Here is a 50,588-nt window from a genome sequence, read left to right as displayed (position 1 = left end):
AATCTTCGTAAGCGGACATGGCTCAGTTGGTAGAGCACAACCTTGCCAAGGTTGGGGTCGCGGGTTCGAGCCCCGTTGTCCGCTCCATTTGGGCGTTTAGCTCAGGGGGAGAGCGCTTCCCTGACACGGAAGAGGTCAGAAGTTCAAATCTTCTAACGCCCACCAAATGTTCGCAGCCCAGAGGCTTAGCCTCTGGGCTGTTTTGTTTTGCTCGCCAAATGGGTCGCCAAATACGTCACCAAATTTCGAGTTTTTTGATCTTCTGGGATGCTTCTCAGTAGTCATCCGAGAAAACTCTCATCTTCTCTGTTTGCATACACATATCTTTCAAGGATTCGTGCCGCGGTTACATGGGGCTCGGCAAGGCACGACCGCAACATGTTGGTCAAGCATAATCTTTTGGATTCTTTTGGCGTGAGCGGCTTGGTTTTGGTAGGATTTGTCAGCGGCTTGACTAAGGGGGTTTTATAACTGCCATGCAGGTAGCCGTGTTGGTAACGTTTTACCGACTTGCCAAGAACCCCTCATAATTAATGCGTCTGCAAAATGACCAATTGCTTTGACCTGCTGAAACACTATATGTTGTGTTTGAACTAAAAAAAGAATACAGGATATAGATGCCTCTTTGTCGTATGATAGATGGCGGACAGAGAACGAGGACCTTATTTGCCCCATTTGGATAGATCTTTGAGCCGCTTGATCGGCCGCGAGGATTGTCCGCATGAGGACCTATGGTTTATCGAGAACACAGATTGCGCGACGGCGCCGCAAGACAGGGGCAAGCCCTGCCGGGCATCGTTTGGCTCTGAAGCGCAATGAGACTACGACGCGAAAGAGGCAAGAGGATGAAGATCATCAAGCGCAGCGGCACCGAGGTTGTCTTTGACATCGATAAGATCGTCAATGCGATTCGCGCCGCAAACTTGGAGGTCGAGGAGAGCTCTCGTCTAACCGACCGCCAGGTGGTTTATGCGGCGCAAAACGTCGCCGAGGCATGCGAGAACGCGGGCCACACCGTTTCGGTCGAGGAGATCCAGGATTTGGTCGAGGACGAGATCATGCGTCTCGACTGCTACGAGGTCGCCCGCCACTACATCATCTATCGCTATGTTCAGAGCCTGAAGCGCCAGAAGAACACGACCGATGACAAGATCCTGTCGTTGATCGAGTGCAATAACGAAGAGGTCAAGCAGGAGAACTCTAACAAGAACCCGACCGTCAACTCCGTTCAGCGCGACTACATGGCCGGCGAGATTTCCAAGGACCTGACTCAGCGCGTGCTGCTGCCCCAGGAGATCGTGGATGCCCACAACGAGGGCCTGATCCACTTCCACGATTCCGACTACTTTGCCCAGCACATGCATAACTGCGACCTGGTGAACCTGGAGGATATGCTCCAGAACGGCACCGTTATCTCGGGCACGCTGATCGAGAAGCCGCATAGCTTCTCGACTGCCTGCAACATCGCGACGCAGATTATCGCCCAGGTTGCTTCTTCCCAGTACGGCGGCCAGTCTATTTCGCTGACCCATCTCGCCCCCTTTGTTGAGGTGAGCCGTCAAAAGATTCGCGGCGAGGTTGCCCGCGAGCTCGAGGAGCTCGGTGTTTCGGCATCTGCCGAAAAGGTCCGTGAGGTCGTTGAGGACCGTCTGCGTGACGAGATCCGTCGCGGCGTCCAGACGATTCAGTATCAGGTCGTGACCCTTATGACCACCAATGGCCAGGCGCCGTTCGTGACGGTCTTTATGTATCTCAATGAGGCCCGTACGCCCCAGGAGAAGCACGACCTTGCCATGATCGTGGAGGAGACGCTTCGTCAACGCTATGAGGGCGTTAAGAACGAAGCCGGTGTGTGGATTACCCCGGCATTCCCCAAGCTTATCTATGTACTCGAGGACGATAACGTTCACGAGAATTCCCCGTACTTCTACCTGACCCAGCTGGCTGCCAAGTGTACCGCCAAGCGCATGGTGCCCGACTACATCTCTGAGAAGAAGATGCGCGAGCTCAAGCTGTCGAAGGGCGAGACCGCCGGCAACGGCGATTGCTACACCTGCATGGGTTGTCGCAGTTTCCTGACGCCCGACCGCTCGGGCAACGGCTTTAACAATGTCGCCAACGCGCTGAACTATGACCCGACCAAACCCAAGTACTATGGCCGCTTTAACCAGGGTGTTGTGACCATCAACCTGCCCGATGTCGCGCTGAGCTCGCATCAGGACATGGACAAGTTCTGGAAGATCTTCGACGAGCGCCTTGAGCTGTGCCACCGTGCTCTGCTGTGCCGTCATGAGCGCCTGATGGGCACGCTTTCGGATGCCGCGCCGATTCTTTGGCAGTACGGTGCCCTAGCGCGTCTGAAGAAGGGCGAGACGATCGATAAGTTGCTCGTGGGCGGATACTCTACCATCAGCCTTGGCTATGCCGGCCTGTATGAGTGCGTCAAGTACATGACGGGCCACAGCCACACCGAGAAGGAAGGCACGCCGTTTGCCATGGCCGTCATGCAGCGCATGAACGACAAGTGCGCGGAGTGGAAGGCCGAAAGCGATATCGATTTCTCGCTGTACGGTACGCCGTTGGAGTCGACGACCTACAAGTTCGCCAAGTGCCTGCAGCGCCGTTTTGGTATTATCCCGGGCGTGACGGACAAGGGCTACATTACCAACAGCTATCACGTCCACGTGTCCGAGGAGATCGATGCCTTCGATAAGCTTAAGTTTGAGGGCATGTTCCAGCAGCTTTCGCCGGGCGGTGCTATCTCTTACGTTGAGGTTCCCAACATGCAGGACAACCTCAAGGCTGTCATTCGCGTGATGCAGTACATCTACGACAACATCATGTACGCCGAGCTCAACACCAAGAGCGACTACTGCCAGGTGTGCGGCTACGATGGCGAGATCAAGATTGTTGAGGACGATGGCAAGCTGGTGTGGGAGTGCCCCAACTGCGGCAACCGCGACCAGGAGAAAATGAACGTCGCTCGTCGTACGTGCGGCTACATCGGTACCCAGTTCTGGAACCAGGGCCGAACCGAGGAGATCCGCGACCGCGTGCTGCATCTCTAATAACCATCCCAGGCTGCCCTGTAGCGAGGCCCCGGACCTTTACTCGCTATTTCGGACAGTCCTGGCTCACGACGGAGGCGCCACTGGCGCCTCCTGTTCGTGCGGAACTCATATCGAGCAAAGGTCCGGGGCCTCGCTACAGGGCAGCCAAGTTGATGTAGCTGAGATGCAGCGCGCAGTCTGCTCACTCCTCGAAGTTCTTAGCGGAAATAAGTCGAGTTGCAGCTGCGATTTACTTGCGATGGTGGTTGAGCCGCAACCCAGTTTTTATTGGACCTCGAACCCTATGCTCGATGTTCGCTTCGTTCATTGAGTTACCCTTTGCATGAGGCCGGGACATATCGTCCCGCCCGCAGTTTCGCAGGCCGCAGGCCGAGAATGTTTGAGGACGGGATGATATGTCCCGGCCTCCCGGGAGAGTTACCTATGAACTACGCGAACATTAAGTATTTCGACATTGCTGATGGAGAAGGCGTTCGTACTTCTCTGTTTGTAAGCGGGTGCCGTCGTGGGTGCAAGAATTGCTTTAACTCTGTTGCGTGGGACTTTGCTGCGGGTGAGCCGTTCGATCGTGCCGTCGAGGACAAGATTATCGAGAGTCTCGATCATCCCTTTATCGATGGTCTGACGATTCTGGGCGGCGAGCCCATGGAGCCCGAGAATCAGGCGGGGCTCGTTGAGTTTGTCGAGCGTGTTCGCGCGGCCTATCCAGTGGGGTCGGGAAAGACCATTTGGTGCTTTACTGGCGACGTACTCGAGGAGCTTATGCCGGGCGGTCGTCATCATACCGAGGTGACGGACCGCATCCTTGCCTGCCTTGACATGCTGGTGGACGGCCCGTTTGTTCAGGACCTGTACGATATCTCGCTGCGCTTTAGGGGTTCGAGCAACCAGCGCGTGATCGATATGAACGCTACGCGCGCCCGTGCTGAGCGCGAGGGCGTTGCGCTTTGTGATGCGGTTGAACTTTGGCGTGATGATCCGGTCTATTCGACCCATACTATGTAGCTTGTGGTCGATGCCGGAGGGCGTGGTACCATAGCGCGAACGTGAAATCGGAAAAGTGAGGCCCAGATGGTCGATCAGGAAAAAGTCGAGGCCGCCATTAAGCTGTTGCTTGAGGGCATAGGCGAGGACCCAACTCGTGAGGGCCTGCTGGAGACCCCGGCGCGCGTTGCCCGTATGTATGGTGAGATCGCCGGCGGTATGGACCAGAGTGCCGAGGAACACCTGTCCAAAACCTTTGCCGTCGCTTCGAACGATTTGGTTATCGAGCGCGACATCACGTTCTACTCGCTGTGCGAACATCATCTGCTGCCGTTTTATGGCAAGGCCGCCATTGGTTATATCCCTAACGGTCGGGTGGCTGGGCTTTCCAAGCTCGCCCGCACGGTTGAGGTTTATGCCCGCCGTCTTCAGCTGCAGGAGCAACTGTGCGCACAGGTTGCCGATGCCCTCATGGATTATCTCGCTCCCCAGGGAGCGATTGTGTTGATGGAGGCCGAGCATATGTGCATGACGATGCGTGGCGTGCAAAAGCCCGGCACCAAGACCGTGACGCTTGCTCGCCGCGGCGTCTTTGAGACCGATCCCGCGCTCGAGGAGCGTTTCTTTAGGATGCTGGGCCGCTAACCATGAGAGTCGTCAACGACTTTACATCGAAGACCGATGAGGGGACGTCGCGTCGCGGCTTTATGGCTTCGGGCCTGGCCCCCTTTGGTGCCATGCCTCGCATTGATTACATTTGTGCCAACGGGCTGTTCCGGCGGCACCTGGGCAACATCGTACAGTTGGAATCGGGGCGCATCTTCTGCCGCCACGGTATTGACCATCTGCTCGATGTCGCGCGCATTATGTGGATCAAGAATCTCGAGGAGCAGCTCGAATTTGACCGCGAGGTCATCTACGCCACAGCACTTCTTCACGATATCGGCAAAGATGAACAGTATGAATCGGGTATATCCCATGATGTTGCAAGCGAACGCGTCGCTGATGCGATTCTCGGCGGCATGCCCGATGACGTGGCGTTTGAGCCGGCCGATGCCGCAGCCATTAAGACGGCCATTCTGGGCCATCGAAAGCTGCGCGTGAACAGCCAACCGCTTGAGCGTCTGCTCTATGCAGCCGACAAAGCGTCGCGTGCCTGCTTTGCATGCCCCGCGCGCAACGCTTGCAACTGGAGCGATGATAAAAAGAACCTGTCGATTCGCGTGTAGTTAGTTTGCGCGGTCGGGGTTCTAAACGAAGGAGACGATCGCGTTGAGTAACAAGAAACTGCCCGAGAATGCAACCAAGACCGAAGGCGCCGAGCTCGCCCGCCGTGGAAGGGGCGAAATATCCACCGCAACGGCGGTGCCTCACGTGAGCTATGACGATTTGCGCCATGCCGATCGTATTGTCATTGACGGCCTGGAGGTTTTTGCCAACCATGGCGTGTATCCCGAGGAGAACGCGCTGGGTCAGAAGTTCATCGTTTCTCTGGTGCTCTATGCCGACCTGCGCGCGGCGGGGGAGCACGATAACCTGGACGCCTCGATTGACTACGGCTCGGTGTGCCACGATGTCGATGGCTATCTGCGCGAGCATACGTTTAAGCTCATCGAGGCGGCAGCCGAGGGGACAGCCCAGATGCTGCTGCGCCGTTATCCCTCGCTGCTTGGTGTGCGCATAAAGCTCGATAAGCCGTGGGCTCCTGTTGGCCTGCCCCTGGCAAGCTGCGGCGTCGAGATCGAGCGCGTGCGCTAGTCGACGCTAGAGCTTGTTGAGGGGTGGCTGCTTGAGCCGCTGAGACAGTGCTCTATTGTTGGGACAGTACGTGTCGAGCAGGGCGTGAAAGCGCTGATTGTGGCTCGGCTCGAGCAGATGGACGAGCTCGTGGGCGACAACCATGTCGAGGCATTCGACAGGGTAGGCGGCGAGCTCGCGCGCGATGCGAATGGCGCCGGTTTTGGGTGTGCAGGAGCCCCAACGCGTTTTCATGCTGCGCACGGAGACGCGGGCCACGGTGACGCCCATTGCGATTTCGTACGCGTGCACGATGTCGCGTAGCGCTGCGGTGACCTCGGACGCGTAGAGCTGGTCGATGTGGGCTTGGAGCTCGTCGGACGTTAGGCCGTCGAGGATTGCGCGCCGCTTGGCCTGTGGGCTTTCGTCCGATTCGTCGGTACCCATAAAACTTGCGAAGGTGGCCTGCTTGGGTCGCGGTGCGGGCGATGCAAAGTTGTGATCGAGTGCGTCCTGTACCGTGATGGGCTTGCCCCAAAGTGCAATGATGGACGAGGGGCTGAGCGGCTCTCGCGCTGTCGCCTGACGTTGCTCACGTTGGGCAAGTCGGCTGATAATCCAGGCGCTGTTGCGCTTCACAAACGCTTCGATGCGCTCGTGGCTGGCGCCGAGCGGTGCGCTGGCGTGGACCTCGCCGCTCGATGTGACGCGTAGGTTAAAGTTCTTGACGCGCTTTTTGGTAACGACGACGGGGATAGGCGTCCCATCCGGTCGGGGTAGGAAAATCGTAAATTGCTGCGTCAAAAGTTATCCTTTGGATTGGGGACGGGCCGGCATGTCGATCGCTCGGCATACCGGCCCGCTCAAGGGATGTGAAATTAATAACGCTCGAAGAAGGCAAGGGCGTTGTCGCTGCAGAGCTTTTGCATCACGGTCTTGCCAAAGTGCTTGGAAAGCATGTTCTGGAACTCGGGCATCTTGCTGGCATCGGAGAGGAAGTTGGGTACCTTGGCGCCGTCCCAGTCGCCGCCGAGCGCGATGACATCTTCGCCGCCCAGGTCGAGCCAGTGTTCGATATGGGCTGCCAGCTGGTCGAAGGTGACATCTGCGGCGGTCTCGTCGGTTGCTTCGTTGGAGAGGAACTCGCTGCAGTAGTTGAGGCCGACGATGCCGCCCATGTCACGAATGGTACGGAACTGGTCGTCGGTGAGGTTGCGCTTGACGCCGCAAACCGCACGGGAGTTTGAGTGGCTGGCGACGAAGGGGCGCGTGGCGTGGGCGACAACCTCGTCAAAGCACTCATCGTTGAGGTGGGAGACGTCGAGTATCATGCCGGCGTGCTCCATCTGCGTAAGTGCCTCGATGCCGGCGGCGGTGAGGCCGGCGTGGGTGTCGTGGCCGCTCGCGAGCGGCCCCTGCGCGTTCCAGCTGAGCGATGACATGAGTACGCCCAGGCTCTTGAGCGCCTCGATCAGCGCGGGGTCCTCGGCAAAGAACGTGGCGTTTTCGATGGTGTGGATGCAGGCGACCTTGCCGTCTTTGAGTGCAGGGCGAATGTCAGCGGCGCTGCGTACGTTGACCATGCGGTCGTGGTCGAGCATTACCTGGCCGCTCATGTGCGCCATGATCTGTGCTTGGAAGCGTGCGGCGTGGGCGGTGGGAATCTCGTCGGGGACAAACGTGGCGAAGCACTGTGCCCACGGCGTGTTGCCGATCTTTGCGAGCGAGATGGCGCAGGCGTTGCCCTCGATGAGGTCGAAATCTTGCGGATGCGTTTCGTCGCCGGGGAAATAACCGTCGGTGCCGGCGGTAAAGCGCAGGTCGAGATCGAGCGTGGCCCAGCCGATGCGGTCGGCGGTGTCGCAGTGCAAGTCAAATACGGGATATGCCATGGTTCCTCCGGTTGCAGCGTTTCTTTGCAAACTGTCTTTGAATTGTATGACTAGGGTATAGTTAGCGCCATATGTTCATGGCGGCCCGCGTTGTGCGCCGCCCTTATTACGGAGGTTACCATGTCCAACAAGGGCAAGAAGGTCAAGACCCATTATCGCGGCACGCTCGACGACGGCACGCAGTTCGATAGCTCCTACGATCGCGGTGAGCCGCTGGAGTTCACCTGCGGTGCCGGTCAGATGATCAAAGGCTTCGATGCCGCCGTTATCGATATGCAGGTGGGCGAGAAGAAGTCCGTACACATTCCTGCGGCCGATGCCTACGGTGAGCACAATCCCGAGATGGTTATCACCTTCCCGGCCGAGCAGGTTCCCAATATCGAGCAGATCGAGAAGGGCATGAAGCTCTTCCTGTCCACGCCGAGCGGCATGCCCGTCCCCGCCGTGGTCATCGATGTGACGCCCGAGGCTGTGACGCTCGACGCCAACCACGAGCTCGCCGGCAAGGACCTCAACTTTGATATCGAGCTCGTCGAGGTCGAGGACTAGTTGATGTCCGTGGACCTGGTAGCTACGGAGCGCTTGGGAAATCTCAACGACCCGTCCTATGAACTCCTGCTTCGTCGGGAGCTGGGTGGCGTCTTTGAGGTTGACGAGCTGCTACTCGATTGGGACCAGGCTGATGCGCGCCTGTTTGTGGGCGTGACGGAGCTGGGGCGCACGGTGAATGCCCGGCTGGATGCCACTGATGGCGAGCGTCTTGCCGACGGTGACGTGCTCGCTGTCGACCGCACGGGCACGGTGCCCGTAGCGGTTGTCGTGCGCCTGCGCAGCGCCGAGGTTTATTTGGTCGAAGTCGACCGCATGGATCCGATTGCGCTCGCGCATGCGTGCTGGGAAATCGGCAACATGCATGCGCCGCTCTTCCGGGGCGACTCGGACGAGCATACCGTGCGCATGTATACGCCGGTGCGGCCTGTTTTGGGCCGCATGCTCCGGGGTGTCGAGGGTGTTCGGCTCTCGGTGGTCACACGCGAGCTCGATGCCAGTCGACGCTTTGCATCGAGCGCGGCGGATGTTGTTGTGAGTATGGCTCCAGACTTTACGATCGTAAAGAAGGCGCGCGGCTAACGTGCGTATGCGTAAGACGGACTTTGAGAGGCAACTATTCAAAGTCCGTCTTACTTTTGATGGGGTGCTTTGGGGGAAGCATATGGGTCTTGAGGGAATCAAACTGATCGCCTGCGATTTGGATGGCACGTTGCTGCATCCGGGGGAGCGCGAGCCGCGTCCTGAGGCATTTGAGCTCATCGACGAGCTGCATCGTCGCGGCATTGTGTTTATGCCGGCGAGTGGCCGTCAATATGCGAGCTTGCGCTACCTGTTTGCCCCGGTGGCCGATGAGCTCGCCTATGTATGCGAAAACGGAGCCCTGGTGATGAGCGAGGGGCGTGCCGTTGTCAAACGTTCCATGGAACGTAGCCTTGCTATGGATATCGCGAATGCCGTGGTCGCCTACCCCCATGCCGACGTAACCCTTTCCTGCGAGGGGCACCTCTACACCATAAGCGGTAACGATGCGTTCATTGACCATTTGCGTTACGAGGTCCACTGCGATGTGGCGGTGGTCGACCGTCCCGAGGACATTGACGAGGATGTCATTAAGATTGCGTTTCAAACGCCCGAGACAGAGCAGCCGGCGGCGTTGGAGTATTTTGCGCGTCGCTTTAGCGACCGGGTCGATGTGATGACGTCGGGAACCGAATGGACCGACTTTATCGGCTTTGATTCGGGCAAGGGGTCCGCGCTTGCCGATTATGGTCGCGCACTGGGGATCTCACCTAACGAAATGATGGCGTTTGGCGATAACGAAAACGATCGCGACATGCTCAACGTGGTGGGCCATCCCTATCTGATGGAGAGCTGCAATCCCAGCATGCGCGGTGTCAATGACCGTGTCCGCTACGTGCGCACGGTCGAAGAAGAGCTGCGTCGTCTACTTGCTGAGTAGGCATGTCCCAAAATCTACCTACAGTTGGGGCAGAGGCCCTCGAAGATGGTGTAGTGCGAGGTGACGTTCCAGCCGATTTGCTCGGACGCCTTGGCGTCGAGCTGGGCATCGAAGGGGAGCGGTACGTCGATGACGCGGCTGCACGAGGTGCAGATGATATGCGCATGCGGCTCGATCGTGCGATCGAAGCGGCTGCCGCCCGGCGTCTTGATGGAGAGGATCTCGCCGGCGTCGGCTAAGAGATTGAGATTGCGGTAGACCGTACCGCGGCTGATTTTGTCATCCTGCGCGCGCACGGCGTTGTAGATCTCATCGGCGGTGGGGTGGTTATAGCTTTGGCGCACGGCGTCAAGAACCAGCTTCCGCTGCTTGGTGTTTCTTCTTTGCACCGCCATGCGCCTCGCCTCTTTTCTATCAACGGTCGTAGGTAAATGATACCGTATTTAGCACACAATACTAATAACGAGGACTGAAACCGTCTTCATTGGTAAGTGGGGCTCGGGCCTGGGCGTCTGCGAGGCGAAAACGCGTTCCCATGCGCTCGTAGGAGGCATGAAGCGCCTCGAGATGAGATAGGATGTTTGCCGGAGCCCCCTGTATCTCCATCTCGACGGAGCCGTCTTCCATGTTACGCACCCAGCCGGTGAGTGCGCGTGCCTGCGCGAGGTTGGTGTTGGTAAAGCGAAAACCAACGCCTTGGACTTGCCCCGTCCAGTGCAGGAAGTAGCGCAGGGGAGTGTCTTGAGTGGCCTCGTCGCTTGCGAGCACAGTAAGCCTGCGGCGCAGCTCGAGCTCGATGTTTGATGGTTTTTGAGGCTCTCGACTGCCGCCGGTGACGCTGGAGAAGAACGTATCGAAGAGGCCCATCGCTAGGCCTGCTTGACTGAATCGGCGGGGAAGGTAATGCCGGCCTGCTGACGCACGGCATCCATGATGCGCAGCGAGACGAGCGTGACATCGCGGTAGTGGCCGAGCTCATGGCGTCCCGCCGGGGTCTCCCAGATCTCTTCCTTAACGTTATCGATGCCTCCGATGGCGGTGATAAAGTCTGCGAGTTCGTATTCCATGGTGTTGCTTGACTTGGGAAGGTCGAGCGCGCGGCCGTTGTCGTCCTGTTCGCGCGGCGCCTCGGTCGCCGAGCCGCGTACGACGTCGCCGCGATAGTCGATGCGGACGTTGCGGGGCGTGGACAGATGGTCGATCTGGATAGTGCCACGCTCGCCTTCGATCTGCGAGGGCAGCAGGTCATTCGTAATTTTGGAGTGCGCGAGCTCGACGGAGATATAGCCACCGCCATAGCTGGCGAGAATGGAACCGCAACCGTCGATGGGGCCATGGGTGAGCTCTTGCGTTGAGGGGTCGAGCAGCGTGGTCATGCTGGTGAGACCAGAGGGCATGCCGAAAATCTCGACCATGGGCTCGACGGCGTAGACGCCAATGTCCATGAGGGAACCCGATGCCATATTGCAGTCGAAGATATTGGTGGCGCGTCCAGCGAGGATTTCGTTGTAGCGTGAGGAATACTTGCCAAAGCGCAGTGAGGCGCGGCGAATGGGCGCAATCTCGCACAGGGCGTCCTCGACGGCGTGGAAAGCGGGGTCGTGGAGGGGACGCATGGCCTCGAGGGCCACGACGCCTGCTGCCTCGGCAGCACGGAAGACCTCGAACGCTTGGGCCTCGGTGGCGCAGAAGGGCTTTTCGACGATAACGTGCTTACCGCCGGCGATGCAGGCGAGCGCCTGCTCGTGATGGAGCGCGTTGGGGCTGCCGATGTAGACGGCATCGACGTCGTCGGCGGACGCGAGCTCGTCGAGTGCGGTGAAGTTGCGTTCGCCGCCGTGCTCGGCGGTAAAGGTGGTACCGCGATTGGCATCGCGTGAAAGCGTGCCCACAAACGCGGCTTGGTCGTTGGCATTGACGACCTGGATAAAGTCGTCGGTGATCATGGATGTGCCGATGGTCGCTATACGCAGCATGCGTCCCCCTTGCGTTGTTTGGTCTACAGGATGAGTGTAGCGCGTGGGGATATAAAGCTGCGCGAAAACGCTATTACAGGTCGCTCTCGTTAAAGCCGGCGTCGATATCGAGGTTGGCTCCGTCGGCCGCGGTGGTGGCGAGCTCGTCGCAGCGCTCATTGAGCTCGTGGCCGGCATGCCCCTTAACCCAGATGAACTCCACCTTATGCTTGCTCTTTGCGGCAAGCAGACGCTCCCACAGGTCGCGGTTCTTGACGGGCTGCTTGTTGGCAGTTTTCCACCCGCGCTTTTTCCAGCCGTCGATCCAGTGCTTGTTGAAGGCGTTGACGACGTATTGCGAATCGGAATGGACCTCGACCTCGCAGGGGCGGTTAAGTGCCTCGAGCGCCACGATGACCGCCATGAGCTCCATGCGGTTGTTAGTGGTCTTGGCGTAGCCACGCGAAAGCTCGGAGGTGAAGGTCTTGCCGGCGGGGTTGGTGTACTTGAGCACGGCGCCGTAGCCGCCGCGTCCCGGATTTGATCGGGCCGAGCCGTCGGTATAGATGATGACCTTCACATGGTTCCTTTCGTTGGGTACGCTTCGTGTGAGTGACCATTGTAGCGCCATGCCCGCCGCGGGCTAGCAATCTACGATTTCTACCCCGTCTTCCGACAGCTGGTCGGCATGGATGATGCGGTTGAGCTCGTCGAGGTATTGCCGCAAGAGAGGAGAGGGCTTGCGCTCGTCGTGCATGATATATCCTACGTGCATCGTTGGGGCGTCTGCTAACGGGATCGATGCCATACCCCACTGCATTTCATTGGAAAGGACACCGGTCGACAGGGTGTAACCGTTCGACGTGATAAGTAAGTTAGTAAGTGTTCCGCGGTCCGAGATTCGTATGTTGCGGTCGCAAGGGATATAGCTAAAAGGTTCCTCGGCGTAATAGAAGGAGTTTGAGGTTCCCTGCTCAAAGCTGTAGCGCGTATAGGGCGTGAGGTCGGCAAGGGACAGCTGAGGGCGGCGTGCGAGCGGGTGGCGTTCGCTAACGAAGACGTGGACCGTCGCGTCGAAGAGGGGATGGAAGCTTGCGCGGGCATCGGCGAAGGCCTTCTGCAGAACGCGGGCGTTAAAGTCATCCAGGTACAGAATGCCGATATCGCTGCGAAATGCGCGGACGTCGTCGATGATCTGCGAGGTGGTGGTCTCGCGCATGATGAACTCGAACTTACTGTCGCGGCAGCGCTCGACGACGTTGACAAAGGCCTCGACCGAAAACGCGTAGTGCTGGGCCGAGATGGCAAGGCGCGCCTGGGGTGTGCCGCCGTCCTCGTAGCGTGCCTCGAGCATGTCGGCCTGCTCTACGACCTGGCGCGCATAGCCTAAGAGCTCGGTACCGTCGTTGGTGAGCGTGACGCCGCGGCTGGAGCGCGTAAAGATTTCCAGATGGAGCTCCTGCTCCAGGCTTTTGACGGCGTTTGAGATGTTGGACTGAGCGGTATAGAGGCGCTGAGCTGCGGCGTTGATTGAGCCGGACTCTGCCACGGCAATCAGAAAACGAAGCTGCTGGAGGGTCATCGACGCCCGTCCTTTCGATAGCTATCTAAAAAACCGATAACAGGTTAGCGCTTTTAAGTGATTGACCGAGCGAAACAATGCTCGTACTATTCAAAACACACAAAGGCGGTAGGTAATTAAGCCGACCACGGAACCGGGATGCGAAAGGAGGCCCGCATATGAATTGCTTACCAAGACGAATGCCGGGCTCCTGCTTGCGCCCGTCGGCGTGATCAGGAGACAGCGACTTATTTCTCTTACTCTTATTACTTTTGTTCGATCAAGGAGATCATCATGAGCCAGTTTATCAACAACCCCGAGCACACCTTTGGTTTCGATACCCTGCAGCTGCACGTTGGCCAGGAGAGCGCCGATCCTGCATCCGACTCCCGTGCTGTGCCTATCTATCAAACCACGAGCTATGTGTTCCGCAACTCCCAGCACGCCGCCGACCGCTTTGGTCTTGCCGACGCCGGTAACATCTACGGCCGTCTGACCAACTCCACCCAGGGCGTCTTCGAGGACCGTATCGCCGCGCTCGAGGGTGGCGTGGCCGGTCTCGCCGTCGCCTCCGGTGCTGCTGCCATCACCTATACCCTGCAGGCTCTTGCCCAGGCCGGTGATCACGTGGTGGCTCAGAAGACCATCTACGGTGGCTCCTACAACCTGCTGGAGCATACGCTCTCCCAGTTTGGCGTCGAGACCACCTTCGTCGATGCCCATAACCTGGAAGAGGTCGAGGGGGCCATCAAGGACAACACCACGGTCATCTATCTCGAGACGCTCGGCAACCCCAACTCTGACATCCCCAACATCGACGCCATCTCCGAGATCGCCAAGAAGCACGGTCTGCCGGTTGTCGTCGACAACACTTTCGGCACCCCGTATCTGTTCCGTCCGCTGGAGCATGGCGCCAACATCGTTGTCCACTCCGCAACCAAGTTCATCGGCGGCCACGGCACCTCGCTGGGCGGTGTGATCGTCGACGGCGGTAACTTCGATTGGAAGGCGAGCGGAAAGTACGCCCAGATCGCTGAGCCCAACCCCTCCTACCATGGCGTCTCGTTTGCCGAGGCTGCCGGTCCCGCCGCCTTCGCAACCTATGTCCGCGCCATCCTGCTGCGTGACGAGGGTGCCTGCATCAGCCCGTTCAACGCCTGGGCCCTGCTCCAGGGCACCGAGACCCTGTCGCTGCGCGTTGACCGTCATGTCGAGAACACCAAGAAGGTCGTTGAGTTCCTTGCCGGCGACAGCCACGTTGCCAAGGTGAACCACCCGAGCCTGCCTGAGCACCCCGATCACGAGCTCTATCAGAAGTACTTCCCCAACGGCGGTGCCTCGATCTTCACCTTCGAGATCAAAGGTGGCCAGGAGGCTGCCTGGAAGTTCATCGATCATCTGCAGGTGTTCTCGCTGCTCGCCAACGTGGCCGACGTCAAGTCGCTCGTCGTGCACCCGGCTACCACCACGCACTCCCAGCTCTCTGCCGAGGAGCTCGCCGAGCAGAACATCACGCCCTCCACGATCCGTCTTTCCATCGGTACCGAGAACGCCGAGGACATCATTTGGGATCTGAAGCAGGCCTTCGCCGTGCTGGACGAGTAAGGCGACTTGTGCAAGGACCCCTTGCGACTCGATAGGTATAACTGCATAAATGCCTGCTCAAGGCGCCTGCGCAAGCAATGGTTGCGCAGGCGTCTTTTTTGCATAGGAAGGGCGCTATTACAGGGTTTTTGGCATGCTTTATGCATTTGAGTTGTGGAAAACTCCTGTTGAGAGGATGTGAGTTTTACGCAATTGACGTGCGCCTTTTGAGTAAAACTGCAGGTCGCGATTTGCTCGAGGTACTATGCAACGCGATCGAATCACACGCAGCTCAAACGCAGCAAAAACGCACTACGGAGGTTTCCAGCTACATGAGGATCGATTCACGAAAACCGAAAGCCGCTGCCCTTTCTGCCGCTCTGACCGTGGCACTTTTGGCAGGCGCCGGCGCAACTGATGCCCACGCGGCAACACTGTCCGATACGGTTGGATCTACGCCGTCCGAGGCGACGCTGGTACAGCCCGTTGATTATCGCGGCGATGGTTATGGTTCCATGCAGGAGTGGAACGCCTCGATGGAGGCCAAGCGCGATTCCCTTGAGATGCGCGCTCAGATCATTATGAATATGTATGGCGACTATGCTACCGATGACGAGCGCGCTGTGCTGCAGGGTTGTATCGACGGTGCGGGTAGTCTGTTGACGATGGGGGAGGTCGACGCGAAGTCGACCGAGCTCGATGAGCTGCGCACTGCGCTTGAGAATGCCAAGCGCGAAGCGCTCGAGGCCGCTGCCGCCGAGGCGGAGGCTGCCGAGGCCGCCCAGGCTTCGTATTACAACGCCGGCTCCGGCTCGTCTTACACGTCTGCTGCGTATTACGCGAACGGCTCGGGTCTGACGCGCTCGAGCGGCGTCAATAACTATAACGGCCGCCGCGAGACTTATTACAGCAGCAACGTGTTGTATCACCACCGCACGGGCGAATGGACGCAGGATTCTGAGGGCTTCTGGCGCGATTCCGACGGCTATTACGTTGTTGCCGCGGGCGATATGGCCCAGGGCTCGACCTTTACGGGCTCCAAGGGTGATTGCAAGGTCTATGACTCCGGCTGCGCCGCCGGAACCACCGACTACTACACCGGTTGGTAATCTGCCATCAGAGCAAAATAGGCACATGATGGGCGGGCGTCTTTACTGAGCTTTTAGGCAACGTAAAGCCGCCCTTTCTTTATGTGCGTTTGAGTTAACAGAGCCCTTACCGTGGCGGTACGCTGGGCGTATGCATGCGGGGCACACTGGTTCATGAGAAATAAGGTCTTTCTCGTGGAGGAAGTGGTCTCATGAACGCTCGAGATATCGCTATCGCCGCCGTCGCATTGGTACTTGGCTGTCTTGGCCCTACAGCTGCGTTTGTCGCAGGCATGCAGGGCTCGTGCGGGGCTGCTCCTATTGTGGTCGGCGCGCTCATCGCATCAGCGCTGCTGGGAAGTGCGGGCGTGACCCTTTGCCGCGATGACGAGGACGAGACGCCGCAGGTGCGGCGCTAGCCGTTGTGAAGCTGGTTTTGCCCATAGATGAAGAAGGAAGCCGCCGCAAGGGGAGTGCCCTTTGCGGCGGTTTTTGATATTGAGACTGTTGGATGCGGTGCGGCGGCGTTACCAGCTTGCCTCGATATCACGGATGCGCCGATAGAGCCATTCGTTCTGCGGCGCCTGGATATCGTGCTTGGCCGCGAGGCGGCGGACGGTGCCCGCGAACTCCTCGACCTCTGTTTTGCGCTGCGCGACGCGGTCCTGCGCCATCGAGGGCATGCCGGCGGGGTCGAGCCCCTCGATGAGATGCACCATCTGCGTTAGGTCTGCCTCGGTGAGCTCGATACCCTCGGCGTTGGCGACCGCAAGCGTCTCGCGCATGGCGGAGACAAAGCAACGACGCTGCTCGGAGCCCTGTTCCGTGGCGCTTCCGTACGTGCCTCCGTAGGCCATGCAGGTCTGGTTGATGCCGTCGTTGAGCATAAGTTTTGCCCACATGCGGTGGGCGATGTCGTCCTCGACGGTGTGGGCGATGCCGCAGCGCGTGTAGAGCCCGTCGATAGCGGTGACGGTCGCGGGGTCGGTGCCGGCGGCCGCACCAAAGCGGATCTCGCCCGCATTGGTAAAGGTGAGCGCGCCGTTGAGAAACACAGCGTCCATGCCTTGGCAGATTCCGAGGACGGTGTGCTCCCAGCCAAAGCGCTCGGCAATCTTCTGCTCGCTGGTGATGCCGTTGCACAGCGAGGCGATGAGCGTTTTGGGGCCCACGATGTGTTCCATAGTCTTGAGCGCCTGGTCGAGTCCGGTTGTCTTGACCGTGAGGATGACCAGATCGGCGGGTGTCGCCTCGCTCGCGCGGACGGACTTGAGCGCGCAGGGCTTGCCGTTGACGGTGAGCGCATCACCCGCGTGGCGCTCAAAGCGCGCGTCGTCCATAACGTATTCGACGGCGTCGTTGCCGAGCGCTTGGGCGATCATGCTGCCGTAGAGCAGGCCCACGCCGCCCTTGCCGATGAAGGCGACCTTGTTGATCTGCATGTGAATCATCTCCCCATAAAAAGGCGCCCGCGTATGGGGCGCCTGATGGATTGTATGCCGCCGGGCCATGTCGCGTGCACCGGATGGCCGTATTTAGAAGAACAAACGCATGGGAACTTATGACGCGGGGCAGACCGCAAAGACACGTGCGGGATATCCGACGCCATCACGCACCTTGGGGAAGGTGCAGAAGATGACGGCGCCCGTGGCGGGAAGCTCGTCTAGATGGTCCATGACCTCGATCTGATAGCGGTCGACCGAGAGGATGTACTGCTCGCCGGGGTAGGGGTAGGCGTCCTCACGCGTGGTCACGCTCGCCGGGTCGGTGTCAGCCGGCTCGTGGCCGATGGCGCCGATGTTGCGCTCTTCTACAAGCCATTTGATGGCGTCGAGGTCCCAGCCGGGGTAGTGGGGCTGGCCGTCCTCGTCCTTGTTTTCGAGGTCGGTGAGCTTGGACCAGTCGGAGCGGAAGGCGACGAAAGCGTCTTTGGGAATGCGACCGTGCTCATCCTCCCATGCTTTGAGGTCCTCGACGGTCAGGACGTAGTCGGGATTTGTGGCGCACTCCTCGTGTTTGTCGATCACACAGAGCGGATGCATAAACTCGATGGGTTCAATCTCTCCAAGGGAACGGCCGTCAACATGGAAGTGGCGCGGTGCGTCGACATGCGTGCCGTACTGCGAAGCAACCGAATACTGGAAGCAGCGCATGGGCGCGAGCATGTCTTCGGGCGTGTCGGGCAGGTAGTCGAAGAGTTTGGTGGACTCAAAGGGCTTAAAGCCGAACCAGTGCGGAGTGTCGCACGAGAGCGTGTGGGTGAGGTCTACCCAGCGATAATCGGTGCTTTTGAGCTGGGATGCGAGATTCCAAAGGTCGAGCGTGGGCATGGGTGGCTCCTTTCATCGGGCTTTTTGCTGATGTTAAAGCGGTGCCGTGACAGCTCGATTTCTGCTGCGTTACGATACGTTCTCGATTGCGATTCCACGATGTTTCGGCCGCGTGACCATTGTGTTTCGCCTTGCCGGGGCGCTGATGGCGAAAGGAGGGGCCGTGCAATACCGCGTTGACCCCAAAAGTGGTAACCGAATATCCGCTCTGGGTCTGGGCTGCATGAGATTTCCCGGTGCGCCGGGCCATCCGGATGCGAAGACAGCCGATGCCATCATTTCCCGTGCGGTGGAACAGGGGATTAATTATCTGGATACCGCGTATCTCTATCCCGGTAACGAGGTGTGCGTGGGCGCCTCACTTGAGCGCCTGGGTCTGCGCGACCGCGTGTTGCTCGCGACTAAGTTGCCGCACGCTTCGTGCAAGTGCGCGGAGGATTTCGACCGGTTCTTCGACGAGCAACTGCACCGCCTGCGGACCGACCATATCGACTATTACCTTATGCACAACATCACTTCGCCCGCCCAGTGGGAGCGCGTGGTGGCGTTGGGCATCGAAGACTGGATTGCGCACCAAAAGGCTGCGGGGCGTATTCGCCAGATAGGTTTTTCGTATCACGGCAGTGCGGCGGACTTCCTGACGATGCTCGACGCGTATGACTGGGATTTTTGCCAGATTCAGTACAACTACGCTGGAGAGCGCTACCAAGCGGGAACGGCGGGACTTATAGCAGCCGCCGAGCGCGGGCTCGCGGTGTTTGTGATGGAACCGCTTTTGGGCGGACGCCTGGCGGGCAAGCTGCCTCCGCGGGCCCGCGCCGTGCTCGATGACGTACGCGATCCGTACCTGAAGACGCCGGCTGCTTGGGGCCTTTCGTGGGTGTGGAACCATCCTCAAGTCACGATGCTGCTTTCGGGCATGACCGATACCGCGCAGGTGGACGAGAACGCGGTGCTGGCCGATCGGGCCCTGCCGGATTCGATGACAGCCGCTCGGCTCGATACCATCGCACGCGTGCTGGCGGAGTTTGAAAAATCGAATCGCGTGCCCTGCACGGGATGCGGCTACTGCATGCCATGTCCCAAGGGTATTAACATTCCCGGCTGCTTTGCCGCTTACAACGCGAGCTATGCGCACAGCTGGTTTACGGGGCTGTCGCAATACTTTACGGCGAGCGCGGTGCGCACGAGCGAGCCCAAGCTCGTGAGCAATTGCGTCAAGTGCGGCAAATGTGCGCGTCACTGCCCGCAACACATCGATGTCCCCGAGCGTCTCGACGACGCGCGCCGACGTTTCCAGCCTGGCCCCGTAACGGCCGCGCTTAAAGTCTTCAGCAAAACTCGCTCCTCATGACCCTTTTATATCTTGTGATGGAATAGTTCCTGTTTGCGGCAGAATAGGGCGATAGCAGGAACTATTTCGTCGCAACTGAAGGGGGCTGTCGTGGGCCATCGGGATTCATGTGATGATTTGCGTGAGGTTCGTTGGGGCGTTTTGGGCGCTGGGCACATTTCGCATCGATTTGCATCGTCGCTCAAGAAGGTCGACGAGGCACGGCTGGTGGCTGCGGCCGGCCGCACTCCTGCACATGTCGAGGAATTTTGTCGAGCGTTTTCGATTGATGCCGCGCACAGTTATGCCACGGCTGACGATAGCGGCGATGCGGCTTATGATGCGTTGATTGCCGATCCCGATGTCGATGCAATCTACTTGGCTATTCCGCATGGCATGCATGCGCATTGGGCTTGTCGGGCACTGCGCGCGGGAAAGGCCGTGCTGTGCGAAAAGCCGGCCGTTTTGAATGAAGAAGAGGCCCATGCGATCGCCTCTGTTTCCCGTGAGTGCGGTGTGCCGTTTATGGAGGCGATGAAAAATCGGTTTTGTCCGATGCATACTCGCGTGAAGGGTTTGCTTGCGTCGGGCGAGCTCGGCTGTATCGTCTCGATCGAAAGCGTGCAAAAACTCGATTATGGTGAGTCCCCTTCGAGTTATCTGCTCGATCCGTTGCAGGGTGGCTGTCTATATGACATGGGCTGCTATGCGGTCGGGTGGTTTGAGGATCTGCTTGCGGGTGCGTGCGATGTTTCGTCTCGTGAAGTTCGCTGGCGTGACGTATTGGGCGGCCGCGTGGATTGGGCCGATGAGATCCATATGAGTGTCGGCGGTATACCCATTCATATGGTGTGCGACGGCAAAGCAGCATATGAAAGCCGCTTAACGATTGCCTGCGAACGGGGTTCGGTGGAAATCGAGCGCCTCCATCGCCCCGAGCTCGCCCATGTGAAGTACTCCGACGGACGAATGCTCGAAATAAATGCCCCGTTTGAGGTCGATGATTTCTACGGCGAAATTCAGCATGCGACGCAGCTCGTCCAGACGGGAGAGCTTGAAAGCCCCGTTATGCCTCTTGCCGCCACGCAGCGCTGTGCGCAGATTATCGATGCGATTCGCTTGACGCTCTAGGCTGCGGTGCTGGTGCTCAAGGGGGCTCGGCGGACCTTGCCCCTGATGCCCCTTTTATATCTTGCGGTGGAATACGGTCTGTTTGCGCCAAAATAAGGCACCAATAGACCGTATTTCACCGCAACTGATGAGGGGGAGTTGGAGATGCTAACGATCGGGTGTCATCTTTCGACGACGAAGGGCTATCGGGCAATGGGGGAGACGGCGTTGTCCATTGGTGCCAATACCTTTGCGTTCTTTACGCGCAACCCGCGCGGTGGCAAGGCAAAAGACCTTGACATGGATGACGTGGCGGCTCTGCGCGAGCTTATGGCGCAAAACGACTTTGGACCGCTAGTGGCGCATGCCCCGTATACCTATAACCCCTGCTCCGCTAAGGAGCGGGCGCGGGAGTTTGCCTTGGAGGCTATGGCGGAAGATTTGCAGCGTCTGGAAGCACTGCCCGGCAACTACTACAACTTCCATCCCGGTGCGCATGTGGGACAGGGGGCAGACGCCGGCATTCAGATGATTGTCGACACGCTGTGCCAGGTGATGTTTGAGGGACAGCAGACGACGGTATTGCTTGAGACCATGGCGGGCAAGGGCACCGAGGTGGGCCGTAGCTTTGAAGAGCTGGCGCGCATTATCGAGGGCGTTGCCGCCAAGTGCCCGGAGCTGTCCGATAAGCTGGGCGTTTGTTTGGACACCTGCCATGTGAGCGATGCTGGCTACGACATCATCCATGACCTGGACGGCGTACTCGACGAGTTCGACCGCGTGGTGGGTATCGAGCGCTTGCGCGCCGTGCATATCAATGACTCCAAGAACCCCTGCGGCGCCCATAAGGATCGCCACGAGTGCATCGGCAAGGGCTACCTGGGTAGTGAAGAGTTTGGCGGCGGTATGCAGGTTATGCAGAATATTGTATCGAATAGCCGCTTGCGTGCACTTCTATTTATTTTGGAGACGCCGAACGAACTTGCAGGTTATGCAGCTGAAATCAAACTGTTAAGGTCATTGCAGCAGTAATGACTGTTGCTAAGTGGAGTATTCCATTCACGTTATGGGTTTGTTTCAATCAGTTTTCTCATTGCAGATTCGTAATTCCGGGTGCATAATAGCCAACAGTTTTTGCAGACCTCTGAATCAAACGGGGTCACTGGAAGGAGACTGATTATGAAGCTCAAGAAGCTTGGCGCGTTTGCAGCCACGGGCGCCATGGCGCTCGCTCTTGCACTGACGGGCTGTGGTTCGTCCAACGCCACCTCTGGTTCCGATGCCGGTTCCAGCAGCTCTGACAACGCGAAGGTCGAGAAGGTCGACGGCTCCAAGGAGTATGCACTCGTCAAGGACGGTACGCTCACCGTCGGCACCTCTGCCGAGTACGCTCCGTTTGAGTACAAGGATGACAACGGCGATTATCAGGGCTTTGACCTTGAGCTCATCAAGGCTATCGGCGACAAGCTGGGCCTGGATGTCGAGTATGTCAACAATGACTTTGACACGCTGGTTCCGGGCGTCGCTTCGGGCGCCAAGTATGATGTTTCCATCGCGGCTATCACCGACACGCCCGAGCGTGAGAAGGAAGTCACTTTCTCTGATTCCTACTACATGGACGATCAGGCTATCGTGACCAAGGTCGATAACACCGACATCACGGCCGACAACTACAGCGAGAAGCTCAACAACGCCGACGCTACCATCATCGTCCAGTCTGGCTCGACCGCCGAGGCCTTTGCCCAGGAGAACTTCCCGAAGGCCAAGATCGTCCCCTACAAGGACGCTACCGAGTGCTTCAGCGCCCTGCAGTCCGATAAGGGCGACGCCGTAGTCACCAACCGCTCCGTTGCCAGCCAGCTGACCGCCGAGCAGTTCAACACCTGCCAGACCATCAAGCAGATCAGCACCGGCGAGGAGTACGCCATCGCCATCAACCAGGGCAACACCAAGCTCAAGGACGACGTCAACCAGGCCATCAAGGACCTGACCGATGACGGTACCGTCGACGCCCTCATGGCTAAGTACAACATCAAGTAAAATAGCTACTTGATTGTGCGCGGGCCCTTTCCGTTTTGCGGAGAGGGCCTTTGCGCTTCTCTTGACGGAGAGTGTTTCCGTCTCGTTTTGCCGGCAACTTCTACGATAGGAGCCACCTTGTCTCGACTGAACAAAGGGGCCGCGGAGCAGCGTTTTTCACTGCCCGCCTTGCTCCAAAAGCTAGCCTGCGTCATGGCCGTGGCGCTCGCGCTGGTGTGCGCGGGGGCATATGCGCCCACGACCGCCCAGGCGCTTGAGACCGCAAAGATTACCGCCCGACCCAACACCGGTTCGGGCAGCGCTGTGGTCGGCGGCACCGAGACGCGCATTACCTGGGAAGTTCAGGCCGATGCCGACGAGGAGCTGAGCGGTCTTTCTTTGACGTTTGTCGACGGCACGACGTTTGGTACCGATGACACGCGATTGACGATGCTCTCGGGCGAGGACCTCATGGATCGTACGCCCATGAAACCCACGTGCAAGGCTGACGGCCAGACGCTCAAGATCGATTTTGGCGAGACGGCGCCTGCCGGCGGCTTTTTCCGTGTCGAGGTTTACGGCGTGACCTTCCCCGTCGAGGGCGGCGATGAGGCCTTTAGCGGCACCTATACGCTCGCCGACGGGTCGACCAAGAAGATCTCCAAGATTCCGTCGGTGGAGATCAAGGGCGTGACGGCCTTCGATAACTTCTTGGCCGACCTTAAAGAGCAGCCGTGGGTCGAGGCCTGGAACTCCAATATGTTCCTGCGCCTGTTCCTGAACCCGGTCATTTTGGTCCAGAGCCTGCCGATCGTCTTTAAGGGCTTCCTCATGTCGCTCTCGATCGTGCTCGTGGCGTTTCCGCTGGCAATTCCCTTCGGTTTTGCCCTGTCGCTCATGCGCATCTCCAAGTCGCGCATCCTGCGCTGCCTCGCCGGCATCTACGTGAATATCATTCGCGGTACGCCGGCGTTCCTGCAGATCTACATCGCGTTCTTCGGTCTGCCGTTGGCCGGCGTCAAGGTGGACGACTATGTCTTGGGCGTTATCGTCATGGCCATGAACTCGTCTGCGTACCTGTGCGAGATCTTCCGTGCCGGTATTCAATCAATCCCCAAGGGCCAAAACGAGGCTGCTCGCTCTCTGGGCATGAATGCCTTCCAGACGCTGCTCTACGTTATGATTCCGCAGACGTTCCGCAATGTTTTGCCTACGCTGACCAGCGAGTTTATCTTGCTTTACAAGGATACGTCGCTGCTTGCCGCCGTGGGTGTGGTCGAGATCGTCATGAACGCCCGTACCATCGTGGCCACGACGGGCTCCATTACACCGTACGTGGTTGCCGCTCTGTTCTATCTGGTCATCACCCTGCCGCTCGCTCGCTTGGTGAGCGGTCTTGAGGCGAGGCTTCTGGGCACGGCCGAGACCAAGAAGAAGCGTCCCGCCAAGAGCGCCGGACAGGTTGTCGCGACGCCCGCCGATCACATCGCCGGTCTGTAAGGAGGTCCTATCATGAGCGAAACCAATAACTCGAACGAGGTCGTCGTCAGTATCAAGAACCTCCAGAAGGCCTTTGGCGACAACGTGGTCCTGCGCGATATCGATCTGGATGTGCACAAGGGTGAGGTCGTTGTGGTCTTGGGCCCCTCGGGCTCGGGCAAGTCGACGATGCTTCGCTGCATCAACCGTCTGGAGCATCCCACGAGTGGCTCGATTGTCGTTGAGGGCGTGGACGTGTGCGCCAAGGGTGTCGACCTTAACAAGGTACGTACGCATCTGGGTATGGTGTTCCAGCAGTTCAATTTGTTCCCGCACCTCTCAGTCAAAAAGAACGTCATGCTCGCGCAGCAGAAGGTACTCAAGCGCAGCAAGGAAGAGGCCGAGAAGATTGCCGTCGAGGAGCTGACCAAGGTCGGTCTTGCCGAGCGTATCGACTTTATGCCGAGCCAGCTCTCGGGCGGTCAGCAGCAGCGCGTTGCCATCGCCCGCGCCCTGTCGATGAACCCGCACGTCATGCTCTTTGACGAGGCCACCTCGGCGCTCGACCCCGAGCTCGTGCGCGACGTCCTGGGTGTCATGCGCGACCTGGCACGCGACGGCATGACCATGATCGTCGTGACGCACGAGATGGGCTTTGCCCGCGATGTCGCCGACCGCGTCGTCTTTATGGACGGCGGCGTCATTGTGGAAGAGGGTACGCCGAGCGAGGTCTTCGACCACCCCAAGAGCGAGCGCACCAAGGCGTTCTTGGGAAATATCTCGTAGCGGCGCGTCGAAATTGTCGATATAACAAACGGGGATCGGATAGTATCCGGCCCCCGTTTTTGTTTGGGCATGAGCGACTGTTGTTGTGCGGTGCTCGGCTGTTAGTTGCCTTGCGACTTTCTGGCGGCTTCGTTAGGCCAGCTCCGCTCCCAGGGCCTTGCAGGCCGCCTCGCCCTCATCGTCGGGCGCATCGTAGCAGATGGTGGAGTCCACGACGTTGACGCCGGCCTCGTCGGCGTCGGCTTTCCAGTTATCCATCCACTCGCCCTCGGCCCACGAATAGGAGCCAAAGAGGACGACCTTCTTGTCGCCGAGGACTTCCTTGACCTCATCCCACATCGGCTGGAACTCGTCGTACTCGAGCTCCTCGGACCCCATGGCGGGGCAGCCGAAGGCGAAGGCGTCATAGTTGGTGACCTTGTCGGCAGAGAAGTCGGCGCAGGAGATGACCTCAGCCTCGGCACCCGCGGACGTGGCGCCTTCGGAGACGAGGTTTGCCATGGCCTCGGTGTTGCCCGTGCCGCTCCAGTAGACGACGGCGATCTTGCTCATGTTGAGTCCTTTCAGTTGTGCGGCAGGTTGCCGCGGCTTCTATGTTCTATCGGGTTGCCTGGGCAAGTTGCGCCAAGCTGCAGCCCTGCTGATAGACAAAGGTGAGGTATTGAGTGCAAGCGCGGTAGGCGTCAAACATCGCAAGCGCTTGCTCGACATTCGTGTAGACCTTCCAGGCCCCAAAGACCTTGTAGTTCTCGCCGCGCTGGACGATAAACTCGTGCACGTCGTCGTAGGGATATCCAAGGAAGTAGCCTATTTCGTGCGGAAACTCGCAGGTGCAGTCGTTGCTGCAGCTAGCTTGCTGGGGTAGTGCGCATCGAGTCTGGCTACAAGCGCATTCCGCGACGTTATTGCTCGCGAGCGTGATGCGTGATGCCAAATGCACAAGGCATGTCGAAAGGTCTCTCGTGTCGTAGCCTTCCGAGGCGAGCGCTGTTTGGGCGCGAGGGTCTGCGAAATAGGTGGCGAGGCTTTTGGCTCGGTACACGTACACGAGTGCTCCGCAGGGCCGCCAGACCAAAACACTCAGGTGGATGCCGAGCGGGTCAAGCTCGCGATTGCACTGGGCGATAACGTTGAGCAGGCGTGCTCGACGTTCTGCGATGGTTTCGGTTGTGGTCGAGCCGTTCCCGTGGGCGTAGGTGCCTGGATAGGTAAAGAGCGATGCCGGCTTGATGCCCGCGAGCGTGGGAGAGCAGTTGCGCACGACCGCTGCCTGAAACGTTGGGATATCTATGGTTCGAGTCACGGCGCTCCTTACGGATCTAAACTGTTAGTCTAGGAAAACTTATACACGAAAGTAAGCCATGGTCAACAAAAAAGTTTGAAGAGGGAAACTAATTGACCGAACAGACATGATTTTGGGTTAAGATGGGGACACCCCATGGGGGTATCTAGATAGTGCTACTTGAAAGGGGAGCGCATGAGTGACTTGCTCAACCCTGCGAATCTCATCGTGCTGGCCGTCATTGCCGTCGGCATGTTTTTTGGACTGCGTCGCATTGCCGCTTCGACACACGGGAAGAGTTGCTGCAGCGATGGTACGAGCGGCAAGAAGGCCAAAAAGGTTGTTGTGGTGGATACCGATGCGTCACACTATCCCTATAGCGATGAGCTGCTCATCGGCGGCATGAGCTGTGACGGCTGCGCTCAGAACGTAGCCAATGCCCTCAATGCGCTGGATGGCGTGTGGGCAACGGTGACGTATGCGGACCACACGGCACGCGTGCGCTCTAAGCAGCCGGTTGATCGTGGTGTCCTCGAGACGGCCGTGAAAGATGCGGGCTACTACGTCATGACGCTGTAAGCGCCGCCCTGGATGCGCTTCCTTGGCTAGGCTCGTCCGCGCAGTTCGATGTCTTGGATGTCGTCGAAGTTGATGGCGATGTCTCGGAGCTTGAGGAGCTTGAAGGCGGGGAGCGCCTCGTCGAGGATGCCGGTGCGGCTGCGATAGCCGTATGTATCGTAATAGTTGACACGAACCAAGTCGCCACGTTTGAGACCCTCGAGCTTTTTAGAAAGTACGAGGGCTTTTTCTTCCGTGAGCTCACGTTTTGACTCGACGGTGATTTCCTGCTTGCGCACGAGTTCGTAGTATCCCGTGAGGGCGGCAAAGGGCATAAACTGCGCGGCGCGGTTGGCGCGCACGGCACCGTTGGCAGTGAGCTTGGGGTCGGCGGCGCGGCGCCTGCCCTCGGGGTCCGCCAGGCGCTCGAAGGCGGTCGGCGGGCGCACGGGCTGTTGTTTGGGTTTAGGCACGGTGTCCTCCAATTTGGTCGTTGCGTTCGCGCGCGGTGGCGCCGGCGGTAAAGCTTAATCCCTTGACGAGCGCGTTCTTGCCGTACTTGCCTTTCACGGCCAGGACGGCGCGCGCCAGGTCGCGCTCGCGCTCATCGGCCTCGATATCGCTGAACAGATCGATGGTGGTAAATTCCTCGGGCATGAGGTTGCCAAATCCAAGGTTGATGCGCTTGACCGGTCGTTTGGGATCGACGGTCTGCGCCCAGAGCTCATCGAAATAGCCCATGATTTTCTTAAACGAATTAGTGCGCTCGGGCAGCTTTCGCGAGGCGTTGGAGTGCGCAAAGAGTGCGGCATAGCCACCACGCGGTTTGCCGCCATGCTCTCCCACAAAGATGCCATCGATTGCCTGCGCTTCGCGCACCAGGCGACGCCTTTCGTCATCGCGCTGGACGGGCTTGGGAGCACGGGGCGCGAGCTCGGAGCCGTCGGTCGCTGCGGGTTCGATGCCCGAGGTACTCGAGCGCAGGTGTCCGCAGCCGTCTATATACTGCGCCGTGCCGCTGACGTTGAGCCGGCGTATGTCGGCGCGCTCGCTTGCATAGCCCACAAAGAGCGAGATGCTGTCGCACACCACGTGCTTGTCGATCAAATCCAGCACGGCGGCATCGACCATTTCGCGCAAGACGGTGTAGGCCTGCTCGTAGGCATAGCCCTTCGAGAGCACCTGCCCCGTGGTGGTCGAGGTCGCTTGCGGGCGATAGGCTTGGATATCGGCGATGGTCGTTGGCTCGCGCCCAAAGGCGTGGTCGATAAGATATTCGGCATTGACGCCGAGCTCATCGTAAAGCAGGTTTTCGTCGAGCGCGGCGACACCCATCAGATCGTAGACGCCGTACTTTTCGAGGCGGGCTGCCACGCCGGGGCCGATGCCCCAGATATCGGTAATGGGACGATGAGGCCAGATCTCCTTGCGAAAGGTCTCGTCGTCGAGTATGCCGATGCGGCTGGGTACGTGCTTGGCGGTAATGTCGAGCGCTACCTTGGCCTGGAATAGGTTGGGGCCGATGCCGACCGTCGCCGTGATGCCGGTGCGCGCGAGGACCTCGTCGCGCAGCGTGCAGGCGAACCCTTCCGCATCTGTGTGATAGAGGTCCAGATAGGGCGTCACGTCGATAAAGCACTCATCGATGGAGTAGACGTGCACGTCCTGGGGGCTGACGTATTCCAGATAGATACCGTAGATTTTCGCCGACACCTCCATGTAATGCTGCATGCGCGGTACGGCCGTGATGTAGTCGATGCCATCGGGAATTTCGAACAGACGGCAGCGATTGCGTATCCCGAGGTCCTTCATGGCCTGTGTGATGGCGAGGCAGATGGTCGTGCGCCCGCGCGATTCGTCGGCAACGACCAGGTTGGTGGTGAGCGGATCGAGCCCACGGTCGACGCACTCGACGCTGGCATAAAACGTCTTGAGGTCGATGCAGATATAGGTGTGCTGCTCGTGCGCCATCCGTGTCCTTCCATCAAACACATGTTCTTATCGAATACATGTTCGATAATACCTGCTTGCGCGGACATCGTCAAAACCTGTCCCTCTTTGGCGGGTATGGTCGTGCGGTTGCATCGGGTTTTTTTAACGCAGCTCTAAAGAGCGCGAAACAGCTCGGAAAACCTCGCTTCGTAGCATGAGTCTAACGATTGATACCGCCTATACGCACGGAAGGGTTGTGGGGATAATGGTCGACTATGGGTTTGGTATGCCGACGCGCTTGGTTGCGGATGGGGATGTGGCTCGCTGGTGCGGGCGATTGGTTGCCCACTATGGCGGCACCAAGGCGCTGGTCGTGCTGGGAGGCGACAAGCACACGCGTGATGAGCTCGTTTCGGCGGCGCTGGGCTCGGTTGATCGAGCTCTGCTCGAGCGCGTGCTTTTCCGCTGCGGCTCGGTTGAAGGCGACGGAGGAGACGAGCTGATCGACGAAGCCGTGGCCCTGGCGATCGACGAAGGCGTGGACTTTGTCTTGGCGATTGGCGATGCCGATACTGCCGGCTTTGCGCGCGAGCTCGCCCGTCGCATGGCGGCGCTCGATGTCGGCGAAGACGGTTTTGTCCCTTATGGATGTATCGTCTCGGAGGGCAAGGTGCCTGCCGTCGTGGGGGCCGGCGAGGTTCCCGTTTTTGCCATCATCGCGCCCGAACTGCTGGAGGGCATCGGGTCTCCTCTGCGTGAGTTGCTCGGTAGCGTCTGCGCTGCGGCCTAATATTTGGCATAAAGGGATAGGTTATTTTTGATTGGTAAAGCGTTTGACCTGCCAAATTAAACCTGTCCCTTTTTGGTCGGTTGCCGTTTGGGGGCCGATTGGCAACGCTCGCTGATTATAGTCTTGACCTGCGCTAGAATAGTGGCATCTGAATGTCCGGGCGCATGGAGGCGTGCGCCCGTATGCTGAGGAGGACTCTATGGCAACTGTTGCCGCACCTATCGATGCTACGTCGACTGCCGCTTGGAAGGCGCTCGAGGCCCATCAGGAGAAGCTCGAGGCCGAGGGTATCGACCTCAAGGCCTGGTTCGCCGCCGATGCCGAGCGCGTGAACAAGCTGAGCTTTGACGCCGGTGACCTGCACTTCGACCTGTCCAAGAACCTGGTGACTGATGAGACCGTCAAGCTGCTGTGCGATCTTGCCCGCGAGGTGAAGCTCGAGGAGCGCCGCGACGCCATGTTCTCCGGCGAGCACATCAACACCACCGAGGACCGCGCCGTCCTGCACACCGCGCTGCGTCGCCCGGCAAGCGAGAAGGGCCAGCTCATCGTCGACGGCCAGGACGTCGTCGCCGACGTGCACGAGGTTCTCGACCGCATGTATGCCTTCGCCGAGCGCGTGCGCTCCGGTGAGTGGAAGGGTGTTACCGGCAAAAAGATCGAGCACCTGGTGTCCATCGGCATCGGCGGCTCCGATCTGGGCCCGGTCATGGCTTACGAGGCCCTGCGTCCCTATGCCGACGCCGGTATCGATTGCCGCTATATCTCCAACATCGATCCCAACGACCAGGCCGAGAAGCTCAAGGGTCTGGATCCCGAGACCACGCTCGTGATCATCGTCTCCAAGACCTTCACCACGCTCGAGACCCTCACCAACGCCCGCGAGGTCAAGACCTGGATGCTCGAGCAGCTCAAGGCTCAGGGCGCCATCGATGGCTCCGATGAGCAGAACGCCGAGGCCGTGGCAAAGCACTTCGTCGCCGTTTCCACCGCGCTCGAAAAGGTCGAGGCCTTCGGTATCGACCCCGCCAACGCCTTCGGTTTTTGGAACTGGGTCGGCGGCCGCTATTCCGTCGACTCCGCCGTGGGTCTGTCGCTGATCGTCGTGCTCGGCCCCGAGCGCTTCCAGCAGTTCCTTGAGGGCTTCCACGCCATCGACGAGTACTTCTGCAACACCCCGCTCGAGAACAACGCCGTCGCGCTGATGGGCCTGCTCAACGTCTGGTACGTCAACTTCTTCGGTTCCAAGAGCCACGCCGTGCTGCCGTACTGCCAGTATCTGCACCGCTTCCCGGCCTACCTGCAACAGCTCACCATGGAGTCCAACGGCAAGCACGTCCGCTGGGACGGCAGCGCTGTGACCTCCGATACCGGTGAGATCTTCTGGGGCGAGCCCGGTACCAACGGTCAGCACGCCTTCTACCAGCTGCTGCACCAGGGCACCGTGGTGGTCCCGGCCGACTTTATCGCTTTCGCCAACACTGCCAACCCCGCAACCGACAGCGGCCAGGACGTCCACGAGCTGTTCCTGGGCAACTTCCTGGCCCAGACCAAGGCGCTCGCCTTTGGTAAGACGGCCGACGAGGTTCGTGCCGAGGGCACGCCCGAGCAGATCGTCCCGGCCCGCTGCTTTGAGGGCAACCGTCCGACGACCTCGATCTTCGGCGACACGCTGACCCCGTTCGCACTCGGCGAGCTCATCGCCCTGTACGAGCACATCACGTTTGTCGAGGGCACGGTCTGGGGCATCGACTCCTACGACCAGTGGGGCGTCGAGCTGGGCAAGCAGCTTGCCAAGCAGATCACCCCGGCCTTCCACGACGACGCCGCCAAGGCCGAGCAGGACGCTTCGACCCAGGCGCTCATCGAGTTCTATCGCGCTCATCGCAAGTAGTTTTTACGGCCGAGTTGGCTTATGGCTGAAAGGGGCCCGTATCCGTTGGGATACGGGCCCCTTGCTATTTGGATAGGATGGAATGTATCGGGAGGCGCCTCGACGGGCATCGCAATCGTCGAAGGCGCGCCGTTCATGTTTGGGACAATATGACATTTTTCCCGTTGCAAACAGCGCCGCCGTGGGTGTTCTGTATGATGGCTCAGACAAGGTTGTTCAATGACAGGGAGGCATATATGGCAATCAAAGCCATCGCAATGGATATCGACGGTACGCTCACCAACGACCAAAAGGTCATCGGCCCGCGTACGCGCGAGAAGCTGCTCGCGGCGCAGGAGTCGGGCATTAAGCTCATCTTGGCTTCGGGCCGTCCCGCATGGGGGTTGCACGCCTTGGCGCAGGAGCTCGACCTTCAAAACCATGACGGTCTGCTAGTTGCCTTTAATGGCGCGCACGTGGTCGACGCTCAGACCGATGATGTCCTTTTTGACCAGGCTATGCCGGCTGACGAACTGCACCGTCTGATTGATCATCTGCAAAACTATGACGTGATCCCTATGATTTCGCTCGGTCGCGATTTGCACGTCGAGGACTCGTACCGCTGCATGATTACGCTGCCGGACGGTTCGCAGAAAAACATCGTCAAATACGAGCGCGATGCGTGCGATCTTAAGATTCACGAGGTCGAGAGCTTGCATGAGGTCGTGGACACTTATCCCGTGGACAAGCTGCTGACGGCGGGTGATCCGACCTACCTGCAGGCGCATTACGAGGAGATGTATGCGCCCTTTACCCAGACGCTTTCGGGCATGTTTACGGCCGACTGGTACTTTGAGTACACGGCGCCCGGTATCGACAAAGCCCGTGCGCTCGAGGGTGCCCTGCCCAAGCTCGGTATCGATGCCAGCGAGGTCGTCTCGTTTGGCGACGGCCAGAACGACAAGTCCATGATTGAGTGGGCCGGCACCGGTGTTGCCATGGGCAACGCCGTCGATGAGGTTAAGGCAGTTGCCCAGATGGTAACCGCCGATAACAACGAAGACGGTATTGCAGTGGCGCTGGATAAGCTGCTGGGTTAGAATCGCCGATAGTGCATGGTTCGGGCGTCCGCTTGCGGGCGCCCTTTTGCTAGGGAGGGTGCCGTGTCCGCATTTCCGTTCGACGCCGTTATCTTTGACATGGACGGCGTCATTGTCGATACCGAGTATTACTACCTGGGCGAGACTGCCGCGTTTGCCAAGGAGCTTGGGTTGAATCTGACCCAAGAGGAGTTGAACGGGCAGGTTGGTACCTCACATCAGTTCTTCCTGCATATGCTGGTCGATTGGTTTGAGCGCGCCGGTAAAGGGCACTTCACTGGCGAGGAAGCATTGGCCCGTTGGGACGAGTGGGCGCATAAGCGTCCGCGTGACTACCAGGCTTTGATTAACCCGGGCGCTGTGGATACGATTCGCGAGCTGCCGCGCCGCGGCGTTCGCGTGGCGCTTGCCAGCTCGTCTCCCATGGATAGCATCGAGGAAGTGCTCAATGCATGCGGGCTGTCGGATGCCTTTGAGTATGTGGTGAGCGGCGAGCAGTTTAAGGAGAGCAAGCCCGAGCCCGACATCTACCTGCATGCGCTGGACCTGCTGGGGCTGCCCGCGAATCGCTGCTGCTGCGTTGAGGATTCCGTTCCGGGCATTACCGCGGGTAAGCGAGCCGGCCTGACGGTCATTGCCAAGCGCGAGGAGCGCTTTGGCTTTAGCCAGGATGCCGCGGACAAGATCATCGACCAGCTGCCGGAGCTGCTGGAGCTTTCTTAGGGGGTCTGTTGGGGCCTTTCTAGGAGTGAGTGGGCAAAAAATGCCAAAAATGAGTACTGTCACTATTTTAGTAACAGCAAAACCAAACCTTTGAGGCCTTAGTTGAGTGTCTGGGGACGATTAAAACCTGTTAAATAGCACTCAAGCATGCTAACAACACCTCGATAATGAACGGTTGTACATTATCGAGGTGTTGTTTTATCGCAAAACAATGTGACTAGGCTTGCAACAGTACTCATAGTTGACATTTTTTGCCCACCGGGTCAGCGGAAGTCAAAAATGGAGCGTGAATTTCCCAAAACGACCGATTCGGCGCTCTCCGCGGCGCAGTTTTTAAGTTGGGCGATGTGTCGGGAAACGCTCTTTAGCGATGTGATGAGCTGCTGTGCGCTTGTATCCGCTTGCGGTTTGGCTGGAGCATCAGTTTCGAGCAGCAGGCGGTCGAGTGGGATCTGTCGGGCGTATTCGCATCCACGTTTGGTAGCGAGCATGCGCTCGTTGACGGAAAAATAGCAGCCTGCATTGCGCGCGCGGAAGAGTTCGTCCGAGGTGCCGCTAAACCAGTGAAAGATGATGGCGGGGGAGTTGGGGCTTGGGGTGAGTAATCCATATGACTCAAGGGCGTCCAGTACGGTTCCTGCCGAACGAACAGCGTGAATTGATATCACGCGCCCGGCAAGAGGGTGCTGCACGAGTGCATCGCAGAGCCGGTCAAATGCCTGTACTTGTAGCGGCTCGCTTCCGGCAAAACGAGCGGAAAAGTCGAGCCCGACCTCGCCGATCAAGCGTTCTTGTGCAGCGACTTCGCAAAGCAGATTGATTTCAGCGTTGCCACATCGTCCGTCGGCGAGCCACCAGGGATGGAGGCCGATGCCGGCAAAGATATTTGAACGGCCGCAGGTGCGCTTCTTGGCGCGTGCAAAGTCGTGCGGATCGACGCCGCAGTCAAATAGAACCAGGCCCAGCGCCGTTGCCTCATCGGCAACGGCGTCCGGGTGAGCCATTAGATCAAGATGGCAATGCGCATCAAATAATTGCGGTGTCATCGCGGTGCGTCTCGTTAATTTAGGCGCTGGCCATCGGCGCGCACGCGCTCGGTGCCGCGGCCACTGATCTGGCGGATAACCTCGCCGGCAATCATTTGACCCATGATGGGCGGCATAAAACTGGCAGTTCCCAGCTCGGTGCGCTCGTGGATGTTGGAAGGGTCGCGGGGCTGTGTCTTAACCGATTCCTCGCAGCTAAACAGTACGTGTAGGCTCTTGATTCCGCGCTTCTTGCATTCTTTGCGCATAATGCGGCTCATGGGGTCACGTACCGTATCGAAGATGTCGGCAAAGCGGAGGCACTCGGGATGGAGTTTGTTGGCCCCGCCCATGGAGCTAACCAAACGGATGTCATGGTCCTGAGCATATTTGGCAATGGTGAGCTTGGCCGAGATGGTGTCGATGGCGTCGACGACGTAGTTGAGCTTGCCGCCCGTCTGCTCCAAAACGCTCGCGAAGAAATCATCGATGTTGTCGCTCAGCAGGTATTCGGTGCGCTTGATAACGCTGGCGGCGGGATTGATGTCGTGGATCATGGCTTCCATCACGTCAACCTTGCGCTTGCCGATGGTGCTATGAAAGGCGATGGCCTGGCGGTTGATGTTGCTGGGCGCGATGATGTCCTTGTCCAGGATCACAAAATGGCCGATGCCGCCGCGCGCGAGCGCTTCGCAGCAGTTGGATCCCACGCCGCCACAGCCCAGCACCAGCACCGTGGCGTTGGCGAGTTTATTGAGCGCCTCGCGGCCCATGATGATCTCGAGCTTGGTGTCGCGTGTCTCGACGGGAGCTGCGGCTGCGGTTTCGGTCATAGATGTCCTCCGATGGGGAAGCGGATCGTGTTTGGGCTATCGCCATTATAGGGATTATCACGATTCCATTTGAGCCCTAGGGGCTTGTTGAAATGAGATCGGGATTCGCATAAGATGAAGCAGATGGCACCCGTTGCCGCGGGTTAGCCAACTCCGAAACACGTTTATGGCGTGAGAAGTGGCCGTCTTCGCATTACGCGGGGGCGGCTATTTCATTCGACCTCCAATGTGGATGCCGAGCTCCACGGCCGCGATTACAAGCAATAACAACGTCAGGACATCGTCAATACTCATAGTCCATCTCCTTCTTGGTAAGAGGGAGCTGGCCCATCTCCTTCTTGGTAAGAGGGAGCTGACCCATCTGCTTCTTGGCCCATTGTATCTAAAAACGAACGAATGTTCTATACGTAGTATCAAATTAGATAATTAGACAAACATCTAAATAACGAGTATACTGTGCGCGTCGTGAGAGATAGTGAGAGGAGGTCCTATGCCGGGAGAGGGTTTTAAGGCGCTTGCCGATCCAACGCGACGGCGCATTTTGGAGTTGCTGCGCGAGGGCAATTGCACGGCGGGGGAGCTTGCCAAGCATTTCGATATCAGTAAGCCGTCGCTGAGCCATCACTTGGCGACGCTTAAAAACGCCGGGTTGGTGACCGACGAGCGCCATGGCCAAAACATCGTATACAGCTTAAACACCACCGTCATGCAGGATTTAATTGGCTGGTTTATGGGTTTTACAAACAATGAAGGTGATAAGGATGAATAACGAAAACAAGGGCATTCACCCCACAGGGGTATCGTCGCGCGTGTGGATTGCGCTGGTCGCTCTGTGCGTCGCCAATGTCGTAGCGCACCTCATGGTGATGCCGAGCTTGCCTGCGCAGATTCCCACGCACTGGGGCGCGAACGGCGCTGTCGACGGTTGGGGTCCTAGCTGGATGGCCTCCGCGCTCGGCGTGCTGCCTCTGGCGCTTCTCGCAATGTTCTGCGTGGTGCCGCGCATCGATCCCAAAGGTGAGGCATATCGAACCTCGGGTAAGTTCTATCAGGGCTTCGTAATTGCCTTCACCTTGTTCATGTGCGCCATAAGCTGGCTGGGAGAGCTTACGGTCTGGGGCGTGGTGCCGGCGGTCGGTTCGGTCAACGTGCTGATTTCCGGTGCTGTCGGTTTGCTGTTCATCGGCGTAGGCAACTACTTGCCGCGTGTGAAGCAGAACTATACGCTCGGTATCAAGACGCCTTGGGCACTTGCCGATCCCGAGAACTGGCGCCGCACGCAGCGCTTTGGCGGCGCCTGCTTTATGGTGCTGGGCGTTGGCCTGATTGTGATGGGCGTGGCGGGTAGCGTGCTTTCGAGTGAAGTCGTCGCCGCGGTGATTGCGGTTCTGGCGTTTGGTTCAGCTGGAGCTGCCTACGTCTATTCGTATCTGCTGTGGCGCAAATCGCAGCGAGCCGCTCGTTAAGGTTGCGGAAAACTAGCGTACGCAGTTCATAGTATGTTCCGGGGGACTTTTCCCAGGTAGTATTAGGGGGTGTGGGCAACCATGCCCCTTTTTCGTTTAGTTTCAGAGCTGGTTTTCTCATTTCGTTTCCACTAAAGCGAATCAAGAATAGGGAAACAGCAGGTAGAAAGGATACAACAGGCAAATGGCGGAGTTTATCTACCAGATGTATCAGGCTCGTAAGGCCCATGGCGACAAGGTGATTCTTGACGACGTGACCCTGAGCTTCTACCCCGGTGCCAAGATCGGCGTCGTGGGCCCCAACGGCATGGGTAAGTCGACCCTGCTCAAGATTATGGCCGGTATCGAGGAGGTCTCCAACGGCGATGCAAGGCTTACCCCCGGCTACACCGTGGGCATCCTGCAGCAGGAGCCGCCGCTCGATGACGACAAGACCGTCATCGAGAACGTGCGCATGGCGTTTGGCGATATGATCGCCAAGGTCGATCGCTTCAACAAGATCGGCGAGGAGATGTGCGACCCGGACTGCGACATGGACGCCCTCATGGCCGAGATGGGCAAGCTTCAGGACGAGATCGATGCCGCCGATGGCTGGGATATCGATTCCAAGCTCGGCCAGGCCATGGACGCCCTGCAGCTGCCCGATTCCGACATGCCGGTTAACGTGCTCTCTGGCGGCGAGCGCCGCCGCGTGGCCCTGTGCAAGCTGCTGCTCGAGGCTCCCGACCTGCTGCTGCTCGACGAGCCCACGAACCATCTGGACGCCGAGTCGATCCTGTGGCTCGAGCACTTCCTGCACAACTACCAGGGTGCAGTGCTGGCCGTCACACACGATCGCTACTTCCTGGATAACGTTGCCGAGTGGATCTGCGAGGTCGACCGCGGTCACCTCTATCCCTACAAGGGCAACTACTCCACGTATCTGGAGACCAAGGCCGCGCGTATCGAGGCTCAGGGCAACCGCGATGCCAAGCTCGCCAAGCGCATGGAGGCCGAGCTCGAGTGGGTGCGCAGCTCGCCCAAGGCTCGTCAGGCCAAGAACAAGGCCCGTCTGGCTCGCTACGAGGAGATGGAGGCCGAGGCCCGCGCAAGCCAGAAGCTCGACTGGACCGATATCCGCATCCCTGTGGGCCCGCGTCTGGGCAACAAGGTGCTCGAGGCCCATCACCTGCACAAGGAGTTCGACGGTCGCGTGCTCATCGATGACCTTTCGTTCACCCTGCCGCGCAACGGCATTGTGGGCGTCATCGGCCCCAACGGTGTCGGTAAGACCACGCTGTTCAAGACGATTGTGGGCCTGGAGCCGCTGACTTCGGGCGAGCTCGAGGTGGGCGAGACCGTCAAGATTTCTTACGTCGACCAGAACCGTTCCGGCATCGACCCCGATAAGAACCTGTGGGAGGTCGTCTCGGATGGCCTGGACCACATGATGGTCGGCGAGACCGAGGTTCCGAGCCGCGCTTATGTGGCGAGCTTTGGCTTTAAGGGCCAGGACCAGCAGAAGCGCGCTGGCGTACTCTCCGGTGGCGAGCGCAACCGTCTGAACTTGGCGCTTACGCTCAAGCAGGGCGGCAACCTGCTGCTCCTCGACGAGCCCACGAACGACCTCGACGTCGAGACGCTGTCCTCGCTCGAAGCGGCGCTGCTCGAGTTCCCGGGCTGCTCGGTGGTCATTAGCCACGACCGTATGTTCCTGGACCGCGTCGCCACGCACATTCTGGCGTGGGAGGGCACCGACGAGAATCCGGGCAACTGGTATTGGTTCGAGGGCAACTTCGAGGCCTATCAGGCCAACCGCATCGAGCGTCTGGGCGAGGACGCAGCCCAGCCGCATCGTATTCACCGCAAGCTGACGCGCGATTAGTCGAGCTCAGGTGACCTAACGAGAAAGGGACGATAACCTTGGGGTTATCGTCCCTTTTTGTTACTTGGTAGAAGGCTCGACTTTATCGATGACCCAGGTGGATCCGAGGCCACCGGTGGTGTTGCGGCGGATGCGCACGGTAACCTCGCGGCGCTCGCCGGCCTGCGTGTAGCGCAGGGGGAAGCTTGCGCGGTTTCGCGCGGCCTCGATGGTGCCGCGTTCGCGGGCGATCCAGTAGTACTCGCCGACGATGCCGAGCGTGTCGGCGCCGTAGGGGAGATAGGTCGACAGCTGGTGCAGAAGCGGGCCGGGGCAGAAGATCTCGGTTGCGAAATCGACGGGGAAGTCCTCGGGGATGGCGGGCACTGCAGGTGCGGAGGCCGGTGCTGCAGCGGGGACCGGAGCCGGTGCAGGTGCGGAAATTTGGTCATAGACAGGTGCGGATGCGGACTCGATGACGGGTGCGGGCTCCGGCGTCGCTTCCGGCTTGATCGCGGAATCTGCGGACTTCACGGTGACGGGCGCGTCTGTAGCTGCGGTTTCAACCTCAACCTGCGTCGCGTTCCCATTCTCGACGCTCGACTTTGTCTCGACCGGCGTGGATGCCATGGTGGTGATGCCGGCGTTGGCGTTCTCGGGGTCATAGACGACTGTGAGCGAGATGGCGGGCTGCGGCGCCTCGGGCTCCGATGCCGCCTCGGTAGCGTCCTGTTCTGCGAGTTCTTCGGGCCGATCGTCCTCGGCCTCGTTGCCAAAGACATCGCTGTTTTGGAACGCAGGCGTCTCGGGTTGGTCAGCGGCTTCTTCGGTTGTCGACTTGGGCGCTTCGTTGAGCTCCACAGTGGCTTCCTGCTCGGATATGACTTCGGAATCGGTCGTGGCGGCGATTTTGGTTTCGGCTTCTGCTGCCACCTCAATAGCGACTTCGATCTCTGTCTCGGGCTCGGGTTCCGGTGCGGCTTCAACCATGGCTTCGGGCTCGGGACGCTTAACGTGCTTGGGGCGCACGGCCTTGAGGTCCTTCTCACCGCGTTTCTTCTTTTTGTAGGACTGCTTGGCGCCCTTGGCAGCCTTGGGCTTGTCCTCGCCCTTGGCAAGGGCGGCATCCCGTGCCTCGTTGGCGATGACGGTGGCATACAGGCGACCGCCCTTAAAGACGGTCAGCTTAATGCAGTCGTCAAGCTCCTCGAGCAGCTCGCGCGTGGACTCAAAGCCCAGGTCATAAGCGGTCATGTCGCCAGCGGCGAGCGCCTCCTCGACCTGCGTCATAAACGTCTGCTTGCCGCATCCAATCGCATCGCGCAGCAGGCGATACAGATAGATGTGGTTGCCCAGCGAAAGCGTGGGCCTAACTATTGTCTTGCTCATGGCAAATCTCCTCTTTACACATGTAAAGCATCTTACCATCGCATGGCGTTCGCCATGGCGGCGCCCAAGGCAAACGGGCGCGAACCGCTTTCGATTCGCGCCCGTTGTACAGGTCGGTTATCTATGAGAGGCAAATGTGCTTAGTTGCCCGATGCCGTGCCTTGGCTTGAGTTGTCAGATGCCGTGCCGGACGCGGTTCCGCTCGAGCTGTTAGTGTTGCTACTGTCTGCTGCACCCGTTCCCGACGTGGTGTCGCTCGTCTGGCCTCCCGTGTTCGGCTGTGAACCGTCAGTTGTTTGGCTTGAGTTGGTCGTGTCGGACGGCGTGCCACTGTTGGCCGTAGAGGAATCGGTGCCCTGCGATTGGTTTTGGGTGTTCGAGGACGAATCGGCTGAGGTAGAACTGTCTTGCGTGCCGTCCGCCTGCGCCTGCTGATCTTGCGACTGGGTGTTGACATTTGCATCGCTCTCGGTCGTGCGCGACGAAAGGATTGGCTCGGGACGCTCGCCCAGACCCTCACCGGCAGTGGTGATAAGGATGGCGCCAGCGCAGGCGATGACTGCGACAATGGCGATGGCGATCGAGAAGATGATGACCTTCTTTTGCGTCTGGCTGCGCTCTGCCGCCGCCTTGGCGCGCAAGCTGTTGGGGGCGACGCGCGCCGTGGTCGCGCGCCCCGCAACCTGGCGCATCTCCTGCGTAGTCGCGGCGCCGCCCAGGTGCTCCTCGGCATTAAGCTCAACGGGCTCGTAGGCGCCGGCGGGGTAGTCGACGTCAGCGTACGTACCTTTGAGGGCATTGGCGCTGGCGGAGATAAAGTGGCGATAGACCTGCGAGGACACAACGGTGATGACCGAGCTCACGGCGGCGCCAATTACTGAACCAGCGATACCAATCTTGGAGGCAAGCGCGACGCTCGTGGCGGCAGCTGCGGCGCCGGCGATGATTTGGGGAATGGAGATATCGTCGAACAGGCCCTTTTTGGGCGCGATAGCCATGGTCTGTCCGATGGAATGGTTCTCGTGCACGCCGTTGTTGAGCGATGCCGGCGTCATGACGCGCGTGCGCGGCGCGTCGGTGTACTTGGTTGTCATACGGGGTCCTCCCGGTTCGTTTAGTGCTGCGACAGGTTGTTCAGCCCTCAGGGTACTCAGTCGGTGTGAACCGGAGATGGATTCGCCCGCAACACCATCAACTCACCAAAGCGCGAAACTTCTTCTCAGGCTGATCGAATGAAGACGGGGCGAATCGTTCGGATGTCGAAAGGAAGGTTGACCGGATTTGAAATCCCGTGGAATAATCGGGCTCGCGGCGCTGTTGCTTGCGCCGGGTAGGGAGCGTCATGAAAATCCTTAAGCGGATCAACAACAATACGGTTATCTGCGTAAACGCCAAGGGCCGTGAACTCGTGGCAATTGGCCGCGGTATCGGGTTTCCCAATGGCCCCGATGAGGTCACACTCGATAAGATCGAGCGAACCTTCTACGGTGTCGACTCGCGCTACCTAGCGCTGCTCGACGAGATCGATCCTCAGGTGATGGAGTTCTCCGCCCAGATTGCCGATATCGCTCGCTCCAACATCTCGCGCGAGCTCTCGGCAAACCTTCCCTTTACCATGGCTGACCATATCGCCTTTGCCATCAAACGCTGCCGCGAGCATATGTTTGTGCAGATGCCGCTCTCCTATGATGTGCAGCAGATGTACCCCATTGAGTACAAGATCGCCAAGTTCGCGATCGAGGGCATCAATCGCGGCTTCAACGTCAAGATGCCGCGGGGGGAGGCGAGCGGTATCGCACTCTGTATCGTCAACAGCGTGGTCGCCTCGTCTTCAAAGGCCAAATCCAATACGGTGCGCAAGGACGAGGCGATGCTCGAGAAGTTCACCAAGATCATCGAGTCCGAGCTGGGAGTTTGCGTGGACCGCGACGGTTTTGACTTTTGCCGCTATGCCACGCACGTCCGCTACCTGCTGGAACGCGTACAGACAGGAGAGCCCCTCAACACGGATAACGGCGCGCTCTATGGGCCGCTCTGCGAGCAGCATCCCGATGTGGCTGTGTGCGTCGATCGCATGGCTGCGCTTATCGCAGAGCGTTTTGGCGCCGCGCTTGCCGATGAAGAGAAAGTCTACCTGATGCTTCACGTCAATCGCGTCTGTGCGGGATCCAGGCCTTAATCGACCGCTCGCCGCTGAGATTCGACCGTTTGCCGGTTTTGACTTTCGCAAAGGCGTCCGTTGGATGTAGTTTCATAGTCACATAAGGTGTTATTCGAGAAGAGCCTCGAAGCATGACGTAGACAGTTCCCTGTCCGCTTTGTGCTTTGGGGCTCTTCTGTTTTTGTCTTCTTCTTGCTTTTCTCGATTTGCCTCGTGTCAGGCCTGCCGTAATCGGTTCTTCGCGTGTGCGCAAACGGGAAGACAGAAAAGCAAGGGAGTTCAGCTATGACTGACAATAAGAAAATCGCCGCGGACGTGCTCGAGGCCGTCGGTGGCAAGGAGAACGTGACGTTTGTTGCGCACTGTATGACGCGCCTGCGTTTTAACCTCAAAGATATCGATGCCCCCGATATCAAAGAAGTGAAGAAGATTGGCGGTGTGTTGGGTGCTCAAATCTCCGGAGGGCAGTTCCAGGTAATCGTGGGCCAAAACGTGCCCAAGGTTTATGACGAGCTCTGCAAGATCGGCGGCTTTGCCAAGCAGGACGCCATCGACGAGAACCTTGATGCTCCTAAGCAGAAGCTCACACCTAAGGTTATTGGCAATAACATCCTCAACTACCTGTCAAGCTCCATGGTGCCTATGATCCCCGTCCTAATGTGTGCTGGCCTGTTCAAGACCGTAGCGGTGGTGCTGGGACCTACGATGGCGGGCGTGCTGTCCGACACAAGCGACCTTTATGTTCTGATGAACATGGTTTATGACGCAGCGTTCTATTTTATCCCCATCTACCTTGGCTATAATGCGGCTAAGAACATTGGCGTAACGCCTGTCCTCGGTGCCTTTATGGGCGGCATTCTTATCGACCCGACCATGATTCAGCTTGCGACCGATGGAGCTCAGTTCTCCGTTTATGGCATTCCCTGCGTCGCCGCAAACTACACAAAGACGGTCCTTCCCATTCTTCTGTCCGTGTGGGCGATGAGTTATATCGAGCGCTTCTTCCGCAAATATGTGCCAGATACCCTTTCAACGGTTTTTGCGCCTTTCCTTACCATGGTCGTCGCTGTTCCTGTGTCTCTCTGCGCTCTCGCCCCTGTTGGTTCATGGGCCGGTAATGCCCTCGCCGCCGGTTTTGAGTTCCTTGGTACTTCCGGTGGTATCGCCGCCATCCTCGGAGGAGGTATTCTGGCGGGTCTTTGGTGCCCAATGATTATTACCGGCATGCATGTGGCGGTTGCGATGATTGCCATCGCTAACTATATGACTGTGGGAACCGACAGCTTTGTTTTGGTTGCGACGGGCGTTAGCCTTTGGGCGACCTTCGGCTGCGAGGTGGCGACTTGGCTCAAGCTGTGCGATAAAGACGAGAAGAGCATGGCATTCGGCTATTTGGTTGCAAACATTGTCGGAGGCGTCGGCGAGCCTTTCATCTACGGCATGATGCTGCGCTATCGCCGCGTGTTTGTCTGGAAGATTATCGGATCCTTTGTTGCCGGTGCGCTTGCAATCGCTCTCGGAGCCACGGTTTATACTGCCGGCGCGGCATCTAACTTCTTGGAGTTCCTCGCGTTTGCGGGCGGCGGGACCCAGAATCTCATCAACTTTGGAATCGCTGCTGGTGCAGGCTTCCTTGTGAGCGCCTTGGGCACGTATTTCCTGGGCTTTACGGCGGATGAGCTCGAGAATGGTCCCGTTTCCGAGCGTTAAGTTTTCTACGGCCTGCGTGTGGCAGGACGCATTGGAAGGGCGTCCATGACGCCCTTCTCTTTTTGTATTTCTATTTCCGATGTTTGGGCGGCGTGTGCCGCGAAGAGTTGGAGTTGGAATGAACATAGAGTTTGGAATCTCGAAGATTGACGTAACACCCCAGTCTCCTTGCCGCATGGGCGGCTACAACAGAAAAGGTGCCTGGACGGATGTTCTTGATCCTATTGAGGTCAACGCTAGCGCTGTCTGTGTTGATCTTGTCCCGTTTATTCTTATCGAGCTCGATTCAATAATGGTGTCGAAAGATTTTTCCCTTTCGGTCAAGAACGCCGTATCGTCAAAAACGGGCATCGATTCGAGCAATATCGTCGTCGCATGCATTCATACCCATTCTGCACCATGCTATTTTAAGCTTGCCTACGAGGACACGTTACCTGAAACCGAATTGACGAGTGATTTGATTGGCTTGGCTACCGAGGCGGCGGTATCTGCATGGGCGTCCAGGTCGAAGGCGACCGTATCGATGGAGACGTTAGGCATCGAGGGACTGTACGGGAATCGAAATGTTCAGGGCGGTCCGGCCGATAAACAGGTAAGTATTTTCTCGTTTGAGGACGCTCAAGGCGGTCGCCCAATTGGAAAAATGCTGTTCATGTCCGCTCATCCTACCATCCTTAATGGGAAAAGCGCCGTCCTCTCTGCTGATTTGATTGGGCATGTCAGGCAGCGTTTGGAGAGGAAATATGGCTGTCCTGTACTTTGCGTCAACGGAACGTGCGGGGATGTGTCGACGCGTTTCTATCGGCAAGGGGAGGGAGTTGCCGAACTCGAGCGTACGGCTAACGAACTTTGCGCTCAAATTGAATCCAAGCGTGAGCGCGCGGCACTCAGAGTTGATACTCCGCGTTGGGGCTCTATCAGCATGAAGAGTGTCTACGATGCAAAAACAGATCCGGATTGGATCGAGATGACCAATCGGATAGAGGCTATGGATGCGAGCCCGATGCGAGACCTTCTCCTTAAGCGGCAACAGCTTAAGCTCTCGATGGGGAAAATCGAGCTTGAGCTTCCGAGCCAGTTTGCGGTAATTGGTAACTGCATTTTTATCACGATGCCATGCGATACGTGTAGCACATTAGGCTTGGATTTTAAGAGGGCGTTTAGCCAATACAACGTCTTTGTTATCGGCTATGCGAACACGTACTGCAACTACCTTGTGCCTCAGGAAGACTACGGCAAGTATTTTGAAACCTACAACTCGCGAACGCCGCGCGGGGTTGCCGAGGCGTTCGTTGCGCGAATCATTCAGGCGGTCGGTGCCGCGCTATAGCAGGCGCTATAGACCATCGTGGTAGATGAACCGGTCAGGATTATACGGAGCATGTATTGTGTCAATCATTGAACCTCTCATCCAACAAGTCCTTATCATGTTTTTGCTCATGGGAATGGGCTACGCTCTAAACCGCTTGGGCATATTGAGCGAGCAGGCTGCAATAGAATTCGGAAAGTTGCTCATCAACCTTGTGATTCCCGCAATCATTCTCAAATCATTTTGGATTGAGTATTCGTTTCAGAGGATGTATGAGTTGGGAATGACCTTAATGCTGTCGGCGGCGATGTTGTTGCTCGCTTGCGTTGTTGCCCGCCTGTTGTTCAGGGGCCGTCCCATCGACATTTTTGCTGCGGCATTCTCGAATGCTGGATTTGTGGGAATACCCCTTGTTGAAGCGGCGCTTGGAAAAGATGCCGTGTTTTTCATCACGTGCATGATCGCTCTTCTCAATGCCATGCAATGGACATACGGGCAGTATCTGCTGTCGGGGTCTAAAAAATGTATGAGTCCTAAAGCGATCCTGACAAGTCCAATGGTCATGGCTTTATTGGGCGGTTTCTTGATTTTTATCCTTCGTGTCCCAACGGTCCCTCTGGCACAGTCAGTGCTTTCGTATATCTCGGGGCTCAACACTCCGCTAGCAATGATGACTCTCGGTATCTATCTTGCCCAGTCTGATTTGATGGCGCTCCTGAGGGCGAAAAGCTTGTTTGCCGTCTCATCGGTCAGGCTGCTTGTCATTCCGATTCTTTCGCTCCTGTTCCTATGTCTCTTTCCATGTGATAGGTCAATTAAGATGGCGCTGCTGATTGCGGCTGCGACCCCCACCGGCGCGAATGTAGCTATCTTTGCCCAGCAGCATAATAAGGACTATCGATATGCATGTGGAACAGTCTGTGTTACCACCCTTCTGTCTATGTTCACTATGCCAGCGATAGTGTCCTTGTCTCAGCTAGTGTTCTAGGCGCTATGCCACGCACCTGCGGATGAACGCTTCGTGGCGGTCGATTATGGCCGGGCCCAACAATCCGGACCGCCGTCGATCGTGCTGGCAACAGATGCCATCAACTCATCAAGGGGGCTTGCTATCATTGGTGCACTAGCTTGATGCTAAACTGAATTAATGATTGCGAGGTGGTTTACGTGATGTACCCGTATATGACATTCGAAGATGGTACCGAGGTCATTCATTCTGACCTGATCACAGATGGCGATATCGAAAAGGTCATCGTGCATTTTGAACGACCGACGGCAGAGGGTTTCGACTCCGCTCGTTGCGAGCTGCCTTCTTACAATTGGACCATGTGGGAGGGGCGTTTTACCGACGAGGAGAAGCGAGGTTTTGAGACTTTTCTGAGCAATAACGCCCATCTGCTGTATCGCTACGCCGCAAACGGAGGAGCTAAAGTTGCCTAGCCTTTTTCTTATTGGCGGCTATCGGGTCTTCTTTTGGTCCAATGAAGCGGGCGAGCCAATCCATGTCCATGTTTGCAAGGGGGCGCCTTCAGATAACTCGGCCAAAATCTGGCTGACTCGAAGAGGTGGCTGCATTGTCGCTAATAACAAAGCGAAGATCCCCCGGAGCACGCTTGATGACCTCTGTGAAATCATCGCCGCTCAGCATGAATTGATTTGCTCTAAATGGAAGGCATTTTTCCTTGTGGACGAGATCTCGTTCTACTGCTAAACGTCATCCCGGCTTCTCTTTTCCAATTTTAATCATGAGCTTGTCCCATCTGTGCTGATTGAACTTGACAGTACAATGGAGGCGGACTATATCGCCGCCGCTCGTTGCGGCTAACGGATGTGCTGGAGCTCGCATGAACGATTTTCTAAACGGTCAAGTTGAGAACGACGGTTTTTTGCGCGTGGCAGCGGCCTCGCCCAAGATTCGCGTGGCCGATGTCGAGGGCAATGCCGAGGTTGCGCTGGCGGCTGTTCGCGAGGCTGCCGAGCGCGGCGTTCGTGCGCTCGTGCTGCCCGAGCTTAACCTGACTGGTTATACCGCGGCTGATCTATTCCATAACCGCACACTGCTGCATGCCTGCGAGGCGGCGCTTGAGTTTATCCTCGATGAAACCCGTGAGCTGCCGATCGTCTTTACCGTCGGCCTTCCCGTTGCAGTGGCCGAAAACATCTACAACTGCGCCGCCGTGTGCTGTGCGGGCGAGCTTTTGGGCCTTACGGCTAAGAAATATTTGCCCAACTACGGCGAGTTCTATGAGCGCCGCTGGTTTGCTCCGGCGCCCGCCGATCCCGTGTGGGTTGAATTTGCCGGTCAGGGTCCGGTGCCGCTTGGCTCGGGACTTGTCTACCGCTGCTGTGATGAGGGTGCCGAGGATCTGGTGCTGGGTGTCGAGGTGTGCGAGGACCTGTGGGTACCGGCGCCCCCTTCGACCGAGATGGCGCTTGCAGGTGCCACGGTGATCCTCAACCCGTCTGCCTCGGACGAGATTATCGGCAAGGCAGATTACCGCCGCAGCCTCATCTCCAATCAGAGCGCACGCCTGTACTGCGCCTATGCCTACGCGGACGCGAGCGAGGGTGAGTCCACGACCGACATGGTCTTTGCGGGCGAGAACCTTATCTATGAAAACGGCTCGAAGCTCGCTGCTACCAAGCTGCTCACCTGCGATATGGCGGTGGCCGATGTCGACCTCGACCGCCTGGTTGCCGAGCGCCGTCGCTCGACGACGTGGACGCGCGCGGACGATGCGCCGGAGGCCACGACCGTTGAGTTCTCTTTTGAGGGCGTGCTGACAGACGAACCTGTCCTGCGCGATGCACTCGGCATCGACCGTGTCTTCCCCCGCGCGCCCTTTGTGCCGGCCGACCATGGTGACCTTGCCGAGCGTTGCGAGACCATCCTCGACCTGCAGACCGCCGGCCTCAAGACCCGCCTGGCCCATACGGGCACCAAGGCTGCAGTCATCGGTCTTTCGGGCGGCCTGGACTCCACGCTGGCACTGTTTGTGACCGTGCGCGCCTTCGATGCACTGGGGCTGCCGCGCACCGGTATCACGGCCGTGTCCATGCCCGGCTTTGGCACGACGCATCGCACCAAGTCGAATGCCGAGTCGCTCGCTCGCGACCTTGGCGTGAGCTTCCGCGAGGTTTCGATCCACGCGGCCGTGGAGCAGCACTTCAAGGACATTGAGCACGATCCGGCCGTGCAGGACGTGACCTACGAGAACAGCCAGGCCCGCGAGCGTACGCAGATTCTGATGGATCTGGCCAATCAGGCCGGCGGTTTTGTCATCGGCACGGGCGACCTGTCGGAGCTGGCGCTCGGCTGGGCTACCTACAACGGCGACCACATGAGCATGTACGCCGTCAACGCGAGCGTGCCCAAGACGCTTGTGCGCCATCTGGTGCGCTATGCCGCTGATGTTTTTGGCGGGCGTATTGCCGAGGTCTTGCTCGATATCCTCGATACGCCGGTGTCCCCCGAGCTTCTGCCGCCCACGGGCGACGGCGAGATTGCGCAGAAGACTGAGGATTTGGTGGGCCCGTACGAGCTGCACGACTACTTCCTCTACTACCTGCTGCGTTTTGGCTTTGAGCCGGGCAAGATCTACCGCATGGCGCTCAAGAGCTTCGAGGGCGCCTACGACGTCAAGACCGTTCACACGTGGCTGCGTACGTTCTACCGTCGCTTCTTTGCCCAGCAGTTTAAGCGCAGCTGCCTGCCCGATGGCCCCAAGGTGGGTTCGGTCACGCTCAGCCCGCGCGGCGATTGGCGCATGCCGAGTGACGCCAGCTCGCGCCTGTGGCTCGCCCAGATTGACGCGCTCAATCCGATGGACTAAGGTTGCCAAATTGAACCAAAACAGCGGGTGCAAGCGTTACACTTTTGCAATCTGATGGCCCGTATCGCGCGGCGCTCTTGTCGGAGCGCCGCGTTTTTCATATCGAAAGGTGGCACCATGCAGGCATCGCAGCGTCTCGACCGCTTTGGCGCGGAGGTCTTCGCCTCGCTCAACAACAAACTGCTTGCGCTGAAGGCTCAGGGCAAGACCATTTACAACATGAGCGTGGGCACGCCCGACTTTAAGCCGTACGACCACGTGGTCGAGGCGCTCACGCAAGCGGCCCAGGACCCCGAGATGTGGAAGTATGCCCTGCGCGACCTGCCCGAACTCAAGCAAGCCGTGTGCGATTACTACGAGCGTCGCTTTGGCGTTTCGGGCATTACGCCGTCTATGGTGCAGTCGTGCAACGGCACGCAGGAGGGCGTTGGCCATTTGGGCCTTGCCCTGCTCGATCCGGGTGACACCATTCTGGTTCCCGATCCGTGCTACCCGGTCTTTGAGGCAGGTGCCAAGATCGCCGATGCCAAGCTCGAGTACTATCCGCTGGTGGCGGAGCACAATTACCTGCCCTATGTGGCGGGTATCGATCCCGAGGTGGCCGATCGTGCCAAGTACATGATTGTGTCGCTGCCCGCCAACCCGGTGGGCTCGGTGGGCACGCCCGAGGTCTACGAGGAGATCATCGCTTTCGCCCGCGAGCACGACCTGCTCATCGTTCACGACAACGCATACTCCGACATCGTGTTCGACGGCGAGCCGGGCGGCAGCTTCTTGCAGTATCCCGGCGCGCTCGAGGTGGGCGTTGAGTTCTTCTCGCTCTCCAAGTCGTTTAACGTCACCGGTGCGCGTATCGGCTTTTTGGTCGGTCGCGAGGATGTGGTCTCGGCCTTTGCCAAGCTGCGCGGCCAGATCGACTTTGGTATGTTCTTCCCGATCCAGAAGGCTGCTATCGCCTGCCTGAACGGTCCGCGCGATGAGGTCGAGGCGCAGCGTCTGAAGTACCAGGAGCGCCGCGATGCCCTGTGCGACGGTCTTGAGGGCCTGGGCTGGGAGCGTCCCAACGCGCATGGCTCTATGTTTGTGTGGGCCAAGCTTCCCGGTGGTCGCACCGATTCCATGGCGTTTTGCGAGGAGCTCATGGAGAAGGCCGGCGTTGTGGTGACGCCGGGCGCGAGCTTTGGTCCTTCGGGCGAGGGGCACGTGCGCATGGCGCTGGTCCTGCCGCCCGATCAGATTGCTTTGGCTGTCGAGGCCATCCGCGAGGCGGGTCTGTATTAGAAACCTGTTTCGACTCGTCAATAGCTCGAAACCGATTTCGTACAGTTATTTTACGAATCCTGCAAACAATTTCGGTAAACGGTCGATTTTTGGCTGCGAATAGGAGCATAATCAAAGTTCCGATTGGATGTATTGGGATTACGACAAGCCGCTCGGGTCGTTCCCGGGTGGCTTGTTTGTGGAGAGAGAGATGGGAGTTTCTAATGGTTAACGAGAAGAAGGTCGCTATTGTCGGCTGCGGTTTCGTCGGTTCGTCTTCGGCGTTCGCGCTGATGCAGAGCGGTCTGTTCTCCGAGATGGTCCTCATCGACGTGGACAAGAACCGCGCCGAGGGTGAGGCCCTGGATATCGCGCACGGCATGACGTTTGCCGAGCCGATGAAGATCTACGCCGGCGATTATTCCGATGTCGCCGACGCCGCCATGATCGTCGTCACCGCTGGCGCTGCCCAGAAGCCCGGTGAGACCCGTCTGGACCTGGTCAACAAGAACGTCAACATCTTTAAGTCCATTATTCCCGAGATTAAGAAGTCTGGCTTCG

The 50,588-nt window shown here is 58.5% G+C and carries 51 protein-coding genes and 2 tRNA genes (1 of these 53 only partly in view); 36 read left to right on the top strand and 17 right to left on the bottom strand.

Annotated elements, in window-relative coordinates:
• Positions 1-11: 11 nt before the first annotated feature.
• The 7 genes from DXC79_RS05725 to folB all read left to right on the top strand — a co-directional run bounded on the left by DXC79_RS05725 (position 12) and on the right by folB (position 5,813).
• Positions 12-87, top strand: a tRNA-Gly gene (locus DXC79_RS05725).
• Between the two features lie 3 nt (positions 88-90).
• Positions 91-165, top strand: a tRNA-Val gene (locus DXC79_RS05720).
• A gap of 680 nt (positions 166-845) precedes the next feature.
• Complete coding sequence (nrdD, locus tag DXC79_RS05715) at positions 846-3,068, top strand: anaerobic ribonucleoside-triphosphate reductase (protein WP_117583876.1); 2,223 nt, start codon at positions 846-848, stop codon at positions 3,066-3,068.
• A gap of 426 nt (positions 3,069-3,494) precedes the next feature.
• Positions 3,495-4,076: an anaerobic ribonucleoside-triphosphate reductase activating protein gene (gene nrdG / locus DXC79_RS05710; protein ID WP_117635452.1), complete on the top strand. Its 582-nt coding sequence runs from the start codon at positions 3,495-3,497 to the stop codon at positions 4,074-4,076.
• A 66-nt stretch (positions 4,077-4,142) separates the two neighbouring features.
• Positions 4,143-4,700, top strand: a complete 558-nt coding sequence (gene folE, locus DXC79_RS05705) for a GTP cyclohydrolase I FolE (protein WP_022094399.1) — start codon at positions 4,143-4,145, stop codon at positions 4,698-4,700.
• Between the two features lie 2 nt (positions 4,701-4,702).
• A complete protein-coding gene (locus DXC79_RS05700; protein WP_172622418.1) occupies positions 4,703-5,284 on the top strand; it encodes an HD domain-containing protein in 582 nt (193 codons plus the stop codon).
• A gap of 43 nt (positions 5,285-5,327) precedes the next feature.
• On the top strand, positions 5,328-5,813 hold the full coding sequence (folB, locus tag DXC79_RS05695; RefSeq protein WP_055251396.1) for a dihydroneopterin aldolase: 486 nt from the start codon (positions 5,328-5,330) through the stop codon (positions 5,811-5,813).
• Between the two features lie 6 nt (positions 5,814-5,819).
• On the opposite strand, the gene DXC79_RS05690 is transcribed toward folB, so the two are convergent.
• Positions 5,820-6,596, bottom strand: a complete 777-nt coding sequence (locus DXC79_RS05690) for a M48 family metallopeptidase (protein ID WP_117635451.1) — start codon at positions 6,594-6,596, stop codon at positions 5,820-5,822.
• A 74-nt stretch (positions 6,597-6,670) separates the two neighbouring features.
• Positions 6,671-7,684, bottom strand: coding sequence for a dipeptidase (locus DXC79_RS05685; protein WP_117635450.1), 1,014 nt, complete (start codon positions 7,682-7,684; stop codon positions 6,671-6,673).
• 120 nt (positions 7,685-7,804) lie between these two features.
• On the opposite strand from DXC79_RS05685, the gene DXC79_RS05680 reads away from it, so the two are divergent.
• The 3 genes from DXC79_RS05680 to DXC79_RS05670 all read left to right on the top strand — a co-directional run bounded on the left by DXC79_RS05680 (position 7,805) and on the right by DXC79_RS05670 (position 9,695).
• On the top strand, positions 7,805-8,233 hold the full coding sequence (locus tag DXC79_RS05680) for a peptidylprolyl isomerase (RefSeq protein WP_117635449.1): 429 nt from the start codon (positions 7,805-7,807) through the stop codon (positions 8,231-8,233).
• 3 nt (positions 8,234-8,236) lie between these two features.
• Entirely contained in the window at positions 8,237-8,815 is a 579-nt protein-coding gene (locus tag DXC79_RS05675) for an urease accessory protein UreE (protein ID WP_117635448.1), read from the top strand.
• Between the two features lie 82 nt (positions 8,816-8,897).
• Positions 8,898-9,695 (top strand): HAD-IIB family hydrolase, encoded by a 798-nt coding sequence (locus DXC79_RS05670; protein WP_158550975.1) that lies wholly within the window; start codon positions 8,898-8,900, stop codon positions 9,693-9,695.
• A gap of 14 nt (positions 9,696-9,709) precedes the next feature.
• Here the strand turns inward: DXC79_RS05670 and DXC79_RS05665 are convergent, their stop codons facing one another.
• The 5 genes from DXC79_RS05665 to DXC79_RS05645 all read right to left on the bottom strand — a co-directional run bounded on the left by DXC79_RS05665 (position 9,710) and on the right by DXC79_RS05645 (position 13,232).
• Complete coding sequence (locus tag DXC79_RS05665) at positions 9,710-10,090, bottom strand: Fur family transcriptional regulator (protein ID WP_006234400.1); 381 nt, start codon at positions 10,088-10,090, stop codon at positions 9,710-9,712.
• A gap of 61 nt (positions 10,091-10,151) precedes the next feature.
• Positions 10,152-10,562, bottom strand: coding sequence for an acylphosphatase (locus tag DXC79_RS05660; RefSeq protein WP_117635446.1), 411 nt, complete (start codon positions 10,560-10,562; stop codon positions 10,152-10,154).
• 2 nt (positions 10,563-10,564) lie between these two features.
• Positions 10,565-11,671, bottom strand: coding sequence for a Gfo/Idh/MocA family protein (locus tag DXC79_RS05655; RefSeq protein ID WP_117635445.1), 1,107 nt, complete (start codon positions 11,669-11,671; stop codon positions 10,565-10,567).
• A 73-nt stretch (positions 11,672-11,744) separates the two neighbouring features.
• The gene (gene rnhA, locus DXC79_RS05650) at positions 11,745-12,281 is read right to left on the bottom strand and encodes a ribonuclease HI (RefSeq protein ID WP_117635444.1); all 537 of its coding nucleotides are present in this window, start codon (positions 12,279-12,281) and stop codon (positions 11,745-11,747) included.
• A gap of 12 nt (positions 12,282-12,293) precedes the next feature.
• Positions 12,294-13,232: a LysR family transcriptional regulator gene (locus tag DXC79_RS05645; protein ID WP_117635443.1), complete on the bottom strand. Its 939-nt coding sequence runs from the start codon at positions 13,230-13,232 to the stop codon at positions 12,294-12,296.
• A gap of 273 nt (positions 13,233-13,505) precedes the next feature.
• Between DXC79_RS05645 and DXC79_RS05640 the strand changes: the two genes are divergently transcribed.
• The 3 genes from DXC79_RS05640 (at position 13,506) to DXC79_RS05630 (ending at position 16,302) form a co-directional block, all read left to right on the top strand.
• Positions 13,506-14,816: an O-acetylhomoserine aminocarboxypropyltransferase/cysteine synthase family protein gene (locus tag DXC79_RS05640; protein ID WP_117635442.1), complete on the top strand. Its 1,311-nt coding sequence runs from the start codon at positions 13,506-13,508 to the stop codon at positions 14,814-14,816.
• A gap of 311 nt (positions 14,817-15,127) precedes the next feature.
• Positions 15,128-15,904 carry a hypothetical protein gene (locus DXC79_RS05635; protein ID WP_089572987.1) on the top strand — a complete coding sequence of 259 codons (777 nt, stop codon included), beginning with the start codon at positions 15,128-15,130 and terminating at the stop codon, positions 15,902-15,904.
• Positions 15,905-16,095: 191 nt separating this feature from the next.
• Entirely contained in the window at positions 16,096-16,302 is a 207-nt protein-coding gene (locus DXC79_RS05630) for a hypothetical protein (RefSeq protein ID WP_089572989.1), read from the top strand.
• A gap of 108 nt (positions 16,303-16,410) precedes the next feature.
• On the opposite strand, the gene DXC79_RS05625 is transcribed toward DXC79_RS05630, so the two are convergent.
• The gene (locus tag DXC79_RS05625; RefSeq protein WP_233503015.1) at positions 16,411-17,325 is read right to left on the bottom strand and encodes a ketopantoate reductase family protein; all 915 of its coding nucleotides are present in this window, start codon (positions 17,323-17,325) and stop codon (positions 16,411-16,413) included.
• A 117-nt stretch (positions 17,326-17,442) separates the two neighbouring features.
• Positions 17,443-18,213, bottom strand: a complete 771-nt coding sequence (locus DXC79_RS05620; protein WP_117635440.1) for a cyclase family protein — start codon at positions 18,211-18,213, stop codon at positions 17,443-17,445.
• Positions 18,214-18,376: 163 nt separating this feature from the next.
• On the opposite strand from DXC79_RS05620, the gene DXC79_RS05615 reads away from it, so the two are divergent.
• The 6 genes from DXC79_RS05615 (at position 18,377) to DXC79_RS05590 (ending at position 24,940) form a co-directional block, all read left to right on the top strand.
• Positions 18,377-19,567, top strand: coding sequence for an aldo/keto reductase (locus tag DXC79_RS05615; protein WP_117564433.1), 1,191 nt, complete (start codon positions 18,377-18,379; stop codon positions 19,565-19,567).
• A 90-nt stretch (positions 19,568-19,657) separates the two neighbouring features.
• Positions 19,658-20,677, top strand: coding sequence for a Gfo/Idh/MocA family protein (locus DXC79_RS05610; RefSeq protein ID WP_233503013.1), 1,020 nt, complete (start codon positions 19,658-19,660; stop codon positions 20,675-20,677).
• Positions 20,678-20,821: 144 nt separating this feature from the next.
• Positions 20,822-21,688: a deoxyribonuclease IV gene (locus DXC79_RS05605; protein WP_117635439.1), complete on the top strand. Its 867-nt coding sequence runs from the start codon at positions 20,822-20,824 to the stop codon at positions 21,686-21,688.
• Between the two features lie 147 nt (positions 21,689-21,835).
• Positions 21,836-22,696 carry an ABC transporter substrate-binding protein gene (locus DXC79_RS05600; RefSeq protein ID WP_117635438.1) on the top strand — a complete coding sequence of 287 codons (861 nt, stop codon included), beginning with the start codon at positions 21,836-21,838 and terminating at the stop codon, positions 22,694-22,696.
• Positions 22,697-22,813: 117 nt separating this feature from the next.
• Complete coding sequence (locus DXC79_RS05595; protein ID WP_231501583.1) at positions 22,814-24,175, top strand: ABC transporter permease subunit; 1,362 nt, start codon at positions 22,814-22,816, stop codon at positions 24,173-24,175.
• Positions 24,176-24,187: 12 nt separating this feature from the next.
• Positions 24,188-24,940 carry an amino acid ABC transporter ATP-binding protein gene (locus DXC79_RS05590; RefSeq protein WP_055251428.1) on the top strand — a complete coding sequence of 251 codons (753 nt, stop codon included), beginning with the start codon at positions 24,188-24,190 and terminating at the stop codon, positions 24,938-24,940.
• A gap of 132 nt (positions 24,941-25,072) precedes the next feature.
• Here DXC79_RS05590 and DXC79_RS05585 read toward each other — a convergent pair whose 3' ends face one another.
• Positions 25,073-25,492: a flavodoxin gene (locus DXC79_RS05585; RefSeq protein ID WP_117635437.1), complete on the bottom strand. Its 420-nt coding sequence runs from the start codon at positions 25,490-25,492 to the stop codon at positions 25,073-25,075.
• A 46-nt stretch (positions 25,493-25,538) separates the two neighbouring features.
• Positions 25,539-26,243, bottom strand: a complete 705-nt coding sequence (locus DXC79_RS05580; RefSeq protein ID WP_089573006.1) for a DUF3793 family protein — start codon at positions 26,241-26,243, stop codon at positions 25,539-25,541.
• 174 nt (positions 26,244-26,417) lie between these two features.
• Here DXC79_RS05580 and DXC79_RS05575 point away from each other — a divergent pair, with 174 nt between their 5' ends.
• Positions 26,418-26,801 carry a heavy-metal-associated domain-containing protein gene (locus DXC79_RS05575; RefSeq protein WP_117635436.1) on the top strand — a complete coding sequence of 128 codons (384 nt, stop codon included), beginning with the start codon at positions 26,418-26,420 and terminating at the stop codon, positions 26,799-26,801.
• Positions 26,802-26,827: 26 nt separating this feature from the next.
• Here DXC79_RS05575 and DXC79_RS05570 read toward each other — a convergent pair whose 3' ends face one another.
• A complete protein-coding gene (locus DXC79_RS05570; protein ID WP_233503012.1) occupies positions 26,828-27,253 on the bottom strand; it encodes a hypothetical protein in 426 nt (141 codons plus the stop codon).
• Entirely contained in the window at positions 27,246-28,751 is a 1,506-nt protein-coding gene (locus tag DXC79_RS05565; RefSeq protein ID WP_117635435.1) for a DNA repair protein, read from the bottom strand. Before DXC79_RS05565 ends, DXC79_RS05570 begins: the two co-directional genes overlap by 8 nt.
• 226 nt (positions 28,752-28,977) lie before the next feature.
• Between DXC79_RS05565 and DXC79_RS05560 the strand changes: the two genes are divergently transcribed.
• The 4 genes from DXC79_RS05560 (at position 28,978) to DXC79_RS05545 (ending at position 33,198) form a co-directional block, all read left to right on the top strand.
• Entirely contained in the window at positions 28,978-29,502 is a 525-nt protein-coding gene (locus tag DXC79_RS05560; RefSeq protein ID WP_158550974.1) for an iron-containing alcohol dehydrogenase, read from the top strand.
• A gap of 199 nt (positions 29,503-29,701) precedes the next feature.
• The gene (gene pgi / locus DXC79_RS05555; RefSeq protein WP_117564424.1) at positions 29,702-31,396 is read left to right on the top strand and encodes a glucose-6-phosphate isomerase; all 1,695 of its coding nucleotides are present in this window, start codon (positions 29,702-29,704) and stop codon (positions 31,394-31,396) included.
• 236 nt (positions 31,397-31,632) lie between these two features.
• Positions 31,633-32,475 (top strand): Cof-type HAD-IIB family hydrolase, encoded by an 843-nt coding sequence (locus tag DXC79_RS05550; RefSeq protein ID WP_117635433.1) that lies wholly within the window; start codon positions 31,633-31,635, stop codon positions 32,473-32,475.
• Positions 32,476-32,538: 63 nt separating this feature from the next.
• Positions 32,539-33,198, top strand: a complete 660-nt coding sequence (locus tag DXC79_RS05545; protein WP_316242505.1) for an HAD family phosphatase — start codon at positions 32,539-32,541, stop codon at positions 33,196-33,198.
• 263 nt (positions 33,199-33,461) lie between these two features.
• Here DXC79_RS05545 and DXC79_RS05540 read toward each other — a convergent pair whose 3' ends face one another.
• Together DXC79_RS05540 and DXC79_RS05535 are read right to left on the bottom strand one after the other, a co-directional pair.
• Positions 33,462-34,244: a TatD family hydrolase gene (locus DXC79_RS05540; RefSeq protein WP_117635431.1), complete on the bottom strand. Its 783-nt coding sequence runs from the start codon at positions 34,242-34,244 to the stop codon at positions 33,462-33,464.
• A gap of 14 nt (positions 34,245-34,258) precedes the next feature.
• Positions 34,259-35,056 (bottom strand): ThiF family adenylyltransferase, encoded by a 798-nt coding sequence (locus DXC79_RS05535; RefSeq protein WP_117635430.1) that lies wholly within the window; start codon positions 35,054-35,056, stop codon positions 34,259-34,261.
• Positions 35,057-35,546: 490 nt separating this feature from the next.
• On the opposite strand from DXC79_RS05535, the gene DXC79_RS05530 reads away from it, so the two are divergent.
• From DXC79_RS05530 to ettA, 3 genes are all read left to right on the top strand, one after another.
• Positions 35,547-35,825, top strand: coding sequence for an autorepressor SdpR family transcription factor (locus DXC79_RS05530; protein ID WP_117635429.1), 279 nt, complete (start codon positions 35,547-35,549; stop codon positions 35,823-35,825).
• The gene (locus DXC79_RS05525; RefSeq protein ID WP_117635428.1) at positions 35,818-36,522 is read left to right on the top strand and encodes an SdpI family protein; all 705 of its coding nucleotides are present in this window, start codon (positions 35,818-35,820) and stop codon (positions 36,520-36,522) included. Before DXC79_RS05530 ends, DXC79_RS05525 begins: the two co-directional genes overlap by 8 nt.
• Positions 36,523-36,706: 184 nt before the next feature.
• Entirely contained in the window at positions 36,707-38,386 is a 1,680-nt protein-coding gene (ettA, locus tag DXC79_RS05520) for an energy-dependent translational throttle protein EttA (protein ID WP_055251458.1), read from the top strand.
• A 60-nt stretch (positions 38,387-38,446) separates the two neighbouring features.
• On the opposite strand, the gene DXC79_RS05515 is transcribed toward ettA, so the two are convergent.
• Entirely contained in the window at positions 38,447-39,754 is a 1,308-nt protein-coding gene (locus tag DXC79_RS05515; RefSeq protein WP_117635427.1) for a hypothetical protein, read from the bottom strand.
• 140 nt (positions 39,755-39,894) lie between these two features.
• Positions 39,895-40,848, bottom strand: coding sequence for a hypothetical protein (locus tag DXC79_RS05510; protein WP_117635426.1), 954 nt, complete (start codon positions 40,846-40,848; stop codon positions 39,895-39,897).
• Positions 40,849-41,096: 248 nt separating this feature from the next.
• Here DXC79_RS05510 and DXC79_RS05505 point away from each other — a divergent pair, with 248 nt between their 5' ends.
• From DXC79_RS05505 to DXC79_RS05465, 9 genes are all read left to right on the top strand, one after another.
• Positions 41,097-41,933, top strand: a complete 837-nt coding sequence (locus DXC79_RS05505; RefSeq protein WP_117635425.1) for a PRD domain-containing protein — start codon at positions 41,097-41,099, stop codon at positions 41,931-41,933.
• A gap of 267 nt (positions 41,934-42,200) precedes the next feature.
• Positions 42,201-43,625: a PTS transporter subunit EIIC gene (locus DXC79_RS05500; RefSeq protein ID WP_117635424.1), complete on the top strand. Its 1,425-nt coding sequence runs from the start codon at positions 42,201-42,203 to the stop codon at positions 43,623-43,625.
• Positions 43,626-43,743: 118 nt separating this feature from the next.
• Complete coding sequence (locus DXC79_RS05495; protein ID WP_117635423.1) at positions 43,744-44,955, top strand: hypothetical protein; 1,212 nt, start codon at positions 43,744-43,746, stop codon at positions 44,953-44,955.
• A gap of 58 nt (positions 44,956-45,013) precedes the next feature.
• Positions 45,014-45,922 (top strand): AEC family transporter, encoded by a 909-nt coding sequence (locus DXC79_RS05490; RefSeq protein ID WP_158550973.1) that lies wholly within the window; start codon positions 45,014-45,016, stop codon positions 45,920-45,922.
• Between the two features lie 182 nt (positions 45,923-46,104).
• A complete protein-coding gene (locus DXC79_RS05485) occupies positions 46,105-46,374 on the top strand; it encodes a hypothetical protein (protein ID WP_117635421.1) in 270 nt (89 codons plus the stop codon).
• Positions 46,367-46,645, top strand: coding sequence for a DUF4160 domain-containing protein (locus DXC79_RS05480; protein ID WP_117635420.1), 279 nt, complete (start codon positions 46,367-46,369; stop codon positions 46,643-46,645). Before DXC79_RS05485 ends, DXC79_RS05480 begins: the two co-directional genes overlap by 8 nt.
• A gap of 133 nt (positions 46,646-46,778) precedes the next feature.
• Positions 46,779-48,767 carry an NAD(+) synthase gene (locus tag DXC79_RS05475; RefSeq protein WP_117635419.1) on the top strand — a complete coding sequence of 663 codons (1,989 nt, stop codon included), beginning with the start codon at positions 46,779-46,781 and terminating at the stop codon, positions 48,765-48,767.
• Between the two features lie 117 nt (positions 48,768-48,884).
• A complete protein-coding gene (locus DXC79_RS05470; RefSeq protein WP_006234344.1) occupies positions 48,885-50,048 on the top strand; it encodes a pyridoxal phosphate-dependent aminotransferase in 1,164 nt (387 codons plus the stop codon).
• Between the two features lie 203 nt (positions 50,049-50,251).
• Positions 50,252-50,588 carry the start of an L-lactate dehydrogenase gene (locus DXC79_RS05465; protein WP_006234343.1) on the top strand. 614 nt of this gene lie beyond the right edge of the window, so the window shows 337 of its 951 coding nt (coding positions 1-337); the start codon lies at positions 50,252-50,254; its stop codon lies beyond the right edge, outside the window.

Source organism: Collinsella sp. TF08-11AT (assembly GCF_003437035.1).
GTDB lineage: Bacteria > Actinomycetota > Coriobacteriia > Coriobacteriales > Coriobacteriaceae > Collinsella.
This window is presented reverse-complemented; position numbering and strand designations above follow the sequence as displayed.

Excerpts from the sequence above, each read along its gene's own strand:
- nrdD (WP_117583876.1), top strand. The coding sequence starts at position 846 with ATGAAGATCATCAAGCGCAGCGGCACCGAGGTTGTCTTTGACATCGAT.
- nrdG (WP_117635452.1), top strand. The coding sequence starts at position 3,495 with ATGAACTACGCGAACATTAAGTATTTCGACATTGCTGATGGAGAAGGC.
- folE (WP_022094399.1), top strand. The coding sequence starts at position 4,143 with ATGGTCGATCAGGAAAAAGTCGAGGCCGCCATTAAGCTGTTGCTTGAG.
- DXC79_RS05700 (WP_172622418.1), top strand. The coding sequence starts at position 4,703 with ATGAGAGTCGTCAACGACTTTACATCGAAGACCGATGAGGGGACGTCG.
- DXC79_RS05685 (WP_117635450.1), bottom strand. The coding sequence starts at position 7,684 with ATGGCATATCCCGTATTTGACTTGCACTGCGACACCGCCGACCGCATC.
- DXC79_RS05680 (WP_117635449.1), top strand. The coding sequence starts at position 7,805 with ATGTCCAACAAGGGCAAGAAGGTCAAGACCCATTATCGCGGCACGCTC.
- DXC79_RS05675 (WP_117635448.1), top strand. The coding sequence starts at position 8,237 with ATGTCCGTGGACCTGGTAGCTACGGAGCGCTTGGGAAATCTCAACGAC.
- DXC79_RS05670 (WP_158550975.1), top strand. The coding sequence starts at position 8,898 with ATGGGTCTTGAGGGAATCAAACTGATCGCCTGCGATTTGGATGGCACG.
- DXC79_RS05665 (WP_006234400.1), bottom strand. The coding sequence starts at position 10,090 with ATGGCGGTGCAAAGAAGAAACACCAAGCAGCGGAAGCTGGTTCTTGAC.
- DXC79_RS05660 (WP_117635446.1), bottom strand. The coding sequence starts at position 10,562 with ATGGGCCTCTTCGATACGTTCTTCTCCAGCGTCACCGGCGGCAGTCGA.
- DXC79_RS05655 (WP_117635445.1), bottom strand. The coding sequence starts at position 11,671 with ATGCTGCGTATAGCGACCATCGGCACATCCATGATCACCGACGACTTT.
- rnhA (WP_117635444.1), bottom strand. The coding sequence starts at position 12,281 with ATGGCGCTACAATGGTCACTCACACGAAGCGTACCCAACGAAAGGAAC.
- DXC79_RS05645 (WP_117635443.1), bottom strand. The coding sequence starts at position 13,232 with ATGACCCTCCAGCAGCTTCGTTTTCTGATTGCCGTGGCAGAGTCCGGC.
- DXC79_RS05640 (WP_117635442.1), top strand. The coding sequence starts at position 13,506 with ATGAGCCAGTTTATCAACAACCCCGAGCACACCTTTGGTTTCGATACC.
- DXC79_RS05635 (WP_089572987.1), top strand. The coding sequence starts at position 15,128 with ATGAGGATCGATTCACGAAAACCGAAAGCCGCTGCCCTTTCTGCCGCT.
- DXC79_RS05630 (WP_089572989.1), top strand. The coding sequence starts at position 16,096 with ATGAACGCTCGAGATATCGCTATCGCCGCCGTCGCATTGGTACTTGGC.
- DXC79_RS05625 (WP_233503015.1), bottom strand. The coding sequence starts at position 17,325 with ATGCAGATCAACAAGGTCGCCTTCATCGGCAAGGGCGGCGTGGGCCTG.
- DXC79_RS05620 (WP_117635440.1), bottom strand. The coding sequence starts at position 18,213 with ATGCCCACGCTCGACCTTTGGAATCTCGCATCCCAGCTCAAAAGCACC.
- DXC79_RS05605 (WP_117635439.1), top strand. The coding sequence starts at position 20,822 with ATGCTAACGATCGGGTGTCATCTTTCGACGACGAAGGGCTATCGGGCA.
- DXC79_RS05600 (WP_117635438.1), top strand. The coding sequence starts at position 21,836 with ATGAAGCTCAAGAAGCTTGGCGCGTTTGCAGCCACGGGCGCCATGGCG.
- DXC79_RS05590 (WP_055251428.1), top strand. The coding sequence starts at position 24,188 with ATGAGCGAAACCAATAACTCGAACGAGGTCGTCGTCAGTATCAAGAAC.
- DXC79_RS05585 (WP_117635437.1), bottom strand. The coding sequence starts at position 25,492 with ATGAGCAAGATCGCCGTCGTCTACTGGAGCGGCACGGGCAACACCGAG.
- DXC79_RS05575 (WP_117635436.1), top strand. The coding sequence starts at position 26,418 with ATGAGTGACTTGCTCAACCCTGCGAATCTCATCGTGCTGGCCGTCATT.
- DXC79_RS05565 (WP_117635435.1), bottom strand. The coding sequence starts at position 28,751 with ATGGCGCACGAGCAGCACACCTATATCTGCATCGACCTCAAGACGTTT.
- DXC79_RS05560 (WP_158550974.1), top strand. The coding sequence starts at position 28,978 with ATGGTCGACTATGGGTTTGGTATGCCGACGCGCTTGGTTGCGGATGGG.
- pgi (WP_117564424.1), top strand. The coding sequence starts at position 29,702 with ATGGCAACTGTTGCCGCACCTATCGATGCTACGTCGACTGCCGCTTGG.
- DXC79_RS05550 (WP_117635433.1), top strand. The coding sequence starts at position 31,633 with ATGGCAATCAAAGCCATCGCAATGGATATCGACGGTACGCTCACCAAC.
- DXC79_RS05540 (WP_117635431.1), bottom strand. The coding sequence starts at position 34,244 with ATGACACCGCAATTATTTGATGCGCATTGCCATCTTGATCTAATGGCT.
- DXC79_RS05535 (WP_117635430.1), bottom strand. The coding sequence starts at position 35,056 with ATGACCGAAACCGCAGCCGCAGCTCCCGTCGAGACACGCGACACCAAG.
- DXC79_RS05530 (WP_117635429.1), top strand. The coding sequence starts at position 35,547 with ATGCCGGGAGAGGGTTTTAAGGCGCTTGCCGATCCAACGCGACGGCGC.
- DXC79_RS05525 (WP_117635428.1), top strand. The coding sequence starts at position 35,818 with ATGAATAACGAAAACAAGGGCATTCACCCCACAGGGGTATCGTCGCGC.
- ettA (WP_055251458.1), top strand. The coding sequence starts at position 36,707 with ATGGCGGAGTTTATCTACCAGATGTATCAGGCTCGTAAGGCCCATGGC.
- DXC79_RS05515 (WP_117635427.1), bottom strand. The coding sequence starts at position 39,754 with ATGAGCAAGACAATAGTTAGGCCCACGCTTTCGCTGGGCAACCACATC.
- DXC79_RS05510 (WP_117635426.1), bottom strand. The coding sequence starts at position 40,848 with ATGACAACCAAGTACACCGACGCGCCGCGCACGCGCGTCATGACGCCG.
- DXC79_RS05505 (WP_117635425.1), top strand. The coding sequence starts at position 41,097 with ATGAAAATCCTTAAGCGGATCAACAACAATACGGTTATCTGCGTAAAC.
- DXC79_RS05500 (WP_117635424.1), top strand. The coding sequence starts at position 42,201 with ATGACTGACAATAAGAAAATCGCCGCGGACGTGCTCGAGGCCGTCGGT.
- DXC79_RS05495 (WP_117635423.1), top strand. The coding sequence starts at position 43,744 with ATGAACATAGAGTTTGGAATCTCGAAGATTGACGTAACACCCCAGTCT.
- DXC79_RS05485 (WP_117635421.1), top strand. The coding sequence starts at position 46,105 with ATGTACCCGTATATGACATTCGAAGATGGTACCGAGGTCATTCATTCT.
- DXC79_RS05475 (WP_117635419.1), top strand. The coding sequence starts at position 46,779 with ATGAACGATTTTCTAAACGGTCAAGTTGAGAACGACGGTTTTTTGCGC.
- DXC79_RS05470 (WP_006234344.1), top strand. The coding sequence starts at position 48,885 with ATGCAGGCATCGCAGCGTCTCGACCGCTTTGGCGCGGAGGTCTTCGCC.